At 63.0% G+C, this 56,442-nt stretch carries 57 protein-coding genes, 1 tRNA gene and 1 riboswitch (2 of these 59 cut by a window edge); of the genes, 26 read left to right on the top strand and 32 right to left on the bottom strand.

Going from position 1 to position 56,442, the window contains the following annotated elements; genetic code table 11:
- Window positions 1–152: the beginning of a bifunctional diguanylate cyclase/phosphodiesterase gene (locus B0G71_RS04750; protein WP_116140079.1), read on the bottom strand. Its footprint begins 2,152 nt before the window's first position; 152 of the gene's 2,304 nt are visible here — the first part of the coding sequence; the start codon lies at window positions 150–152; its stop codon lies beyond the left edge, outside the window.
- A gap of 552 nt (window positions 153–704) precedes the next feature.
- On the opposite strand from B0G71_RS04750, the gene B0G71_RS04745 reads away from it, so the two are divergent.
- Window positions 705–1,283 (top strand): lysozyme inhibitor LprI family protein, encoded by a 579-nt coding sequence (locus tag B0G71_RS04745; protein ID WP_116140077.1) that lies wholly within the window; start codon window positions 705–707, stop codon window positions 1,281–1,283.
- A 91-nt stretch (window positions 1,284–1,374) separates the two neighbouring features.
- Here the strand turns inward: B0G71_RS04745 and B0G71_RS04740 are convergent, their stop codons facing one another.
- A complete protein-coding gene (locus B0G71_RS04740) occupies window positions 1,375–1,917 on the bottom strand; it encodes a nucleoside deaminase (protein WP_181916713.1) in 543 nt (180 codons plus the stop codon).
- Between the two features lie 43 nt (window positions 1,918–1,960).
- Window positions 1,961–3,091 (bottom strand): BMP family ABC transporter substrate-binding protein, encoded by a 1,131-nt coding sequence (locus B0G71_RS04735; protein ID WP_116140075.1) that lies wholly within the window; start codon window positions 3,089–3,091, stop codon window positions 1,961–1,963.
- A gap of 267 nt (window positions 3,092–3,358) precedes the next feature.
- On the opposite strand from B0G71_RS04735, the gene B0G71_RS04730 reads away from it, so the two are divergent.
- Complete coding sequence (locus B0G71_RS04730; protein WP_116140073.1) at window positions 3,359–4,108, top strand: SDR family oxidoreductase; 750 nt, start codon at window positions 3,359–3,361, stop codon at window positions 4,106–4,108.
- 50 nt (window positions 4,109–4,158) lie between these two features.
- On the opposite strand, the gene B0G71_RS04725 is transcribed toward B0G71_RS04730, so the two are convergent.
- Both B0G71_RS04725 and B0G71_RS04720 read right to left on the bottom strand, forming a co-directional pair.
- A complete protein-coding gene (locus tag B0G71_RS04725; RefSeq protein ID WP_116140071.1) occupies window positions 4,159–4,473 on the bottom strand; it encodes a helix-turn-helix domain-containing protein in 315 nt (104 codons plus the stop codon).
- Between the two features lie 19 nt (window positions 4,474–4,492).
- Window positions 4,493–5,935 carry a PLP-dependent aminotransferase family protein gene (locus B0G71_RS04720; RefSeq protein ID WP_116140069.1) on the bottom strand — a complete coding sequence of 481 codons (1,443 nt, stop codon included), beginning with the start codon at window positions 5,933–5,935 and terminating at the stop codon, window positions 4,493–4,495.
- 169 nt (window positions 5,936–6,104) lie between these two features.
- On the opposite strand from B0G71_RS04720, the gene B0G71_RS04715 reads away from it, so the two are divergent.
- Window positions 6,105–8,420 carry an FdhF/YdeP family oxidoreductase gene (locus B0G71_RS04715; protein ID WP_116140067.1) on the top strand — a complete coding sequence of 772 codons (2,316 nt, stop codon included), beginning with the start codon at window positions 6,105–6,107 and terminating at the stop codon, window positions 8,418–8,420.
- Window positions 8,421–8,423: 3 nt separating this feature from the next.
- On the opposite strand, the gene B0G71_RS04710 is transcribed toward B0G71_RS04715, so the two are convergent.
- The 4 genes from B0G71_RS04710 to B0G71_RS04695 form a co-directional block, all read right to left on the bottom strand.
- Window positions 8,424–8,927 carry a M48 family metallopeptidase gene (locus tag B0G71_RS04710; protein WP_116140065.1) on the bottom strand — a complete coding sequence of 168 codons (504 nt, stop codon included), beginning with the start codon at window positions 8,925–8,927 and terminating at the stop codon, window positions 8,424–8,426.
- 19 nt (window positions 8,928–8,946) lie between these two features.
- Entirely contained in the window at window positions 8,947–9,579 is a 633-nt protein-coding gene (locus B0G71_RS04705) for a hypothetical protein (RefSeq protein WP_116140063.1), read from the bottom strand.
- 190 nt (window positions 9,580–9,769) lie between these two features.
- A complete protein-coding gene (locus tag B0G71_RS04700) occupies window positions 9,770–10,078 on the bottom strand; it encodes a hypothetical protein (RefSeq protein WP_106279757.1) in 309 nt (102 codons plus the stop codon).
- Between the two features lie 431 nt (window positions 10,079–10,509).
- Window positions 10,510–11,415, bottom strand: coding sequence for a LysR family transcriptional regulator (locus B0G71_RS04695; protein ID WP_116140061.1), 906 nt, complete (start codon window positions 11,413–11,415; stop codon window positions 10,510–10,512).
- Window positions 11,416–11,512: 97 nt separating this feature from the next.
- Here B0G71_RS04695 and B0G71_RS04690 point away from each other — a divergent pair, with 97 nt between their 5' ends.
- On the top strand, window positions 11,513–15,109 hold the full coding sequence (locus tag B0G71_RS04690; protein ID WP_116140059.1) for an indolepyruvate ferredoxin oxidoreductase family protein: 3,597 nt from the start codon (window positions 11,513–11,515) through the stop codon (window positions 15,107–15,109).
- Window positions 15,110–15,289: 180 nt separating this feature from the next.
- Here B0G71_RS04690 and B0G71_RS04685 read toward each other — a convergent pair whose 3' ends face one another.
- Window positions 15,290–15,775, bottom strand: a complete 486-nt coding sequence (locus tag B0G71_RS04685; RefSeq protein WP_116140057.1) for a hypothetical protein — start codon at window positions 15,773–15,775, stop codon at window positions 15,290–15,292.
- Between the two features lie 34 nt (window positions 15,776–15,809).
- Window positions 15,810–16,631 (bottom strand): hypothetical protein, encoded by an 822-nt coding sequence (locus B0G71_RS41240; protein ID WP_181916712.1) that lies wholly within the window; start codon window positions 16,629–16,631, stop codon window positions 15,810–15,812.
- A 289-nt stretch (window positions 16,632–16,920) separates the two neighbouring features.
- On the opposite strand from B0G71_RS41240, the gene B0G71_RS04675 reads away from it, so the two are divergent.
- The 3 genes from B0G71_RS04675 to B0G71_RS41235 all read left to right on the top strand — a co-directional run bounded on the left by B0G71_RS04675 (window position 16,921) and on the right by B0G71_RS41235 (window position 18,941).
- The gene (locus B0G71_RS04675; protein WP_116140055.1) at window positions 16,921–17,499 is read left to right on the top strand and encodes a hypothetical protein; all 579 of its coding nucleotides are present in this window, start codon (window positions 16,921–16,923) and stop codon (window positions 17,497–17,499) included.
- 134 nt (window positions 17,500–17,633) lie between these two features.
- A complete protein-coding gene (locus B0G71_RS04670) occupies window positions 17,634–18,644 on the top strand; it encodes a P63C domain-containing protein (RefSeq protein ID WP_116140053.1) in 1,011 nt (336 codons plus the stop codon).
- A gap of 120 nt (window positions 18,645–18,764) precedes the next feature.
- Window positions 18,765–18,941, top strand: a complete 177-nt coding sequence (locus B0G71_RS41235; protein ID WP_181916711.1) for a hypothetical protein — start codon at window positions 18,765–18,767, stop codon at window positions 18,939–18,941.
- A 92-nt stretch (window positions 18,942–19,033) separates the two neighbouring features.
- On the opposite strand, the gene B0G71_RS04665 is transcribed toward B0G71_RS41235, so the two are convergent.
- From B0G71_RS04665 to B0G71_RS04650, 5 genes are all read right to left on the bottom strand, one after another.
- The gene (locus B0G71_RS04665; protein ID WP_258875484.1) at window positions 19,034–19,441 is read right to left on the bottom strand and encodes a type II toxin-antitoxin system death-on-curing family toxin; all 408 of its coding nucleotides are present in this window, start codon (window positions 19,439–19,441) and stop codon (window positions 19,034–19,036) included.
- A complete protein-coding gene (locus B0G71_RS40880) occupies window positions 19,438–19,623 on the bottom strand; it encodes a hypothetical protein (protein WP_147308648.1) in 186 nt (61 codons plus the stop codon). Before B0G71_RS40880 ends, B0G71_RS04665 begins: the two co-directional genes overlap by 4 nt.
- A 250-nt stretch (window positions 19,624–19,873) precedes the next feature.
- Window positions 19,874–20,128 carry a hypothetical protein gene (locus B0G71_RS04660; RefSeq protein WP_116140051.1) on the bottom strand — a complete coding sequence of 85 codons (255 nt, stop codon included), beginning with the start codon at window positions 20,126–20,128 and terminating at the stop codon, window positions 19,874–19,876.
- A gap of 30 nt (window positions 20,129–20,158) precedes the next feature.
- Entirely contained in the window at window positions 20,159–20,965 is an 807-nt protein-coding gene (locus tag B0G71_RS04655; protein WP_258875483.1) for an integrase family protein, read from the bottom strand.
- 247 nt (window positions 20,966–21,212) lie between these two features.
- Window positions 21,213–21,297: transfer RNA gene (locus B0G71_RS04650), tRNA-Leu, on the bottom strand.
- Window positions 21,298–21,480: 183 nt separating this feature from the next.
- Between B0G71_RS04650 and B0G71_RS04645 the strand changes: the two genes are divergently transcribed.
- From B0G71_RS04645 to B0G71_RS04620, 6 genes are all read left to right on the top strand, one after another.
- Window positions 21,481–22,551 carry a LacI family DNA-binding transcriptional regulator gene (locus tag B0G71_RS04645; RefSeq protein WP_116140049.1) on the top strand — a complete coding sequence of 357 codons (1,071 nt, stop codon included), beginning with the start codon at window positions 21,481–21,483 and terminating at the stop codon, window positions 22,549–22,551.
- Between the two features lie 152 nt (window positions 22,552–22,703).
- A complete protein-coding gene (locus B0G71_RS04640; RefSeq protein WP_116140047.1) occupies window positions 22,704–23,792 on the top strand; it encodes an ABC transporter substrate-binding protein in 1,089 nt (362 codons plus the stop codon).
- Window positions 23,789–24,613 carry an ABC transporter permease gene (locus tag B0G71_RS04635; RefSeq protein ID WP_106279350.1) on the top strand — a complete coding sequence of 275 codons (825 nt, stop codon included), beginning with the start codon at window positions 23,789–23,791 and terminating at the stop codon, window positions 24,611–24,613. The genes B0G71_RS04640 and B0G71_RS04635 overlap by 4 nt, the downstream gene beginning before the upstream one ends.
- Window positions 24,614–24,660: 47 nt before the next feature.
- Window positions 24,661–25,563 carry an ABC transporter permease gene (locus B0G71_RS04630; protein WP_116148322.1) on the top strand — a complete coding sequence of 301 codons (903 nt, stop codon included), beginning with the start codon at window positions 24,661–24,663 and terminating at the stop codon, window positions 25,561–25,563.
- Window positions 25,560–26,606: an ABC transporter ATP-binding protein gene (locus tag B0G71_RS04625; RefSeq protein ID WP_116140045.1), complete on the top strand. Its 1,047-nt coding sequence runs from the start codon at window positions 25,560–25,562 to the stop codon at window positions 26,604–26,606. The genes B0G71_RS04630 and B0G71_RS04625 overlap by 4 nt, the downstream gene beginning before the upstream one ends.
- Before the next feature lie 55 nt (window positions 26,607–26,661).
- Window positions 26,662–27,489 carry a phosphodiesterase gene (locus B0G71_RS04620; RefSeq protein ID WP_116140043.1) on the top strand — a complete coding sequence of 276 codons (828 nt, stop codon included), beginning with the start codon at window positions 26,662–26,664 and terminating at the stop codon, window positions 27,487–27,489.
- A gap of 10 nt (window positions 27,490–27,499) precedes the next feature.
- Here the strand turns inward: B0G71_RS04620 and B0G71_RS04615 are convergent, their stop codons facing one another.
- Entirely contained in the window at window positions 27,500–27,985 is a 486-nt protein-coding gene (locus tag B0G71_RS04615) for a DUF2569 domain-containing protein (RefSeq protein ID WP_116140041.1), read from the bottom strand.
- Between the two features lie 212 nt (window positions 27,986–28,197).
- Between B0G71_RS04615 and B0G71_RS04610 the strand changes: the two genes are divergently transcribed.
- Window positions 28,198–29,397 (top strand): MFS transporter, encoded by a 1,200-nt coding sequence (locus B0G71_RS04610; RefSeq protein WP_116140039.1) that lies wholly within the window; start codon window positions 28,198–28,200, stop codon window positions 29,395–29,397.
- A gap of 26 nt (window positions 29,398–29,423) precedes the next feature.
- Here B0G71_RS04610 and B0G71_RS04605 read toward each other — a convergent pair whose 3' ends face one another.
- The 5 genes from B0G71_RS04605 to B0G71_RS04585 form a co-directional block, all read right to left on the bottom strand.
- Window positions 29,424–29,852: a response regulator gene (locus B0G71_RS04605; RefSeq protein ID WP_116119588.1), complete on the bottom strand. Its 429-nt coding sequence runs from the start codon at window positions 29,850–29,852 to the stop codon at window positions 29,424–29,426.
- Between the two features lie 20 nt (window positions 29,853–29,872).
- Window positions 29,873–30,505: a response regulator transcription factor gene (locus B0G71_RS04600; RefSeq protein WP_116140037.1), complete on the bottom strand. Its 633-nt coding sequence runs from the start codon at window positions 30,503–30,505 to the stop codon at window positions 29,873–29,875.
- 279 nt (window positions 30,506–30,784) lie between these two features.
- Window positions 30,785–31,357, bottom strand: coding sequence for a bacterioferritin (locus B0G71_RS04595; protein WP_106279342.1), 573 nt, complete (start codon window positions 31,355–31,357; stop codon window positions 30,785–30,787).
- 101 nt (window positions 31,358–31,458) lie between these two features.
- On the bottom strand, window positions 31,459–31,620 hold the full coding sequence (locus B0G71_RS04590; protein WP_006052455.1) for a DUF1328 domain-containing protein: 162 nt from the start codon (window positions 31,618–31,620) through the stop codon (window positions 31,459–31,461).
- Window positions 31,621–31,726: 106 nt separating this feature from the next.
- Window positions 31,727–31,903, bottom strand: coding sequence for a DUF1328 domain-containing protein (locus B0G71_RS04585; RefSeq protein ID WP_106279750.1), 177 nt, complete (start codon window positions 31,901–31,903; stop codon window positions 31,727–31,729).
- 243 nt (window positions 31,904–32,146) lie between these two features.
- Between B0G71_RS04585 and B0G71_RS04580 the strand changes: the two genes are divergently transcribed.
- Window positions 32,147–33,631 (top strand): sensor histidine kinase, encoded by a 1,485-nt coding sequence (locus B0G71_RS04580; protein WP_116140035.1) that lies wholly within the window; start codon window positions 32,147–32,149, stop codon window positions 33,629–33,631.
- Window positions 33,632–33,865: 234 nt separating this feature from the next.
- Complete coding sequence (locus tag B0G71_RS04575; RefSeq protein WP_012433647.1) at window positions 33,866–34,000, top strand: entericidin A/B family lipoprotein; 135 nt, start codon at window positions 33,866–33,868, stop codon at window positions 33,998–34,000.
- 260 nt (window positions 34,001–34,260) lie between these two features.
- Here the strand turns inward: B0G71_RS04575 and B0G71_RS04570 are convergent, their stop codons facing one another.
- Window positions 34,261–35,055, bottom strand: coding sequence for a DUF4397 domain-containing protein (locus tag B0G71_RS04570; RefSeq protein ID WP_106279336.1), 795 nt, complete (start codon window positions 35,053–35,055; stop codon window positions 34,261–34,263).
- A gap of 340 nt (window positions 35,056–35,395) precedes the next feature.
- On the opposite strand from B0G71_RS04570, the gene B0G71_RS04565 reads away from it, so the two are divergent.
- Complete coding sequence (locus tag B0G71_RS04565) at window positions 35,396–37,444, top strand: NADPH-dependent 2,4-dienoyl-CoA reductase (RefSeq protein WP_116148320.1); 2,049 nt, start codon at window positions 35,396–35,398, stop codon at window positions 37,442–37,444.
- A 33-nt stretch (window positions 37,445–37,477) separates the two neighbouring features.
- Here B0G71_RS04565 and B0G71_RS04560 read toward each other — a convergent pair whose 3' ends face one another.
- The 5 genes from B0G71_RS04560 to B0G71_RS04540 all read right to left on the bottom strand — a co-directional run bounded on the left by B0G71_RS04560 (window position 37,478) and on the right by B0G71_RS04540 (window position 41,479).
- On the bottom strand, window positions 37,478–38,407 hold the full coding sequence (locus B0G71_RS04560) for an EamA family transporter (protein ID WP_116140033.1): 930 nt from the start codon (window positions 38,405–38,407) through the stop codon (window positions 37,478–37,480).
- 365 nt (window positions 38,408–38,772) lie between these two features.
- Window positions 38,773–39,012 carry a pentapeptide MXKDX repeat protein gene (locus tag B0G71_RS04555; RefSeq protein ID WP_106279332.1) on the bottom strand — a complete coding sequence of 80 codons (240 nt, stop codon included), beginning with the start codon at window positions 39,010–39,012 and terminating at the stop codon, window positions 38,773–38,775.
- 117 nt (window positions 39,013–39,129) lie between these two features.
- Complete coding sequence (locus tag B0G71_RS04550) at window positions 39,130–39,921, bottom strand: molybdopterin-dependent oxidoreductase (RefSeq protein ID WP_106279330.1); 792 nt, start codon at window positions 39,919–39,921, stop codon at window positions 39,130–39,132.
- A gap of 40 nt (window positions 39,922–39,961) precedes the next feature.
- Window positions 39,962–40,603 (bottom strand): cytochrome b/b6 domain-containing protein, encoded by a 642-nt coding sequence (locus B0G71_RS04545; RefSeq protein WP_116140031.1) that lies wholly within the window; start codon window positions 40,601–40,603, stop codon window positions 39,962–39,964.
- Between the two features lie 30 nt (window positions 40,604–40,633).
- Complete coding sequence (locus B0G71_RS04540) at window positions 40,634–41,479, bottom strand: thioredoxin family protein (protein WP_116140029.1); 846 nt, start codon at window positions 41,477–41,479, stop codon at window positions 40,634–40,636.
- Between the two features lie 450 nt (window positions 41,480–41,929).
- Here B0G71_RS04540 and B0G71_RS04535 point away from each other — a divergent pair, with 450 nt between their 5' ends.
- The 6 genes from B0G71_RS04535 (at window position 41,930) to B0G71_RS04510 (ending at window position 49,204) form a co-directional block, all read left to right on the top strand.
- Window positions 41,930–42,340 carry a GreA/GreB family elongation factor gene (locus B0G71_RS04535; protein WP_106279326.1) on the top strand — a complete coding sequence of 137 codons (411 nt, stop codon included), beginning with the start codon at window positions 41,930–41,932 and terminating at the stop codon, window positions 42,338–42,340.
- A 152-nt stretch (window positions 42,341–42,492) separates the two neighbouring features.
- Window positions 42,493–42,611: riboswitch (TPP riboswitch) on the top strand.
- 190 nt (window positions 42,612–42,801) lie between these two features.
- Window positions 42,802–44,733 carry a phosphomethylpyrimidine synthase ThiC gene (thiC, locus tag B0G71_RS04530; protein ID WP_116140027.1) on the top strand — a complete coding sequence of 644 codons (1,932 nt, stop codon included), beginning with the start codon at window positions 42,802–42,804 and terminating at the stop codon, window positions 44,731–44,733.
- Window positions 44,734–44,989: 256 nt separating this feature from the next.
- Entirely contained in the window at window positions 44,990–45,202 is a 213-nt protein-coding gene (locus tag B0G71_RS04525) for a glycine zipper 2TM domain-containing protein (RefSeq protein ID WP_116140025.1), read from the top strand.
- A 263-nt stretch (window positions 45,203–45,465) separates the two neighbouring features.
- Window positions 45,466–45,948, top strand: a complete 483-nt coding sequence (locus B0G71_RS04520) for a hypothetical protein (protein ID WP_116140023.1) — start codon at window positions 45,466–45,468, stop codon at window positions 45,946–45,948.
- Window positions 45,949–46,251: 303 nt separating this feature from the next.
- Complete coding sequence (locus B0G71_RS04515; protein WP_116140021.1) at window positions 46,252–47,850, top strand: L-lactate permease; 1,599 nt, start codon at window positions 46,252–46,254, stop codon at window positions 47,848–47,850.
- Window positions 47,851–48,277: 427 nt separating this feature from the next.
- Window positions 48,278–49,204 (top strand): DMT family transporter, encoded by a 927-nt coding sequence (locus B0G71_RS04510; RefSeq protein ID WP_116140019.1) that lies wholly within the window; start codon window positions 48,278–48,280, stop codon window positions 49,202–49,204.
- 503 nt (window positions 49,205–49,707) lie between these two features.
- Here B0G71_RS04510 and B0G71_RS41230 read toward each other — a convergent pair.
- Window positions 49,708–49,863, bottom strand: coding sequence for a hypothetical protein (locus tag B0G71_RS41230; protein WP_181916710.1), 156 nt, complete (start codon window positions 49,861–49,863; stop codon window positions 49,708–49,710).
- 181 nt (window positions 49,864–50,044) lie between these two features.
- Complete coding sequence (gene bamC / locus B0G71_RS04505) at window positions 50,045–51,274, bottom strand: outer membrane protein assembly factor BamC (protein ID WP_116117762.1); 1,230 nt, start codon at window positions 51,272–51,274, stop codon at window positions 50,045–50,047.
- Between the two features lie 461 nt (window positions 51,275–51,735).
- Between bamC and B0G71_RS04500 the strand changes: the two genes are divergently transcribed.
- The 3 genes from B0G71_RS04500 (at window position 51,736) to B0G71_RS04490 (ending at window position 55,558) form a co-directional block, all read left to right on the top strand.
- The gene (locus B0G71_RS04500; protein ID WP_116140017.1) at window positions 51,736–52,200 is read left to right on the top strand and encodes a DUF2844 domain-containing protein; all 465 of its coding nucleotides are present in this window, start codon (window positions 51,736–51,738) and stop codon (window positions 52,198–52,200) included.
- Between the two features lie 60 nt (window positions 52,201–52,260).
- Window positions 52,261–53,544 carry a DUF3443 domain-containing protein gene (locus B0G71_RS04495; protein WP_116140016.1) on the top strand — a complete coding sequence of 428 codons (1,284 nt, stop codon included), beginning with the start codon at window positions 52,261–52,263 and terminating at the stop codon, window positions 53,542–53,544.
- A gap of 139 nt (window positions 53,545–53,683) precedes the next feature.
- Window positions 53,684–55,558, top strand: a complete 1,875-nt coding sequence (locus B0G71_RS04490) for a glycosyl transferase family 1 (RefSeq protein WP_116140014.1) — start codon at window positions 53,684–53,686, stop codon at window positions 55,556–55,558.
- A gap of 21 nt (window positions 55,559–55,579) precedes the next feature.
- Here the strand turns inward: B0G71_RS04490 and B0G71_RS04485 are convergent, their stop codons facing one another.
- Both B0G71_RS04485 and B0G71_RS04480 read right to left on the bottom strand, forming a co-directional pair.
- Entirely contained in the window at window positions 55,580–56,041 is a 462-nt protein-coding gene (locus tag B0G71_RS04485) for a hypothetical protein (RefSeq protein ID WP_116140012.1), read from the bottom strand.
- A gap of 312 nt (window positions 56,042–56,353) precedes the next feature.
- Window positions 56,354–56,442 carry the 3' end of a hypothetical protein gene (locus tag B0G71_RS04480; protein ID WP_116140010.1) on the bottom strand. The gene runs 241 nt beyond the window's last position, so 89 of the gene's 330 nt are visible here — the last part of the coding sequence; the start codon falls outside the window, past its right edge; its stop codon occupies window positions 56,354–56,356.

Here is a 56,442-nt window from a genome sequence, read left to right as displayed (position 1 = left end):
ACTTCGTCGAGCAATTCCGGCAGCGGCGTGTTGCGGGTGATCAACCGCAACACCGTGCGCTCCGACGCCACCACGGCTTCGGCGAGATTCGATCCATAGCGGCCTTCAGGCGCTGCTTCCAGCTTGTTTTCTGATGTCGCTTCGCAAGTCATATGTGCGCCCCCTAACCCGACATCGGCAACTTAGTGTACGCGGCACACCGGGGTTTACGCGAGGCCGGCGCATTTAATTCGTCGCGGACGGGAGACGGCCTGGCAAATGGGGCCGGTTAAGGGGCCGAAGAAATGGCGCAAAGGCCTTGCTGGAGCGGGTGACGGCGCCTTGGCGCGGGCGTCGCGCGGGCGGTGTTGTTCCGGCGCCTATTGCCGAAGCGGAACCCAAATTATGCCGGGACGCTTTGCGGCGGCTTGCCGGGAGGCCGGGTGTGTCCTACCGGCCGGTCCCGCTAGTGTAGTGAGTGCTTGTGGTCCCCGCACGGAACGCCGCATTGCCCTGTATTGCCGAGCGATGCGTCCGCTCACGCGCGAATTGCACGGCACATACCTGAAAGCGTTAAGTCATCCGCCCGCGTCGATCCCCGCCGTCCCCGTGAGGCAAGATCTGGTAACGACCCACCCGAAGTCACGCGTTTTTCGGGCCTCCGTGTTCCGGCAACTCGGTCGATCATCCATTGCATGAAAAAGCCATGCACTGCCGGGACCGCCATGACCCTCATCCGTCCACTTCTGATCGCCACGCTGATGCTCGCGCATCCAGTCGCCCAGGCCACTAGCTTCGACTGCAACCGGGGACGCTCGCTAACCGAGAAGATGATTTGCAACGACCCCGCGCTGTCGAAGCTCGACGACACGCTGGGGCATCTGTACTGGAAAGCGCGCCGGCAAGTCAGCGACCGGCGCGCCTTTCTCACCGACAGCGACAGCAAGTGGGCGTGGCGTGAAGCGAACTGCCGCGATGCGGTGTGTCTGGGGACGTGGTACGCAACGCGTATCGAGGAACTACGGACGCTGATCGACGGGATGCAAACCGCAACGCCGCCACCATCCTCCACGCCTTATGAACCGGACACGCGCCGCAGGCCGCTCATGGCGCCCCCGCAACCCACCGAGGTGGCGATGCGTCAGTGCACGGCGGCGAATCCTGGGATCGTGGTGAACGAGCAGTGTTCCACCGTGCTCAAGGAAACCAGCGGTGAGTGGAAACATCAGCCGCACGGCCGCGACTGGTTCTGCGGCGTCGCGATGCTGGCGCCGGCGGAAATGCAGGCGGACGCCGCGCAATGACCAGGCCGTCGCGCATGCCGGCGCAACGGTGCCGGGCACGCAAGCACGGTTGCAACGTCGCGTTTATCTCGCGCAAGCGCACCGAGCACAGCTAGCGGCTGCTCCAGAATCCGCGCTGCACCGCCATGACCTCGGCTTCCACTTCGGGCACCGGCCCGATCACCTCGACCGGTTTCTGGCAGTGATCAAACACGTATCGGCAGTCCACGCTCATGGTCGGATTCTCGGCGTGATCGCCGGTCGCTTCCAGCAAGCGCTTCTCGGTCATGCCGAACACGACCCGGCCGATGTTGGCCCAATACATCGTCCCGGCACACATGCAGCAGGGTTCGACCGACGTGTACAGCGTGCAACTCCACAAATACTCAGGCGTGAAGTTCAACGCCGCCACGCGCGCCAGCACCGACTCGGCGTGATTCACCGTGTCGACGTTGCCCTGCTCCATCAGCACCGTCTCCTGGTCGGGCCCGACCAGCACCGCACCGAACGGATGATGTCCCAGCAGCGTCGCCCGTTCGGCCACCCGGCTCGAATGCCGCAGATGCCGCACGATCTGCTCGTGCGTGGGCGTCAAACCCTGCGGCGGATAGTTGGCGGCCGTTGCGGCGGCCGCCGTCGAAACCGTCAGACTCACGGGCGATCTCCCTGAATAATAGTTAGATTAGCGAAGCAAATCTTTACTTGGGCAGCGAGCCGTCCACGCCCTGCACGAACCAGTTCAAACGCAGCAGTTCCGGATCGCTCAGCGACTTGCCGGCCGCGACCTTCACCGCGCCGGATTGATCCATGATCGGACCGGCAAACGGATTGAACTTGCCGGAGATGATGTCATCGCGCTTCTGGCTCAAGGCCTTTTGCGCGGCCGGCGAAACGGCGTCCGTGTTGATGTCGGCGAGATCGATCGCTTTCTCTTTCAGCCCCCACCACACCGGCGAATTGTTCCATGTGCCCGCCATCACCTGATCCACCAGATGCGTGTAGTACACACCCCAGTTGCTCACGCAGGCGCCGAGTTGCGCATTCGGCCCGAACTTCTTCATATCCGAATCCCAGCCGAACGCATGCACTTTCTTCTGTTCGGCGGTCTGCATCGTGGCCGTCGAATCGGTGTTCTGGATCAGCACGTCGGCGCCCTGGCCGATCAGCGTTTCGGCGGCCTGCTTTTCGCGGCCCGGATCGAACCAGCTATTGATCCACACCACCTTCACGCGCGCATTCGGATTGACCGAGCGAGCGCCCATCGTAAACGCGTTGATGTTGCGCACCACTTCTGGCACCGGTACGGAACCGACGAAGCCGAGCGTGTTCGACTTCGTCGTATAACCCGCGACGAGACCCGCCAGGTAAGCGCTCTGATAGGTGCGCACGTCATAGGTGGCGAAGTTGGCGGCCTTCTTGTAGCCGGTGGCGTGTTCGAACACGGCATCGGGGAAGTCCTTGGCGACCTTCAGCTCGAAATCCTGAAAGCCGAAGCTCGAACCCACCACGATCTTGTTGCCCTTCGACGCCAGATCGCGGAATACGCGCTCCGAATCCGCCGACTCCGGCACGTTCTCCACGCGCGTCACCTTGATCTTGTCGCCGAATTTCGCCTCGAGCGCCTTCACGCCCTGTTCGTGCGCGTAGGTCCAGCCGGCGTCGCCCGGATTGCCGAGGTAGACGAAGGCGATGCCGATTGGCTGCGTGGTGGCCGCGGCCGCCCCTGCGGCACTGAATGCCAAGGTCGCGCCGAGCGTCGCGGCGAGAACGGTTCGGACAGTTTTGATGCGCAGTGAATGATGCAGCGCTCGCGCCAGCGTTGTTTTCATGGATTCTCCGAAGATGGTTGAAGGTGCCTGCCCCAGCGCTCGGGATAACCCGGGCAAGGCTCCAGCATAGGGGGCCATATTCGAAGGCCAATTTCCGCGGAAAAATTATTATTCGTTATCTCACCCATAACAAATCCAGTATTCTGGGTAGCACGGAAACATGTTCGATAATTTCGAACGAGTGCATCGGAAAAGTGGTACGGCAAGCACTCCGCACAGGCGCAATATCGCTCTCACTAACCCGCAACACTCTTTCGGAGATTCAAAATGACTCGCTTCCAAGGTAAGTCGGTTCTCGTCACCGGCGGCAGCAGCGGCATCGGCTTCGCGGCCGCCCAGGCATTCGCCAATGAAGGCGCCCGTGTGGTCATTACCGGCCGCGATGCCGACGCGCTCGAAACGGCAAGAAAGGCGCTCGGCGCCAATGCCGTCGCGATGCGCAACGACGCCGGCTCGGTGGCGTCGGCGCGTGAACTGGCGGCTGCGATCAGCGCCGCCGGCATCCGCCTCGACGCGGTGTTCGTGAACGCCGGCATGGCGAAATTCGCGCCGTTTCCGGACGTCGACGAAGCCTTCTGGGACGCGATGTTCAACACCAACGTAAAGGGCGCCTACTTCCAGATTCAGGCACTGCTGCCGTTGCTCAATCGCGGCGCGTCGATCGTGATCAACGGATCGATCAATGCGCATATCGGCATGCCGGCGTCGTCCGTGTATGCGGCGAGCAAGGCCGCGGTGATTTCGCTGGCGAAGACCCTCTCGGCGGAATTGCTGCCGCAAGGCGTGCGCGTCAACGTGGTCAGTCCCGGCCCGGTGCAAACGCCGCTGTACGGCAAGCTCGGCCTCGACGCCGCCGCGCTCGAAGCCACCGCCGCGCAGATTCTCGGCCAGGTTCCGGTCGGCCGCTTCGGCACGCCGGAAGAAATCGCCTCGACCGTGCTGCATCTGTCCGCGCCGGAGTCGGCGTTTATCGTCGGCACGGAAATCATCGCCGATGGCGGAATGAGCCAGCTTTAAGCCACGCTCAGGCGAGCCGCGCACGCGCCTCGCGCTGCGCGCCACGCGATTCAGTGAAGTTTCGGCGACGCGCCCGCCTGATCCTCGTCGGGCGGCTCGCCGTCGCCGTTACCGAACAACTCGCCGCACAGACTTCGGCCCAGTTCGCTCAGGCGCGCCGCGCCCGTGCCTTCCTCGTTGAAGGTGGTATCCACCAGACCGCCGTCGACGAGCGCCGTCAACTGACGCCGCAAGCCGCTCATCGGCACGCCCGCCTGCTTCGACAGTTTGGCGAGCGACCACGCGCCGCCCGGCGTTTCACGATGCGCGCGCCACAACTGCGTCAGGATGGCCGCCAGCACCGGATCGAGTTCGTCGTCTTCCATGTCAGTGTCTCCTCCTTTTTTACGCCATCCGCGTGACCAGTTCGCCGAGCGTCTTCAAAGCCGCTTCGGTCTGCGCGGTCCACGGATAGCTGTAGTTGAGCCGGATGAAGTGGCGAAAATCGTCGCGCATTGAAAACATCATGCCCGGCCCGACCGTGATGCTGCGCACGAGCGCCGCCTGGTAGAGCCGCATCGAATCGACGCGCTCGGGCAGTTCGACCCACAGCACGTAGCCGCCCTGCGGCGTCGACATGCGCGTGCCGGCCGGAAAAAACCGCTGCACCATCGCCGTCATGATGCTGGCCTGCTGCCGATAAACCTTGCGCACGTGCCGCAGATGCCGGTCGTAGCCGTCCTGCCGCAAATAATCGGCGACCGCGACTTGCGGCACCGACGGCGTGGTCAGCGTATTGAGAAACTTCAGCTTCTCGACCTGCGCGCGATAGCGTCCCGGCAGCGCCCAGCCGATCCGGTACGACGCGGTCAAACTCTTTGAAAACGACGCGCAGTGCAGCACCAGCCCTTTGGTGTCGAAGTTCTTCAACGTCGATGGCCGCGTCTCGCCGAAGTACAGTTCCTGATAGACGTCGTTCTCGATCACGGGGATTTCGTGCACCGCGAGCAGTTCGACTAGTTGTCGTTTGCGCGCGTCGGGCATCTGGAAACCGAGCGGGTTCTGGAAGTTCGGCATCACCATACAGGCCGCGACCTTCTGTTCGCCGATCACCTGAGCCAACGCCTCGATATCGATGCCGTGCACCGGATGCGTCGCCACCTCGATCGCGCGCATGCCCAGACGTTCGATGGCGTGCAGCATCGCGTAATAGGTCGGCGACTCGACGGCCACCGTGTCGCCAGGTTTGGCGACCGCCTGCAGGCTCAGGTTGATCGCCTCGGTCGCGCCGAGCGTGATGACGATTTCGTCGGGATCGACCGGCACGCCGTTCTCGGCATAACGCCGGGCGATCTGCCGGATCAGTTCGGGGTTGCCGGGCGGCAGGTCGTCGATCAGATTCCAGCTCGCGTGACGTCGCGCGATCGCGTTCGCGTACTGGTTGATGCGCCGCCACGGGAACAACGACGGATCCGGATACGGCGAGCCGAACGGCACGGCGTCGTGCGCGCGGATGCTGCGCAAAGTCGACAGCACGAGGCGGCTTACGTCCACGGCGGCGGCCACCGGCGGCGTTGGCGGCATATGCGGGATATGCGGACGGCCGGGCCGCAACTCGTCGAGTGCGAGCGCCCGCGCCGCCGCATCGCGCACGAAATAGCCCGACTGCGGGCGCGTTTCGACAATCCCACGGCTTTCCAGCAACGCGTACGCATGCAACACCGTCTTGATACTCACACCGTGCTGCTGGCTCGCCTGCCGCACCGACGGAATCCGCTCGCCCGCCGCGAACACGCCACGGCGCACGGCTTCGGTCATTTCGTCGGCGAGTTTTTCGTACAGTTTCAAGGACTTGAGTCACACGAGAGCGTGGGCTGAGGCGCCAGTCTATGACAAAACCCGCCAACTGTATCCCTTTCCTTTCCAATTTTCTGTATGCTGCGCCCTTTTTGGAACACAGTAGGCTTGCACTTATCGGCTCAACAGCCACGTCCAAGCCCGATCCGGCGGCAACATCATGAAGAAACCCGAAGCTCGCATCGAACCCTATACGCACCCCGCCGCTGGCTGGGGCGCGCTCAAATACGTCGCCATCAACCTGATCAAGGAGAAGGTGACGGGCGGCGACTACCGCATGCTGTTCAAGCAGAATCAGCCGGACGGCTTCGACTGTCCCGGCTGCGCGTGGCCGGATCGCGAGCATGCGTCCACCTTCGAGTTCTGCGAAAACGGCGTGAAGGCAGTGGCCGCCGAGGCAACCAGCAAGCGCGTGACGCCGGCGTTCTTCGAAAAACATACGATCGCCGAACTGATGACGCAGTCGGACTTCGAACTCGAACAGCACGGCCGCCTGACCGACCCGCTCGTCTACGACGCCGTGAGCGACCGTTACGTGCCGATCGGCTGGGACGAAGCGTTCGACCTGATCGCCGATCACCTGAAGCGCCTCGACGATCCGGACCGCGCCGCCTTCTACACCTCGGGCCGCGCGAGCAATGAAGCCGCCTTCCTGTACCAGTTGTTCGTGCGCATGTACGGCACCAACAACTTCCCCGACTGCTCGAACATGTGCCACGAGGCGACCAGCCGCGGCTTGCCGCATACGGTCGGCATCGGCAAAGGCACGGTCACGCTCGACGACTTCGAACACGCCGACACGCTGCTGATCTTCGGCCAGAATCCGGCCACCAACCATCCGCGCATGCTCGGCGAACTGCGCGAGTGCGCCAAACGCGGCGCGACCATCGTGTCGATCAATCCGCTGAAGGAGCGCGGGCTCGAGCGCTTTGCGAGCCCGCAGCATCCGGTGGAAATGCTGACGATGGGCAGCACGAAGATCAGCTCCGTGTTCATTCGCCCGAAAGTCGGCGGCGATTTCGCGCTGATCAAGGGCGTCGCCAAACGCGTGATCGAGCTCGACGACGAAGCCTTGGCGTCGGGCCTGGAACGCGTTCTGGATGTCGCGTTCATCGCCGAACATACCGTCGGCTTCGACGCCTTCGCCGACGACTTGCGCGCCGAGAACTGGGACACGATCGTCGCCGAAGCCGGCGTGCCGTTCGAAGACGTGCTGCAACTCGCCGACATCTATGTGAAGGGGCGCGCCGTGATTTCGACGTGGGGCATGGGCCTCACGCAGCATAAGAATTCGGTGCCGACGGTGCAGATCCTGTCGAACCTGATGATGATGCGCGGCAATATCGGCCGGCGCGGCGCGGGCCTGTGCCCGGTGCGCGGACATTCGAACGTGCAAGGCGACCGCACGGTCGGCATCGAGGAAAGGCCGACTGAGGCGTTTCTCGACCGCCTCGGCGAGGTCTATGATTTCGAGCCGCCGCGCGAGCACGGACTCGACGTCGTCAATACGATTCAGGCGATGCTCGACGGCAAGGTGAAGGTGTTCATCGGTCTCGGCGGCAATTTCTCGATCGCGACGCCCGACACACCGCGCACGTGGGAAGCGATGCGCTCGTGCGATCTCACCGTGCACATCACGACCAAGCTGAACCGCAGCCACCTCGTGCATGGACGCGACGCGCTGATTCTGCCGACGCTCGGCCGCACCGAAATCGACATGCAGAACGGCGTGGCGCAAGGCGTGAGCGTCGAGGACTCGATGAGCATGGTGCATATCTCCTACGGCATGAACAAACCGGCATCGGAGAATCTGTTGTCGGAAATCGCGATCGTCGCGCGCATGGCGCATGCGACGCTCGGCAGCGGCAAAGTGGATTGGCTCGCGCAGGCTGCGGATTATTCGCTGATCCGCGACGGCATCGCGCAAGTGATCGAGGGCTTCACCGACTACAACGAGCGCTTGAAGAATCCTGGCGGCTTCCACCTCGGCGTGGCGTCGCGCGAGCGGATCTGGAAAACGCCGAGCGGCAAGGCGCAGTTTCTGGTGCACGCAATCGACATGGCGACGCCGATCCACCAGGCGCGCAAGGAACACGGCGAGCGGCTGATGACGCTGATGACGACCCGTTCGCACGATCAGTACAACACGACGATTTACGGTCTCGACGACCGTTATCGCGGCGTGTACGGGCAGCGCCGCGTGCTGTTCGCCAACAAGGACGATCTCGCGATGCTCGGGTTCGTGGCGGGACAGCGCGTGGATATCACGAGCGTGTGGGCCGACGGTATCGAGCGTCACGCCGATGGTTTTCTGCTGGTGGAGTACGACATTCCGCGCGGCTGTCTCGGCGCTTATTATCCGGAGACGAATCCGCTCGTGCCGCTGTCGTCGGTTGCCGATGGTGCGGGGACGCCGACGTCGAAGTCGATTCCGGTTTTGTTGAAAGCTTCCGAAGTCGAGGCGATCGCGGCTTGATCGTTAGACGGGCTTTTTTGCCAGCTCGCGCTGCGTCAGATAGAGACGCAGATCGAACTCGATCTGGTGATAACCCGGTTGCATGAACTCGCAGAGGCGGTAAAAGGCCTTGTTGTGGTCGCTTTCCTTCAGATGAGCGAGTTCGTGCACCACGATCATTTTCAGAAATTCGGGCGCGGCCGCTTTGAACAGCGACGCGATGCGGATTTCTTTCTTCGCCTTCAGCTTGCCGCCTTGCACGCGGGAAATGCTGGTGTGCAAACCGAGTGCGTGACGCACGACGTCGAGTTTGCTGTCGTAGGCGACCTTGTCGATCTGGTCCGCGCTGCGCAGGTGTTCGCGCTTCAGGTCGGCGCAGTAGGCGTACAGCGCCCGGTCCGTTTGCACGTCGTGGGTGTTCGGATAGCGCGTGGCGAGGTACTGGCCGAGTTGGTCGTCGGCGATCAGCTTTTTGACTTTGTCTTGAAGCGTGGGCGAGTAGCCGGTCAGGTATTTCAGGTGGGACATGGTTCCGCTCGGCACTCGCTCAAACGCTGCGGCGATTGTCTTCGCAATCGTCCCAGTACCGCAGCGGATCGCGGTGATCGGGGTATTCCTTGTCCAGCCAGTCGGACAGAATCTTCCATTGCGGATGGTTCGGGCCGCTGCGCGTGTCCCAGAACGAATCCTTCAGGACGCTGTTGTTACGGCCGCGATCCCGCACGACGATCCGGCAATGGTCGTTCGATTCATGAAATTCCGCCTTCAGGTAGTAGCGCGGAAGAATCTGCAATGCGGCGCCCTCCACGATGCGGCCTTGCGCCCGAACGACGCCGGCGGCTTCGATTCGCAAAACACCATCCACCGATTTGTCCGCGCGCCATCCGACCGGCAGCCTGACCACGCATTCGCCTTTGCCTACCTTGATCCAGTCCATGCGCCAGGTGCGCGCGAGCGCATCGCGCATGGCCGCCGCGTCCGCATAGCCGGGCGGTAGTTCGAATTGGCGCGGCAGGACGACCAGTTCGTCCCCGCTCGGCGTCACGCTGGCGGGACTGTTGAATGGGTCGTTGTCGAAAGGATTCGCGGGCCGGCTGGCGGTGGTGTTGCTGGTGCTCGGCAAAGCCCCGAAAAGGCTTTCGGCAGCACGGCGCGCGCGCTTTGATTTTTCGTTGGCCATTGATTTTCTCGGTTGGGGCTGGGTTGGCCTGCGGGAAACACTTGTTATGCAGATCGACATGCGGATTGCTTGAGCCGAGCCGACGGCTTGAACCCGAGATACCGAATCGGCGCCTTGGGTTCAAGCCATGCAGAAATCGCTATTGTAGTTTTTCCAGCGGATGATCGTCGATGGCGCGAAGGCGGAGCGATCAAACGCGCGGCAGGTCGTCAATGCATTTTTCGACGTGTGCGCCGGGGACGTCGGTGTCAATCCCGTCGTGGCCGTCCGTGTGCGAGACAGAGACGATTTTGGGCCCCAGAAAGCGCGTGCCGCCGAGCGTAAAAAGGGACCAAACAGCATCTCCGCGACGGATCGCGGCGACGACTTCCGGCACTTCGACAATCGCCGTGGGGGACAGCCAGTCACGCGTCGACGGGTCGACGGGAGCCCAACGCACGTGCGTGATCCGGTCGCTCGTCGGGTTGATGCGAACGGCGTCAATAGCAAAGGTAGTCACGTCGACCTCCGTCATCCTGATAAATGGATTTCAGCATTATGCGCCGCTTAATCTGCGGGCGATAAGGTTGACGTGGCCCAGATACGCACACCGCGTTCGAGCCGACCGCCACATTCGCAAGACGCCCCACGTCCTGCACGGCGGGCGAGCCCCGCGGAGATTTGCGGCTGCGCGACGCAGGCTGGACGAGTTCGCTGGCTCTCCCTTTGGGCATGACGGCAGGCGAAAAAGGTCGTCGGTCGATTCTCAATGAATCGATGCATCGGGCCCTGGCTCAGGCTAATGCAGGCGCGGTGTTGGGCGTGAGCCGACAGTCGATCGCGCAGGAAGAAAACAATGGTGAGGCTATGCGAAAAACAGATACGCATCTTCCGCCAGCTTCGACTCCCGCAATGCAGTGTCAGTCTCGCCGGCCCGCTCACTCCCTGCTTTCAACTCCCGCATGCATGAATGAGGAACTGCTGGAACGCAACCGCAGGCGTATCCAGCGTTGCGCCTTTGCGCCACAACATGCCCGCGTCCATCTGCGGAATCGCGTTGAGAATGGGCCGCGCGTCGATCCGCTTGCCTTCCAGCGACCACGGGCGAAACACCATATCGGACAGAATCGTCACGCCGAAACCATGCGCGACCAGACCGCGCAACGCTTCCATCGAGCTCGTGCGAAACGCGATATTCGGCTCGACGTCGTTCTGCTTCCAGTAGCGCAGCGTCGACTGCTCGCCTTCGTCCACGGTAATCAAAATGTACGGATAACTCGCGATATCCGCGAGCGAAGGTGCATTGAGTTGCGCGAGAGGATGAGTCGGCGCGGTCCACAACTGCCGACGCGAGCGGATCAACACATGGTGCCGGAAACGCCTGATATTTTCGACGTTGGAGAGCAGAACGATACCGAGATCGATGTCGCCGGCGAGTACAGCCCGTTCGATCGATTCGCGATCCAGGTCGTGCAGATCGATCGCGATGTCGGGATACGTCGCGCGAAAACGCGCCATCAACTCGGGCAGAAAATAGCCCAGCACCGTATACGACGCCGCAATGCGCACGGTCCCCTTCAGATCGTGCGAGCGGAACGGCGCCTTGTAGACCGCGTCGCGCACCGAATCGAGTATGTGTCTCGCGTGATTCAGAAAATCATGCCCGTCCGGCGTCAACGTGACGCCCTGAGGCAGGCGTTCGAAGAGCCGCGTACCCAGGGTTTCCTCCAGTGCGAGAACGGCATTCGTAATCGCCGATTGCGACACATGCTCGGCGGTCGCCGCCATCGAAAACTGCCCGTTCTGGGCTGCCGCCACGAAGTAGCGCATCTGCCGCAAGGTAACGTCTTTTGACATGTGTTTTTCGAATAGCAGGATTCGGTATTCGTGATTTTACGTTGGAAATTCCGCTTCCTATACTCCGCCTCTAATAAAAGCCCCCGGAGACTTCCTCTTGAACGCCCCGCTGACGCCCCCGCTACGTGACGCGCTTGCCTCGGTATCGCTCGACGACAAATACACGCTGGAAAAGGGCCGCGTCTATATGAGCGGCACTCAGGCGCTGGTGCGGTTGCCGATGCTGCAGAAGGCGCGCGACCGCCGCGCCGGCCTCAACACCGCGGGCTACGTGTCCGGCTATCGCGGCTCGCCGCTCGGCGCGCTCGATCAGGGTTTCTGGAAAGCGAAGCAGCATCTGAAGGAACACGATGTCGTGTTCCAACCAGGGGTTAACGAGGATCTCGCCGCGACTGCCGTGTGGGGCACGCAGCAGCTCAATCTCTGGCCGGGCGCGCAGGTCGACGGTGTATTCGGCATGTGGTACGGCAAGGGGCCGGGCGTCGATCGCAGCGGCGACGTCTTCAAGCACGCGAATGCGGCCGGCACCGATCCGAACGGCGGCGTGCTGGTGCTGGCGGGCGACGACCATGCGGCGAAGTCGTCGTCGGTCGCGCATCAGTCGGAGCATATGTTCGTGGCAAGCGGCATCCCGGTGCTATATCCGGCAAGCGTGCAGGAGTATCTCGACTACGGTCTGCACGGCTGGGCCATGAGCCGCTACGCCGGTTTGTGGGTGGCGATGAAATGCGTCACCGACGTGGTCGAATCGAGCGCGTCGATCGACATCGATCCGGACCGTTTGCAGATCGTCCTGCCGGAAGATTTCGACATGCCCGAAGGCGGCCTCAATATCCGCTGGCCCGACCCGCCGCTCGCGCAGGAAGCGCGTCTGCTGAACTGTAAGTGGTACGCGGCGCTCGCCTACGTTCGCGCGAACAGGCTGAACCGCGTGGTGATCGACAGCCCGAACCCACGACTTGGCATCATGACCGCGGGCAAGGCGTATCTCGACGTGCGGCAGGCGCTCGCCGACCTCTCGCTCGACGACGAAACCTGCGCCCGCATCGGCATCCGCGTGCTGAAAGTGGGTTGCGTATGGCCGCTCGATGCGCAGAACGCACGCGACTTCGCAACCGGGCTCGACGAGATTCTGGTGGTGGAAGAAAAGCGCCAGATTCTCGAATATGCGCTCAAGGAGGAACTGTATAACTGGCGCGACGACGTGCGTCCCAAGGTATTCGGCAAGTTCGATCAGCGCGACGACGAAGGCGGTGAATGGTCCGTGCCGCGTGGGCAGACGCTGCTGCCCGCGCACTACGAACTGTCGCCCGCCCTGATCGCGAAAGCGATCGCCCGGCGCCTCGCCAAAGCCGATCTGCCCGCCGATCTGCGGGCGCGCATCGAAGCGCGCGTCGCGGTGATCGAGGCCAAGGAACGCGAGGCGGCCACGCCGCGTTCCGTGACGGAGCGCCAACCGTGGTTCTGTTCGGGCTGTCCGCACAACACCTCGACACGTGTGCCGGAAGGCTCGCGCGCACTGGCCGGCATCGGCTGCCACTACATGTCGATGTGGATGGACCGCAACACGGAGACCTTCAGCCAGATGGGCGGCGAAGGCGTCGCGTGGACCGGCCAGATGCACTTCACGAATGAGCGTCACGTGTTCGTCAATCTGGGCGACGGCACCTATTTCCATTCGGGTCTGCTCGCGATCCGCGCTTCAATTGCGGCCGGCGCGAACGTCACCTATAAGGTGCTTTACAACGACGCGGTCGCGATGACCGGCGGCCAGCCAGTGGACGGCGTGCTCACCGTCCCGCAGATCGCGTTTCAGGTCATTGCGGAAGGCGCGAAGCACGTGCTGATCGTGACCGACGAGCCGGAAAAATACGACGCGAGCATTCGTCTTCCAGCCGGCGTGAAGGTCCATCACCGGGACGAACTCGATCGCTTGCAGCGCGAGTTGCGCGAGATGACGGGCACCTCGATTCTGATCTACGACCAGACTTGCGCAACCGAAAAACGCCGGCGCCGCAAACGCGGCACGTATCCCGATCCGGCGAAGCGCGCCTTTATCAACGATGCGGTATGCGAAGGTTGCGGCGACTGTTCGGTGCAATCGAACTGTCTGTCGGTCGAGCCGCTGCAAACGCCGCTTGGCACCAAGCGCAAGATCAACCAGTCGTCGTGCAACAAGGATTTTTCGTGCGTGAAGGGCTTCTGCCCGAGTTTCGTCACAGCGGAAGGCGCACAGGTGAAGAAGCCCGCCAAACCCGAATCCGCGGCTGCATTGCCCGATTTTGCGGCGCTGCCTCGGCCCGCGATTGCTTCACTCGCGAAGCCGTACGGCGTGCTCGTGACAGGCGTCGGCGGAACCGGCGTCGTGACGATCGGCGGCTTGCTGGGCATGGCGGCTCACCTGGAAAACAAAGGCGTCACCGTGCTCGATATGGCCGGGCTCGCACAGAAAGGCGGCGCCGTGCTCAGTCATGTGCAGATCGCCGCGTCACCCGATCAATTGCACGCCACGCGAATTGCGGCCGGTGAGGCGCGCCTGATTCTCGGCTGCGATGCGATCGTCTCTGCTTCCGCTGAAGTGCTGGCACGCACGCAACGCGGCATCACGAAAGCGGCGATCAACAGCGGCGCCACGCCGACCGCGCAGTTCGTGCGAGACCCTCAATGGAGTTTCCCGGCCGATCAGACGCAACAGGATCTGCGCGCGAGCATCGGCGACGACTGCGACTTCATCGACGCCAATCGTCTCGCGCTCGCGCTGCTTGGCGACACGCTCTATGCCAATCCGCTGCTGCTCGGCTTTGCCTGGCAACGCGGCTGGCTGCCGCTCGGCTACGACAGTCTCGATCGCGCGATCGAACTGAACGGCGTGGCCGTTGAAAAGAATCGCCTGGCGTTCGAATGGGGCCGCTACGTCGCCCAGCACGGTGAAGCCGCCGCGGATGCTTTTACGCCGCAGCCCGCCAGACAACAGGCCATTGTCGTGCAGATGCCGGAGTCGCTGGACCGGTTGATCGAGCGCAACGTCGAGCGGTTGAGTGCCTACCAGAACCCTCGGTATGCGGCTCGTTATGTCGAAGCGGTCGAGCGGCTGCGCGCGAAGGAAACGGCGGTTATGGGCGCGGCAAAACCTCGCCTTACGCCGCTGGTCGCGCGCAATCTGGCGAAACTGATGACCTATAAGGACGAGTACGAAGTGGCCCGTCTCTATGCGGATCCGGCTTACATGGACAAGCTGCGGGCGCAGTTCGAAGGCGAGCCGGGCCGCGATTACAAGCTCGCATTTCATCTCGCGCCGCCATTGCTCGCCAGACGCGACGAGCACGGCCACCTGAGGAAGCAACCCTTCGGGCAATGGACCCTCACGTTGTTCCGCGTGCTCGAAAAATTCAGGTTCCTGCGCGGCACGACTTTCGACGTATTCGGCAAGACGGCAGAACGGCGCAATGAACGTGAGCTGATCGCGCAGTACTTCGCGCTGATCGACGAATTCTGCGCGACGCTCGACACCGCTCGATTCGATACGGCAATGAAGCTCGCCAATCTGCCTGATGAGATTCGCGGCTTCGGTCACGTGAAAGAGCGAAATGTGCTTGCCGCGGCGGCGAAACGTGAACGCTGGCTTGTTGAATACCGGGGTGATGTGGCCGGCGCTCCGCCTGTTTCGTCTTCTCAACTTTTTGAACAGGTGTGATAAAAACGACCATGCATGATCGTGACGGCGTTTGCCCGGGCGTAGTCGCCGCATCGCCCTCGCCACTTTCTTGCCATAGCGGCGATGATTGGGATCGTGGCCGGCGTGCGCTTTGGGCGCTTACTTCTGCACAAACCCGCTAAGCTGTCCGGCCCAAGCGAATCCGCTTTCGATCTGCGCTCACGCCAAGCTTGCGGGATCGACCTTGCCGCCTTCAATCACAAAGTGCGCGGCATCAACACCCCTCGCGAAGAACCTCCAATCCTCGGATCCTTCGATTCGATCTGGAACGATGACAAGGCACAGCCCTCCCGAAAGCGCGAGTTCCAGGCCGCCGGCTTCACTCGCAGAGACCGCCTCGACTACAGTCGGACCGTTCTGGACCAACAGCTCGCGCAGACGGTCAGCGGTGGCGCACGCCTCTTTGTCAGAGCCGCAAAGATCTTGCCGGGTTGCCACGGTGTTCCCTGCGCGCTCGAGCCGCCACGCGCATTGCACGTGAAGCGCCCACTGGCCCACATGTTTCGGTACTCCCTTGAAGTTCTTGACTTCCCTGAGCGGCCCAATTCCGAGAGTCAGCATGTTTGCGGCGCGGTTTACGTCGCTTAGGTCCAGACCACGGAGCGCCAATAAGCGCCGTTCAATTTCTTTTCGAGTATCTAACATCGGAACATCCCTGTTTCAAATTCCACCTATATCATCACAGGTTAAACATATCCTTCGCGCGTTCCATTATTTCGTGGAATCCCAGCCCTTCCCCGGAAATTTCATCGTGAAGCTGGCGAATCTGCCTTGGGTTAAGGCGCAGGATTCTCGCAATGTCGTCTGTCTGCTTGTTCTGTGCCTGGTTATTGGCTGGTGTTCCGGCGAGTGCTGGGCTGCTCGCGAAGACCAGTGAGCCGCTTCCGGTCTCATCCGGGATGATGCCAGCGAGTTGAGCCGAGGTCGTCGACGCAAACTGTGCAAGCGTTGCACTCGTCAGCGCGAATGTAGTGCCACATGAGAATCCCGACGCGCTCGTGTACTGCAGCCGGATATCGCCATGCCGGAGACGTCGACGGTCATTCCGTGGTTTCCGGTGCCGACCGACTGGATCGTCGCGGTCGTTGCGCTGGTGAAATCCGCGACGGTTCTGTGGTGTTCTGAAACGGCACCTGGAGGTCAGCCGGAAGTCAGTACCCGGCCGGCTCGATAGCGGTACGAGCGTGCCGAGGAAGTTCAGGATGTACGGCGCGTCCTGCCCTGCGAAGAAAACCCCGAACGGCCCCTGCACGATGCTGCGCGGCGCGATGCATCCGGTCGTCAGCGTGATGTAGTTTTCGGACAGATTGCTCGTCGCAGGGTCGCCCGTGATCTGCCAGATCTGCGACTGCTTAAACACCACCAGCGCCCCGATCACGCCGGCAGAAGTCATCTGGATCGGCAGACCGGACTGGGCGATGACCGGCGTCGTATCGCCCACCGTCACGGACTGCGACGCGTTCGTGCGGGTGGTCGGCACCAGCACATCGCTGAACTGCATACGCATTCCAGAGCCTGACGAACGGCATCACTTACGCGAATCTCGCGAAGGCCGGCGCGAACACCGTGCTCGGCAACTTCACAGGTTCAACCGCAAACGTGACTGCGTTCAGCATGCCGTCTTGCGGCAGTGCGAACAGCGCCCCGCTTGACCATGTAGCGGTGCGTCAGCACGATCTGCCCTGACGATTGCGGATATCGACATTCGATTTCATCACGCTCCGCGCGCCAATAAATATCCTAGTGCAGCCTCGGGGCTCCGAGGCCCAATTCACGTTCGGAGATTGAAAGTGGCGAACACGAAGAAGACGTCGCAAAGTAAGCGCGCGGAAATGATCGCGCTGATCGGGCAGTACCCTGGCATCACCTCCGCGGACATCGCGCAGCGGCTTGGACTGGAAAGCTCGAACAAGGTCGGCCCGGCGCTCTGGACTGCAATCAAAGGCGGCCGCATTTTGACCGAACGAGTTGAGCGCAACGGCCGATGGATGAACAAACACTACCTGCCCGACCAGGTCCCGCCGGATGCTGTTACTCGAGTACACCAGCGGATTGTTGACGCCTCGGAAGTAATCCCGCCTCCCGGTGCGTTATCGGCGCCGACAAGTGTCTTCAACGGACCGAGAAAGTCACCCAAACGCAAGTGGCCGGTGCACCATAGAGCCGCCAGCGGCAGCAAGGTCATCGATGTCCAAACACCTGCACCTAAAAGCGCATCTCGTTTTGCTTGCGCGATTACCAGCAGTGGGAACTTGGTTCTCATGCGCGCCGGCGAGATCCAGTTTTCGCTGTCGGACGCTGAGGCAGCGACACTCCAGAGTTACCTGGTGAAGCGGGCCGCGGCGAACCTGTTTGCGAGCATGGCCTAAACGTGAACGCCGGCATAGGATCGCCGGCGCAGTTCTAAGGGCGGTCACTGAGCAAGCATCCGAAACTTGATCATGCTTGCATTATTGTCAAGCAGAGAATAGGATGCAAGCATATGAACGGTCGGAGTGCTTGCATGGAAAGCGGGAAGAAGAAGCCGGTTGCGGCAAAGAAGGCAGTAGGCCGGGCTAAGGGAGGTGTCGCTAGGGCGGCGTCCTTGTCTGATTCGAAGCGCAAGGAAATTGCCAAAAAGGCAGCGATCGCGCGGTGGGGACAAAAACCTCCAGAGGCCACCCACAAAGGTAGCTTCAAGGACGAGTTCGGCATCGATGTCGACTGCTATGTGCTCAACGACGCGCAAAAAACGGCCGTCATCAGTCAGCGCGGGATGGGGTTGGCTCTTGGGTTAAAGGATACGAGTGGTCAAGCGTTTCCTCGTTTTGCGCAGGGTAAGGTGATTGCTCAGACCCTGGGGGTCGATCTCCTCGAAAACATCTCTAACCCGTTGATTTTTAAAGACCCAACCGCGGTGGTCAGCGCGCCAGAACATAAAGTTCACGGCTATGACGTGACCGTGTTGATCGACGTATGCAAAGCGGTCGTGAAAGCCGAAGCAGACGGCAAACTGCTTAGCAGTCAGACGCACATAGCGAAGCAGGCTCATGTGATCCTGAATGCCTCAGCAAAGGCCGGCATCAAAGGTCTGGTCTACGCCCTATCTGGCTATGACGCCACACGCGAAGAGATCATCACCGCATTTAAGCTGTACGTGCAACAAGAGGCGAAGGAGTACGAAAAAGAATTTCCGCCGCAGTTGTACAACGAATGGTACAAGCTCTACCAATTGCCCAAATTCGAACGTGGCCGACCGTGGGAATTTAAGAAGCTGACGTTGGCGCACGTTTACTCCCCCCTAGCGCGAAGCAACGGAAAACTGCTGGAGTTGATACAGGTAAACAAAGCCAAAAGTGGCGACCGAACCAAAAAACTTCACCAGTTTTTGTCGGAAATCGGCACCCGCGCGCTCCGGACACATCTCGGCCAACTTTTGGGGATCGCCCGTATTTCTAAATCGAAGGCTGAGTACGAGAGACACGTTCGCACTCTCTTCGGCGACCAGCGGGAATTTGATTTTGACAAGGAATAGTCTCAACGAGCGAGCCAGCGCCAGCCTGCTCTGCTACCTCGTCGTCGCCGAGCTTGTCGCGATGGCACGCACTGGCGAATGGCTGCGCACCGACCACCTGGTCGAATCAGGACGCATCTAGTGCAAGGCAGATGGAGCGCGCTCGGGCAGATAGCTGCTGAGCTGGCGCCGCAGGTGATGGAGACGTTCGGACTTACGCGGGAGCGCTCGCTGGCGCCACTCTTCGTGGACGGCTGGATGCTCGACTACGCGTCGCCAGTGGTTTGCGGCATCCATCGGTGTGCGCGGCACGGTTAGCTCCGCGCCAATGAAAAACCCCGCTCGGGGCGGGGCTTCAGAAACGATGTTTGATGCCGGCCTGCGCCATCCAATGCCTGCCGGCTCCATAATCAAGAGCCTGGTGCGGGCGCTGCGAGCTGCCCGACGTCAAATGGCTCGGCGAGGCTAGCAAAAATGTTGGCGAGATCGAGGTAGTTCAACTTCCCCTCTGCGAGGTCGACCATGATCTCTTCAAGCGCCTGTGTGCGCTTTATCAGGAAGCCCTCAAGCAGGAGGTAGGTCAGCGCTGACACTAGGCCGGTGCGCTTGTTTGCGTCCGTGAATGCATGCCCTCTGGCGATGGCCTCGGCGTACATGCCAGCGATCTCGAAGACGTCGACGAGGTTCTCATACGCTTTCTTGCTCTCAATACGACCAAGGGCGCCTTCGAGGGCGCCCTTGTTCATGCCCTTAACGCCGGGCTCGCGATCAAGGATGAAGTCGTGGATAACCACGACCATCGTGATATTGAGATTCACCGATTCGCGAGAGCCTGAATCACGTCATGATGACGTTCATAGACGCTCTGAGCGGCGCGCAAGATTGCATTTCGGCCATCTACGGAGGTCGTTGTAATTTTTACCTTCGGTTCTTGCGTCCGGTTGCGGGCTTTTACTTCGACTCCGTGGATGATCCCAGTTTTTCCTTTGGTTTCAGTCATATAGGGCTCCATCGGGGTTGTGTTACAGGTGTTGACGGCATTCTACACAGAAAACTTGAATCAGACCGCCACGTCTAACCTATTGCATAGCCACAGTCAATGAGACTACGCATCGATCGCTCCAAGCTCTGTGCGTCAACACACATCAGATAAGGCCAATGTGCTCATTAGCAATGCCTCCGTCAAGTGAGAGTATGTAACACAGGGTTGCGCGCACGACACAACAATCGATCCGAAACGCGGACGGATATCACAATCTCGCCGCAATCTGCTCTGACGTCTCGCGGTAGTAATGCTCCATCAGTATCTTCAGGTTTTTGATCCCGCTGATGCGTGAGAGCGTGAGCACGTCGACCTTTTTGGAAAGGCGTGTAAGCGCTTCGCCACGGCTGTCATGAAACGTCAGATTCGCGATGCCTAGCGCAATCTTCGCCTTCCGGAACAGGGCAGACAACGAGTCGGCCGAAACCGAAAAACACTTCTCCCGATGCTCGACGGCCCGCAACAGGCGCAGCGCCAGCCGCGGTAACGGGATCTACCTCGGCCGCTTTGTCAGATATTGCATCTTGTGCCGCACCTCGGCGACGCCAGTCCTCATGTTGAGTGTCCCCTTGCCGAGGCCAAGCAGTTCCTTTGCCCGCATGCCACTGCGCGGCGCCACCAGATAGGCAAGCGCGACCTCCTGACTCTTCGTTACCGGTTCCTGGCCTGTCCGGTAGCCTAGCCAGCGGACGATCGGCCGTATCTCCTTCCACGGGTCTGGCCGACGTTCCCGCGGAGGACCGTTGGGCGGTGACGCCACATCCGTGAACGTATTCTCATCGATCCGCTTCCACTCCCTGCGCGCAATCGTGAAGACGTTCCGGTAAAGGTTCATCTCGCGCTGCACCGTGCTCGCTTTGACGGGACGCGCTATTGTGCCTTCCGGACGGATAAATCCTTTGAGACGAATCTCACGCCAGTCAGCCCACATCGGCGCGTCGGCGTCCGCCAGCCGCCGTCCGGAAAATTCCGGGACATCGCGTACGAACATCTTCAGTCGGTTCCGCTCCCACTTCGAGCCCTCCTTTGTTGCCGATACCTTCCGACCGTATTCCTCGAACGCATCGGCGACAGTACGGTCCTTGATGGCCGCCCGTTGCCGTCGCTCGACTGCCCGCTTCTTCTCCGCCGACGGATCGAGACCGGGGCGCAGTGCGTCCTTTATTTCCTCCCGCACCTTGCGCGCTGCAAGCAACGATACTGCCGGGTAGACACCCAGCACGGCCCGTCTTTCCTTGCCGTCGATCCGGTATTTCAGACGCCAATATTTGGAGCCGTTCGGCATCACTTCGAGAAACATGCCCTAGCCGTCTGCGAGCTTGTAGGACTTGTCCCGCGGCTTTGCAGATCGCGCCGCTAGATCAGTAAGGGGCATGAACGTTTGGGGGCATCGGAGACACCCCAATCAGGAAAATGTGCCCACAAACATGCCCCCAATATGACTGCGTGTCAACGGGAACTCTTGGTGAAGTATGGGCGACGATTTACCGCAAACCCTTAACGTAGCGGGTTTTTTGATAGATGCCAGGAAACGTTGGGAAGTGACTTGGTGCCGGGGATCGGACTCGAACCGACAAGCCGTGAGGCGGCGGATTTTAAGTCCGCTATGTTTACCAATTTCATCACCCCGGCGGGCGTCGAAACGCGTGTGGACGCGAATTCTACCATTGCCCGCCGGGCGTACCAAACCGCCCGCCGACGCTCCGCCCGTCTCAAGTTCCACACGCCGCAACCGCAAATACCGGCGTCATCCTCAAGTCACAAATCTTCCCGATAATCCGCTCACGAAAACGTTTACATCCCGAGCGGAAACCCATGATCCCGACGATCAAAGATGTCGCTGCGCACGCCGGCTTCTCCATCGCCACCGTGTCGCGCGCGATCAACGCGCCGCACACCGTCAACCCGGTCACGCTGGACAAGGTGCGTCGGTCCATCGACGCCCTGAACTTCCGCCCGAGCCCGCTCGGCCGGCAATTGCGCGGCGAACGCACGCGCCTGATCGGCGTGGTCCTGCCGACGCTCGCCAATCCCGTGTTCGCCGAGTGCCTGCAAGGCATCGACGAACTGGCGTCGGCGCAAGGCTACCGGCTCATGCTGATGACCACGCAGTACGACGCCGACCGCGAACGCCATGCCATCGAAACGCTGCGCGAACACCGCGTCGAAGGCCTGATCCTGACTGTCGCCGACGCCGACACGCACCCGCTGCTCGACGAACTCGACCGCGCGGGGCTGCTCTACGTGCTGATGCATAACGACACGGTGCGTCGTCCGTCGGTCTCGGTCGACAATCGTCTGGCCGCCTACGACGGCGTGCGCATGCTGATCGCGCACGGCCATCGCCGCATCCTCATGCTCGCCGGCACGCTGGCCGCCTCGGATCGTGCCCGTCAGCGGCATCTCGGCTACTCGCAGGCCATGCAGCAAGCCGGCCTCACGCCGGCGCCCGCGCTCGAAGTCGACTTCAACGCGGAAGAACTGGCGCCCTCGGTGCTCGCTCATCTGACGAGCGGCCCGAACCGCCCGAGCGCCCTCTTCTGCAGTAACGATCTGCTGGCGATGGTGGTCATGCGCGGCCTGCGCCGCGCGCGTCTGCAGATTCCGCACGACATGTCGATTCTCGGCTTCGACGGCCTCGCAATGGGCGAGCTGCTGTCGCCCGCGCTCGCCAGCATCTGCGCGCCGAATCGCGAAATCGGCTGCGCGGCCTGGCGGCGTTTGCTGGCGCGCGTCACCGGCACTCACAAAGCGTTGAGCGAAACCTCGCTCAGGCTGACCTTGCCGCACAGCTTGCGCCAGGGCGCCACGATAGCGGCGATTTCGAGCCGTGACGACGCAACGCCCGCGCGTACGTCCCTATCCGCCGAGCGGCCGATCGCCTGAAGCGCGAGGCAAAGCGCCATTGGCTAACGCGCGTGAAATGCATCCACGCGTGCCGGCATGAAAACGTTTAACCCGCTGTCCCGCAACACGACTTTGAGTCACCCACCCCAAAACCCGAACCACCCGCTCCCTTCTTCTCCAGGAGACCCGCAGTGATCCGCTCTGCCAGCCATTTCGCTTCGCCCATCAAACCGCTCAGACCGCTCTGGCGCCACCTCACGCGCCGCATAGCCGCCGCGCTGTCGGCCGGCACGGTGGTCGCCGCCGCGCTCGTCGCGCTCGCACCGCAAGCAGCGCACGCCGACGAAACCGCGATCTGCTACAACTGCCCGCCCGAATGGGCCGACTGGGCGAGTCAGATCAAGGCGATCCAGCAAAAGACCGGCATTCGCGTGCCGTTCGACAACAAGAACTCCGGCCAGTCGATCGCGCAACTCATGGCCGAGCAGAAGAGCCCGGTCGCCGACGTCGTGTATCTCGGCGTTTCGTCGGCCTTCCAGGCGAAGGACAAGGGCTTGATCCAGCCATACAAGCCCGCGCATTGGGACGACATTCCCGCCAATCAGAAAGACCCGCAAGGCTACTGGTTCTCGATTCACTCGGGCACGCTGGGCTTTTTCGTCAACAAGGACGCACTTGAAGGCAAGCCGGTGCCGCGCTCGTGGGCGGATCTGCTCAAGCCTGAGTACAAAGGCATGATCGGCTATCTCGATCCGTCGAGCGCATTCGTCGGCTATGCAGGCGCGGTGGCGGTGAACCAGGCGCTCGGTGGCACGCTCGATAACTTCGAACCGGGCCTCGACTGGTTTCGCAAGCTGAAGGCCAACGCGCCGATCGTGCCGAAGCAGACCGCTTACGCGCGCGTGATGTCCGGTGAAATTCCCATCCTGCTCGACTACGATTTCGACGCATACCGCGCGAAATACAAGGATCACGCGAACGTCGAATTCGTGATTCCGAAGGAAGGCACGATCTCGGTGCCGTACGTGATGAGCCTCGTCAAAGGCGCGCCGCACGAAGCAAACGGCAAGAAGGTGCTCGACTTCGTGCTCTCCGACGAAGGCCAGAAGCTGTGGGCCGACGCCTACCTGCGTCCGGTGCGCCCGAATGCGATGAGCCCCGAAACCGCCGCGAAATTCCTGCCGGCCAGCGACTATGCGCGCGCCAAGCCGGTCGACTTCGGCAAGATGGCCGAAAAGCAGTCGAGCTTCGGCGAGCGTTATCTGCAGGTGATGCATTGAACGACATCACGTTTCCGCTGCGCTGGCGCATCGCGTTGCTCGCGCCGGCGCTGGCAGTGTTCATCGCCTTCTGGCTGCTGCCGATGGGCGCGCTCGCGCAGCTGAGCGGCGACGGCCACGCGTTCGCCACCTATCGCGCGATGCTGACGAATCCGCGCTACATGTCGAGTCTCGGCGCGACCGTGCTGTTGTCCGCGGCGGTCACGGCGGCGACGCTGGTGCTCTCGGTGATCGCGGGTCTGCTGCTGGCGCGGCGCGAGTTTCCTCTGAAACGCACGCTGCTTGCGTTGCTCACGTTTCCGCTGGCGTTCCCGGGCGTGGTGGTCGGCTTCATGGTCATCATGCTCGCGGGACGCCAGGGACTGATCGGCGCGCTCTCGCTGAAACTCACGGGCGAGCGCTGGGTGTTCGCGTATTCGATGAGCGGCCTCTTTCTCGGCTATCTGTACTTCTCGATTCCGCGCGTGATCGTCACCGTCATGGCCTCGGCGACCAAGCTCGATGCATCGCTTGAAGAAGCCGCGCGTTCGCTCGGCGCGTCGCCGTGGCGCATCACGCGCGACATCGTGTTGCCCGCGCTCTCGCCCGGCCTGATCGCGGCGGGCGCCGTGTGCTTCGCGACCGCGATGGGCGCATTCGGCACCGCGTTCACGCTCGCCACCGACATCGACGTGCTGCCGATGACCATCTACACCGAGTTCACCCTCAACGCGAACATGGTGACGGCCGCGGGACTTTCGATCGTGCTCGGCATCGTGACGTGGGCCGTGCTGGCGCTGGCGCGCAGCGTGAGCGGCTCGGCCGTGGCGGCAAGCGCATGAACGGCGTTTCCGAACCGGGCGCGTCCAAAGCGGAGAATCGTACTTCAATGAGTTCAATCACTACCTCTCTACAACCACCCGTCAAACCGCGTTCACGCGTGCGCTGGCCGGACGCAAGAACGTGGCTGGCAACCGGCCAATGGCTCGTCACGCTGCTGCTGTGCGCGTTCCTGATTGTGCCGGTCGTCATGTCGATCATGGCGGGCCTGACGGTCAACTACTTCAAGGGCGTGTCGAGCGGACTCACGCTGCGCTGGCTCGGCGAAGTGTGGACGCAGTATCACAGCTCGGTGTTTCTCTCGCTCGAAGTGGCAGCGGCCACCTTGCTCATCACGCTGCTGACCGGTGTACCCGCGGGCTATGTGCTCGCGCGCAGCAAGACGCGGCTCTCGCGCATCATCGAAGAGTTCCTGGTGCTGCCGATCGCGCTGCCCGGTCTCGCGTCCGCGCTCGCGCTGCTGGTGGTCTACGGCGGCTTCACGATGTTCCGCATGAGCGTGGCGTTCATCGTGGTCGGGCACGTGGTGTTCACGCTGCCCTTCATGGTGCGCGCGGTCGCGGCAGTCTGCGCGAGCAGCGATCTGCGCACGCTCGAGGAAGGCGCGGCGAGTCTCGGCGCGAGCTTCTTTCAGCGCTTCGTGACGATCGTGCTGCCGAACGCGCGGCCCGGCATCGTGGCCGGCGCGCTGGCGGTGCTGACGCTTTCGATCGGCGAATTCAACCTCACCTGGATGCTGCACACGCCCGATACCAAGACGCTGCCGGTAGGTCTCGCCGACACTTACGCGTCGTTGCGCATCGAGATCGGCAGCGCCTACACGATTCTCTTTTTCATCATGACGATGCCTCTGCTCGTCGCGATGCAATGGCTCGGCGTCGATGCGACCGGCCAGCGCAGCGCGGCGAAAAAACGCATCGCAGCACCTCCTTCGAAGTCCATCAAGCCATGAAACTCGCTTCCGTTCCCATCACGCTGACGCAATGCGCGAAAACGTTTCGCGGCACACGTGTGCTCGAACCGCTCGACCTGCATATCGACGCCGGCGAAACGCTCGTGCTGCTCGGCCCGTCCGGCTGCGGCAAAACCACGACGCTGCGCATGATCGCGGGTCTGGAGACACCGGACGCCGGCGGCCGCATCGCGTTCGGCGACGACGACGTCACCGCACTGCCGATCGAAAAGCGCCAGGTCGGCATGGTGTTCCAGAGCTACGCGCTGTTTCCGAATCTGACGGTGCGCGGCAACATCAGCTACGGTTTGAAGATCAAGCGCGTGCCCGCTGAGACGGCACGGCAACGCGTCGACGAATTGCTCGGCATGATGCGTCTCACGGCGCACGCCGATAAGCCGATCGATCAGCTTTCCGGCGGCCAGCGTCAACGGGTGGCGCTCGCTCGCGCGCTCGCCGTGCAGCCGCGCGTGCTGCTGCTCGACGAACCCTTGACCGCCCTCGACGCTCGTTTGCGCGACACCTTGCGCAGCGAAATGAACACGTTGTTGCGCGATCTGGGCATCACGACCGTCTACGTCACGCACGATCAGGCCGAAGCGATGGAACTGGGCGACCGCATCGTCGTGATGAGCGCAGGACGCATCGAACAGATCGGCTCGCCGCGCGAGATCTACTACCGTCCGGCCAACCGGACGGTTGCGCAGTTCGTCGGCACGATCAACCGGCTTGCGGGCGAGCGGCGCGACGGCATGCTGAGTACCACCGGCGGCGCCGTGCCGCTGCCCGCGGGCTCCGTGCATGCGAACTCGGCGCACGAGATTTTCTTCCGCCCGGAAGACGCTTATCTGGCCGATCCGGCTCACGCGCAATTGCGTGGACATATTGAAAGCACCGCGTTTCTCGGCGAGCGTACGCGCCTGACGATCGGCGGCGCCGCGCCGGACGCATTGCTGATCGACGTAGCCGGCCGCGTGGAATTGGCGCGCGGCACGCCGGTCGGCATTTCCATCGCGCAGGACGCGCTGATTGCGCTATCGTAACGAAGCCGCGCTGTTTTCGCTGTTTTCATAGCGCGCTATAAAAAGGACATCCCCCATGCTGCTGGCTCAAATTAGCGACCTGCATATCAAACGGCCCGGCGCGCTCGCTTATCGGCGCGTCGACACTGGCGCCTATCTCGCACGCTGCGTCGCCGCCCTCAATGCGCTCGAGCCGCGTCCCGACGCGGTGATCATGACCGGCGACCTCGTCGATCAGGGTGATCCGGAACAGTACGAATACCTGAAGACGCTGCTCGCGCCGCTTGAGATTCCCTACTTCATGCTGGTCGGCAATCACGACGAACGTGCTGCCTTGCGCGCCGCGTTTCCCGATCGCAAGGAATTGCAAAACGGTGGCGAATTCGTGCAATACGCCGTCGATGTCGGTCCATTGCGGATCATCGCGCTCGATTCGATGGTGCCGGGACAAAGCGCCGGCCATCTATGCGATGCGCGGCTCGCGTGGCTCGCCACGCAACTCGATGCGGCCCAGGGCAAGCCGACGGTGGTCGCGTTGCATCATCCGCCGTTTGTGTGCGGCATCGGGCATATGGACGAACTGCGGCTCGATCCCGCTGCCGCAGGCAAACTCGCTGCGTTGATCGCGCGTTATCCGAACGTGGAGCGGGTGATCTGCGGGCATGTGCACCGGCCCATGTTCGCGCGATTCGGCGGCACGATCGCCTCCGCGGTGCCGGCGCCCGCGCATCAGGTCGCGCTTGATCTGCGCGAGGATGCGCCGTCCGCATTCATGATGGAACCGCCCGCGTATGCGCTGCATCACTACGATCCGGCGACCGGCATCGTCACGCATCACGCGTATGTGGAAAAAGCCGACGGCCCGTATCCTTTCTATGAGCCCGAAGGCGATCTGATCGACTGACGCGTGCGGGTCAGGCGTCGACGAAAGTCTCACGAACGCGCCGGGACAGCCTGAAATACGGAATCCCGAGCGCGGCCGCCACGACAGCCTGAATGAAGCCGTCGTACGGAATCGCGATGTCGATACCAATCGCGTGCGTGATGTTATCGCCGAGCAGATACGCGATGGTGCGCAGCACGACGATCCCCAGCAGCCACGCCTGAACGTGCGTGGTAAAACGCGGCGACTTGCGCCATGCGAGCAGCCCCAGCCAGCCCGTCCCCGCGACGATGAACATGCCCGTGAGCACGTCGCAGCCCACCATCACGATCACGGCGCGATACCAGCCGTGTGTTTCGGGCCGCGCGAACACGGCCAGCACTTCCCATTCGAGCATCAGCTTGAGCGGATCGCGCATCGCGATCGCGGTGTAGAGCGCCCACGCCGCCAGGCAAATCAAGGCGACGAGCAGCGAGCCGCCGATGCGTCGAGGTTCGTGTTTCGTGATCGAGGTCATGGAGTCGTTCTTGTAAAGCGTCGGTCGGTTAAGGCGCGCCGATTTTACGAACGTAAGCCGAAACTCCGTCTCATTTTGTCGGCAAGGCGTTGTGACGCCGCTGCGCGAGCGGGCCGCTCCGCCTCGCCGCCGTCAGCACGATCCGCCGTGCTCCGGTATGATCGGCACGCTTGAGGACCGTGCATGGGCCGGTCCGTCGACTGCGCCCTCTCATGTCCACTTCCAACGCGTCTACTCCCGCTTCCGCCGACCGGTCGTTGCGCGGTCTGCTGTTTTTGCTCGCCACCATCGCCGGTGTCTCGGTTGCGAACATCTATTACAACCAGCCGCTGCTCGACGACTTTCGCCAATCGTTTCCGCGCAGCGCGTCGTGGGTCGGCGCGGTGCCGGCCGTCACGCAACTCGGCTACGCGGCCGGCATGCTGCTGCTTGCGCCGCTCGGCGACCGTTTCGACCGGCGCCGTCTGATCCTCTTGCAGATCGCCGCCATTTGCGTCGCGCTGGTCGTGGCCGCCGCGGCACCGACCCTGACCGTGCTGATCGTCGCGAGTCTGGCGATCGGCGTGCTCGCCACCATCGCGCAGCAAGCGGTGCCGTTCGCGGCGGAAATCGCGCCGCCGTCCGAACGCGGCCACGCGGTCGGCACGGTGATGAGCGGTTTGCTGCTGGGGATTCTGCTGGCGCGAACGGCGTCGGGCGTGATCGCCGAATATTTCGGCTGGCGCGCGGTGTTCGGCGCGTCCGTGGTCGCGCTGCTGGTGCTGGCGGTCGTCATCATGATGCGCCTGCCGAAGAGTCAGCCGACTTCCACGCTGCCCTACGGCAAGCTGCTGGTGTCGATGTGGCATCTGATCGTCGAGCATCGTGAATTGCGTGAAGCCTCGCTCACCGGCGCGGCGCTGTTCGCGGCATTCAGTATCTTCTGGTCGGTGCTGGCCTTGCTGCTGGCCGGCGCGCCGTTTCATCTCGGGCCGCAGGCGGCCGGGCTATTCGGTATCGTCGGCGCGGCAGGCGCGATGGCCGCGCCGCTCGCCGGCAAGTTTTCCGATCGACGCGGGCCGCGCGCGATCATCACCCTGTCTATCGTGCTGGTGGCGATTTCGTTCGTCGTATTCGGCGTATCGGCGAAGAGCATCGCGGGATTGGTGGTCGGCGTGATCATTCTGGATATCGGCGTGCAGGCCGCGCAGATTTCCAATCAGTCGCGCATCTACGCGCTCAAGCCGGACGCGCGCAGCCGCGTCAATACGGTGTACATGGTGGCGTATTTCATCGGCGGAGCACTCGGCTCCGGTGTCGGCGCAGTGGTGTGGCCGGCGTTCGGGTGGATCGGTGTGAGCGTGGCCGGGATCGTGTTCGCGGGGCTGGCGGCGTGGAATCATCTGGCGCTTCCCGCACGCGCGGCGAGCTAGTCCGCTATCTGCGCGGCGCGGAGCGCTTACTTGCTGCTTCGCGCATACGCATATTCATGCAGCGCGTCGATCACGCGATCGAATTCGAACGACTTGTCATAGAAGTGCCGCACGCCATATTGTTCGCAGCGCTCCCGGTAGGCGGGCAGCGCGTGATTGGTCAGCACCGCGGCGAACACTCTGTCGATCAATCCCTCCCGCTGCAAATAGGCGAGCACGGGCACGCCCGAGCCCTGCTTCAACTGCAGGTCGACGATCACCGCGTCGAAGGACTCGTCGCTCAGGAGCGCAATGGCCTGATCCGCGGAATCCGCGTACGCCGCGACCTTGAGCAATCCGGACGCGTCGATCGTTTCAACGAGGCTTCTGCGAATCAGCGGCGAATCCTCGATCAGCAACACACGCAATGGCGCGTGGCGGGCTGGGTCGACAACAGGGTTCGATTCGCTGTTCATCGGAATATCTCGATCGCGCATTATTCGATCAAGCCGTTCTTGATCGCGTAATAAGTCAGATCGGCATTGTTCGCCAACCGCATTTTCTCCAGCACGCGAGCCCGGTAAGTGCTCACGGTCTTTACGGACAGATGCAATTCCTCCGCGATGTCGGTGGGAATCTGCCCCGCCGCGAGCTTGCAGAAAATCTGGAATTCGCGCTCGGAGAGCGCTTCGTGCGGCCGCCCTGCCGCTGGTTTGTCGAGGTTGTCGGCGAGCGTGTCGGCGACCGCCTCGGAGAGGTAACGATGCCCGCGCGCCACCGCGCGAATCGCCCGCACAATTTCCTCCGGCTCGCAGTCCTTGTTCAGATAACCGTTCGCGCCCGCGCGCAGCAGATTGATCGCGTACTGGCTCTCCGGGTAGCCCGACAGAATCAGCACACCTTGATCAGGGCGCACCTGCTTGATGACGCGTAAGGTATCGATGCCATTCTTGTCCGGCATGGCGATGTCGAGCAGCACCACGTCGAAGGCCTGTTCGCGCACGAGGCTGATGGTCTGGTCGCCGGTGGCCGCTTCGGCCGCGACGCACATATCCGGCTCGTCGGCGACGAACTGTTTGAAGCCACCTCGGACGATCGCATGGTCGTCAGCTATCAGCACTCGAATCATCGGTTTGGGTGTCCGTGCAATGAAATCGCTCCAAAGCAGACATTGTAATGATGTCCGGCATGGCTTCCGCCGGATGGGGAAAACCGGCGGCGCATGCCGGCGCGCGCAACCTTGCGGCCCACCTGCGCCGTCAGCGCTGTCCGCCGCGCTGCCTGAACTGGCTGAGCGGGCCAAGATGTACAGCGCTGCCGCTCGCCGCCGTGCTACGTTTCCCTCATGCGCTGTTCGCGTCTACGTTCCACGTTTTGCGCGCCGCCGCGCGCAGTCGCGCGCTCCTGATTACTCGCGGCCTTCGAGCAAGTCCGCCATGTCGTCGGCATGCTCCTCTTCGACAGCGAGAATCTCTTCGAACATACGGCGCGTCGTCACGTCCTTATCGCCGAGATAACGAATGATCTCGCGGTACGTGTCGATCGCAATGCGCTCCGCGATCAGGTTCTCCTTGATCATGTCCGTGAGGTTTTCGCCTTCCTTGTATTCCGAATGCGAGCGCGTCTTCAGACCGTCCGGCGCGAAATCCGGCTCGCCGCCCAGTTGCACGATCCGTTCGGCGATGCTGTCGGCGTGTTGCTGTTCCTCGGCCGCATGCTCAGCGAACTCTGCGGCGACGGCTTCCGAATTGATGCCCTTGGCCATGAAATGATGCCGCTTGTAGCGCAGCACGCAGACGATTTCGGTGGCCAGTGCGTCGTTACACAGCTTCAGCACCGTCTCGCGGTCCGCGCCATACGATTGCGTGACCGGACCATCCGACATGTGCTTGCGTGCGTCTTCGCGGATTTTTTGAAGGTCCATCACGAACGGATCGCTGGATTGAGTCGGCGCGCCCTGAGCGGTAGATGACTTCGACATTGAATTTCTCCTTTATCCGGTATGAGTGGGAACTGCGCATCACGCACGAAACGCGCCTGATGCGCCGTCACAAGGAACGATGGCCACGACGGGCCACCCGTCTATGTTCGGAACACGCCGAGCAGCAGCGTGACCACGAATACGACGAGGAAAATGTAGAACAGAATCTTGGCGATTTCGGCCGCGCCCGCCGCAATGCCGGTAAAACCGAACACGGCGGCGATGATCGCAATCACGAAAAAGACGATGGCATAGTGAAGCATGACGATTCTCCTTCTTGCTGTAACTGCGCGGCATAGGCGCACAATATTGACCGGCGGACCGGTCTCCCGTCTTCAGAAACGGCTCGCAACTTACCTGCGAGCAGCGCTAATCGACGATCTTTTTCGTCACCACGAAGCCCAGCACGAGGAACACCACGCACAGAATCACAAACACGATGAACAGGAACTTCGCGATTGCCGCCGCGCCTGCCGCGACACCGGTAAAGCCCAGAACACCGGCGATCACCGCGATGACGGCGAAGAACAACGCCCATTTCAGCATGATGGCTTCCTCCCAAAACATTGATTGAACGATCAGGACCATCCTATCCATCAGCCACGCGCGGCGCATTCCGACGCACGCCGGTTTTCGTGTGAGAATCCGCTTACATTGGATTACGGCGGCGTTACGGCGGGCATGTCCGCCTCGCCGGTCCGGCTTGCAGCGCCGCAACGGCCGCGTGGTGGCGGCACCGTCGCCGAACGCGGCGGACGTTAAACTGATGCTCCATCAGAGGAGCCCAATGTGCCAAATGTGCAGAACGTGCCGGACGCGGATAAAGCCGGTTCCACAGCGCCTGGGGCCGCCGCCCGGCTGAGCCACTGGATGCACAGCCGCAGTTGGGCGATCGCCATGACGGTGGCGATCGTCATTACCGTGGGCGGCCTCGTGATACTCGAGACCGCGCGCCAGCGCATTGCCGCCGAATACGAAACCGCGCTCGAAGCGCGCGACGTCACCGTGCAACTGAGCATGCTGGCGAGCCAGCTGTCGCGCCTGAGCGCCCTGCAAAGCGATTTTCTTCTGACGAAGCAGGACGCCGCCGCGCACGAGTTCTGCGCGACCGCGGTGCGCATCCGCCAGAGCGAACAGCCGTTGAACCGTTTCTACCGTGGCGGCAAAGCGGACAGCGCCGAGCTTGCCAGTTTCACGCAGATTCTTGCCCTGATCGATGCGCGGATCGGCGCGGGCGCGTCCGCGCTGCAACGCGCGGCGCCCCATCCGCTCGATCTGTCCGCTTGCGGCGGCGCGAGCGAGGCCAACCCGGCCGACGCGTCGCTCGTGGACAGCACGCTCTCGCTGCTGCGCGACAACGAGGAACGCCGCGCCCAGCACGCGCTCGCCGCGAGCCGCGGCGATCAGCGCATCTCCACGCTGTGCGCGGCGGGTCTCTCGGCGCTTAACATCGTGCTGTTCATTCTGCTGTTTCGCAATCTCGGCATTCAGATCGATCGCCAGGCACGCGTGCAGCGTCAATTGATCACACAACAGGAGAGTCTCGATCAACTCGTCAACGAACGCACCCGGCAGCTCGAGGCGCTCGGCTGGCACTTGCAGGCGGTCAGTGAAAACGAGAAGACCCAGCTCGCGCGCGAATTGCACGACGAACTCGGCGCGATTCTGACGGCGAGCAAAATGGACGTGGCGTGGGCCAACCGCAAGCTGAAGGACAGCGAGCCGGACATCGCCGAGAAACTCAAGCGGGCGCTCGCCAATCTCGATCAGGGCATCGCGCTGAAGCGCCGCATCATCGAAGATATGCGGCCTACGGTGCTGGCGAACTTCGGGCTCGTCACCGCCTTGCGCACGCTCGCCGACGAAGCCGCGCAGCGCAACAGCTGGACGCTCGACCTGCACCTGCCCGCCGACGACATCAAGCTCGACGAGCAAACCGAAATTGCGCTGTTCCGCGTCGCGCAGGAGTCGCTGACCAACGCGGCCAAGTACGCGCGAGCCTCGAAGGTATCGATCGCCTTGCAGGTCGGCGACGGCCAGGTGGCGCTGCATATCGCCGATAACGGCGTCGGCATCATGCCGGCCGATCTGAAGCGCACGCACACCCACGGGCTGCTGGGCATGCGCCAGCGCGTCGCCGCGCATGGCGGGCGCTTCGATATCCGCCGCGGCGTGCCGAACGGCACCGACATCCACGTGGAGATGCCGAGCGTCAGCACCGCGACGCCATCGGTCGATCTGCCGCCGGCGACGCCTTCGCGAACCTCCGTCTAGCAAGGGCAAGCGCCGCGTTGCGGCGGACTTGTAGGAGTGCGCCGACGCAAACACCGGCGCACACCTACACGAAAATCGCAGCGCAGCCGACAGCGCCGCCCCCGCCCTTTTTTTACCATGCAATCAGACCGGATCGACTGGCGTAAGCCCCGGTCGGACGACAGCTAGCTCAGCTGGCGCGTGCCGTACAACATGGGCACGTCAACCAATGCATTCTCGACAAGGAGAACTTTCATGAATCGACTGATCGCTTTGCTTCTCATTGCAGGGACAGCTGCGCTCGCCGGTTGCAACACGATGGCGGGGGCCGGGCAGGATATTTCGAAGGGTGGCAACGCCATCACGAACTCGGCCGAACAGGCCAAGTAAGCAGCGCATAACGAAGCAGACGCCGGGCGCTTGATAGCGCCTGGCTTGCGCAGTTCAGACAGAACCCGCCACGGGAAATCGTGGCGGGTTTTTTTGCGCCCGCTTTAATCGTCATCGCGGACTTTTGTCGAAGCGGCTGGTGTTGCAGATGTTGGTCCGGGCTGCAAACAAAACGGCGATCCACTCACGTGGATCGCCGCTCCGTCCTCCCCAGGACTTATCGTTTATTGCATGTGCTCAGCCTGCGCTTTCGTCAGCGCTTATTGGCCGTTGAGCGTATTCGTCAACTCAACGCTCGGTGTTTGCGTATTGCCATTCTGCGCAACCAGCAAATGGATCTGACCCGGCACGAGCTGGCTCAGCGCGCCCGCGATCGGCACCGACGTAACCAGCCAGTCGGCATTGTTCGACAGCGTGAAGGCCGGCGACTGGAAGATCGGCGTCTTGCTGCCGGCCGTGGTCGCGATCAGCACGTAGGTGCCGCCCGACACATAGATCGAATCCTGACCGCTCGCCGGCACGGCGTTCTTGAAGGCGACACCGGCCATCGTCGGCGAGACGTTGGTGATGTCGGTCGAGGTGGACTGGACCAGGTACAGGTCGAGGTTCGTCGCGTTCGCCGACGCGTTGAAGCCGCGCAAACGCGCGCTATTCGACAGCAGGCCCTTGTCGAACGGATCGTCGATCAGGCCGATAGCCGGCGCGGCCAGACCCGGCAAGGCGAGCACGGTGTATTGGTGGCCCTTGGCGACATCCGGAAAGCTGCCGCTCGCGAGCGCGGTCGTCGTGCCGGTCGCGGAGTAAGCGACCGTGGTTGCGCCCGTGTTGATATTGGTGAAGTTCGTCACACCCTTATAGCTGATGTTGGTCTGTCCCGAGGGCGCGGTGCCGTTGACGAGAAAGTCGACCGCCGGGCCGCTGGGAATGGCATGAATGAAATGGATCTCCGGATTGGTCAGCCCGAGTTCCTTGCCCACGTCGTCGGAGCCGCCACCGCATGCGCTCAGAACGGATGCAACGGCAGCCATCGCCACCATGGTTCGGATCAGTTTCATTATGTTCACCTGTATCGATTTGTCGGGCTCACGGCCCATTGATTTTGTGGACTTCCGCTTCGCACAACACGCCGTCTGACGCTGGTTCGTTGGTCATACGAACAGTCAGGCCAGCTCTGCGAAACGGAATGCCCCTCCTATCCCTTCTGCCATCGCACGGCTCGTGTCGACGGACGCCCGCTTCGAGCAATGCGCGTGCCGCGGCCTCTAATCTGTCCGCGGGCGACCGAAGAATGTCTTACGGAGCAACGAGTTACAAGGATTAGAAAGTTTCCTCGGAGGGATGGCACGCCGCGCGGTGTATTGTTCGTGCGCGCCCAATACTTACACGGTCCTCCGCATGTCTTACCAACACTTACTCGCCGAACTCGACCTCGGCTTCACCCGCCTGCGTAACCGCGTGGTGATGGGTTCGATGCACACCGGCATGGAGGACCGCTTCTGGAATTATCCGAAGCTCGCGGCGTATTTCCGCGAGCGCGCGAAGGGCGGCGTCGGCCTGATCGTCACGGGCGGGATCTCGCCGAATCGAGAGGGTTGGCTGCTGCCGTTCGGCGGCACGCTGAATTCCGTGCTCGATCTGCGCAATCATCGGAAGTTGACCGAGGCCGTGCATGCCGAAGGCGGCAAGATCGCGCTGCAGATCCTGCATGCGGGCCGCTATGGCTATCAACCGTTCGTGGTCTCCGCGTCGGCCATCAAATCGCCGATCTCGAAGTTCAAGCCGCGCGCGCTCAGCATCGCCTGCATTGCGAAAACCGTGCGCGACTACGCGCGCTGCGCGCGCCTCGCCCAACGCGCGGGCTATGACGGCGTCGAGATCATGGGCAGCGAGGGCTATCTCCTCAACCAGTTCCTGTGCCCGCGCACCAATCACCGCGCCGACGCGTACGGCGGCAGCATCGAGAACCGCATGCGGCTCGCGCGCGAGATCGTCGAACGGGTGCGCGCGGTGTGCGGCGAACGCTTTATCGTCGTGTACCGGATCTCGCTGATCGATCTGGTGGAAGGCGGCAATACGTGGGACGAAACCGTGCAGGTCGCCAAGGCACTCGAAGCGGCCGGTGTGACGATGTTCAATACCGGCATCGGCTGGCATGAAGCACGGGTGCCGACCATCGTGACCTCGGTGCCGCGCGCTGCCTTCGCCGAGCTGAGCGCGCGATTGAAGGCGGCCGTCAAGGTGCCGGTGATCGTGTCGAACCGCATCAATACGCCCGAGGTCGCCGAAGCACTGCTCGCGCAAGGCGCCGGCGATCTGGTTTCCATGGCGCGGCCGCTATTGGCCGATCCCGAGTTCGTCGTGAAGACCGCCGAGGGACGCGCGCAGGAAATCAACACCTGTATCGCCTGCAATCAGGCCTGTCTCGATCACACGTTCAGGAACCAGCGCGCCACCTGCCTCGTCAATCCGCGCGCGGGACGCGAGACCGAACTGGTCTACCGGCCGGTCGCCGGAGCGCGGGCCGCGCGTTCCATCGCAGTGGTCGGCGCGGGTCCGGCGGGCTTGTCGGCGGCGACCGTGGCCGCCGCGCGTGGGCATCGCGTGACGCTGTTCGATGCCGGCGCAACGATCGGCGGCCAGTTCAATCTGGCCATGCGCGTGCCAGGCAAGGAAGAGTTCAGCGAGACGATCCGCTATTTTCAGAGCCAGTTGCAGCGCCACCGCGTCGACGTGCGGCTCGACACGCGGGTCGATTCCGCGCTGCTCGCCGCGGGCGCTTACGACGACGTGATCGTCGCTACCGGCATCGTGCCGCGGCGGCCGGCGATTGCCGGCATCGACGGGCCGAACGTGCTGTCTTATGTCGATGTGCTGCGCGGTGCGCCGGTCGGTCAGCGCGTCGCCGTGATCGGCGCGGGCGGCATCGGCTTCGACGTCAGCGAGTTTTTGCTGCATCGCGCGGACGAGCCGCTGCCCGTGCCGCGCGATGCGTGGCTGGACGAATGGGGTGTCGATCTGGCCGTGCGGGAACGCGGCGGCCTGAAACCGCCCGCGCCGGCCGAGCCGCTGCGGCAGATCTGGCTGTTGCAGCGCAAGGCCGGCAAGCTCGGCATGGGACTCGGCAAGACCTCCGGCTGGGTGCATCGCGCGACGCTGGCGAGAAACGGCGTGAAGATGCTAGACGGTGTGTCGTATCGGGAAATCAGCGCGCGCGGTTTGAAGATCGCGCGTGAGGGCGTCGAGGAGTGGCTGGAGGTGGACACGATCGTCGTGTGCGCGGGGCAGGAATCGCTGCGCGATCTGCTTCCGCAGACGGCGGCGGACGCAAAGGCGGACAGCGCCAACGGCCCGCGCTACCACGTGATCGGCGGTGCGAAGGTGGCAACCGAACTGGATGCGAAACGCGCGATTCGCGAAGGCGCGGAAGTGGCGGCGGCGTTGTGAAACAAGCGGGTCGTCGCCCGCTTCAAGCTGGACTCAGGCGAGTCCCTTCTTCCGGTAATCGAACCAGAACGACAGCCCGACGCTCGCCAGAATCACGATAGTCGCGACCACCGTGGAATGAGTGACCGGTTCGCCGAGCAGCAGCGCGCCGAGCGCGACGGCCACCACCGGATTCACATACATGCAACTGCTGGCGATGATCGGACTGGTGTGCCGGATCAGAAAACCGTAGGCGACGTAAGCGGCCATCGTTCCGATCAGCATCAGGTAGATAAACGCCAGCACCGGCAGAATATGCACCTCGAGCATCCGCTCGCCCGAGACCCACGCGACCAGCGTCGACATCGCGCCGCCCAGGCCGATTTGCAGCGACGTCGAGAGAAACAGGTCCGAGGGCAGCTTCAAACGGCCGGCCAGATGCGCGCCGCCCGCCCAGAAAAGCGCGCCGCACAGAATCGCCAAGCTGCCGCCCGCCGAGCCTGGCGCGCTGTCGCCGTGACTAAGAATCGCAATGCCGACCAGACCGAGGCCCACCGCGAACCACTCGCCGCGGCCGATCTTGCGCCCCGCCACCGCCGCGATCACCGTCGCGAACAGCGGCACGGTCGCGACCATGACGGCTGCGGTACCGGTGCCGACGGTGCGCATCCCGTAGGCGAGCATGCCGCTCGACAAACCGACCAGCATGGTGCCGACGAGCCCGGCATTGCGGATTTCGGCGGCGCCCGGCCAGACCGGGTTGCGGCGCGCGGCGAATATGAACAGCCCTACCCCGGCGAACAGGTTGCGCAGTCCGGAGAGCAGCAGCGGCGGAAACGAACCCAGCGCGACGTGCACGGCGAGATACGTCGAGCCCCACACGAGATAGACGACGGCGAGCGCGAGCGCGATCTGCCCGTTGCGCGATTGCGGCAAACGGATCGGGAACCCACGCGGAAAACGATTCAGGAATTGCAGCGACATGCGTTCAGCCCGCCCATGCCGCTCGAGATGCAGCGCCCCCGCTAAAGACCCGGAGGCGGGATGGCGGACGCCGCATCGGCGATGCGGTCTGACGGGCGAGGCTGGCGGACATGTCGGTGGAACGGAAGGACGATAGATGGCCAATGGGGCCACAACGCCACGGCGATCGGGAGAGATCGAGCCACGGCGAACACGCGCCAAACGTTTGGCGCGCATCGCATTATGCAGTAAGCGCCCACCGCGTCGCTTGAAAGAATCGTAACTTGTTGGCGTACTTGCAACAGAAAGCCGGGGACATGCCCCGGCTTTCTGTCGTGCGGGCCGCCGGCGCGTTCGCGCTATGCGAGCCGCATAGTCAGGACGGCTCAGTTGGCCATGGCGCCCGACGCTTCGTGCTTCATCGCGCCGCCCTTTTTCATCTTGTCATGTTTCATCGTGTCCTTCTTCATGCCGTCCTTCGACATGCTGTCCTTGGACATGGCGTCTTTCGACATGGTGTCCTTCGACATCGCGTCGTTGGACATGGCGCCGCTTGCCTGGGCGAACGCGGCGCCGCCGCTGGTGAGGAGAGCGACGGCCAGTGCTGCGAGTGCGAACTTTTTCATGGGATGACTCCTTGGTTATGGATAAATCAAATCCGGCCAGAGCACCAGCCGGTGTATTTCCGAAGCTTCTGCCGTCCGGGGTCGCGCCGCCGCCTCAGCGGCGCCGACCCGCGCGCGTCAGGAGCCTCCGAACCAGTTGTAGCCCTGGTCGACCCAATAGCCGCCGGGATACGTGTTGGTGACGAACATCTCGACGATGTGCTTCGGGTTCTTGTAGCCGAGCTTGGTCGGCATGCGCAGTTTCATCGGGAAGCCGTATTTCGCGGGCAGGCGCTCGCCGTCGTACGAGAACGTGAGCAGCGTTTGCGGATGCAGCGCGGTCGGCATGTCGATGCTCTCGTAGTAGTCGTCCGCGCATCTGAAGCCGACGTACTTCGCGCTCGTGTCCGCGCCGATGCGCCGCAGAAAGTCGCTGAACGGCGTGCCGCCCCAGCGGCCGATCGCGCTCCACCCTTCCACGCAGATATGCCGCGTAATCTGCTCGGCATGCGGCAGCGCGTACAGTTCGGGCAAGGACCAGACGCGCTGACCGGTGACGAGCCCGCTGATCTGCAGCTTGTAGTCGGCGCCGTTCACCTCGGGCACGTCGTCGATGCCGTAGAACGCGTTGAACGGAAACGGCCGCGTGATCTGCGCTTCGGTGTAGGTCGGCGCGAGTTGCTTCGGATCGAACAGCGCGGCTTGCGCCCGGTCGTTCAGGCGCGAGACGGCGGTGAGAAATTTGTTGACCGAGTCGTCGTCGGTGAGCGAGCAGCCGGTCAGCATCGACAGGCCGCCGAGCGTCAGAAGGCGTTTGCCGAACAGACGCCGCGACGGCATCGCGAGTTCGCGGCGGGCGTCGATCAGAATCGATTCGCGATCGAGCTTCTGGCCGGCAGAACGAGTGGAGTTTCGAGCGGGTGTGTTCATGATTCGGTATCCGTAACGTTCGCTTTAGCGGATGAACGGCTCAGCGTCCGCGCAACATGGCGAGCAGCGAGCGCGGCACGAGCGCCACCATCGCGAGATGCACGGCGATGAACGCGGCCATCAGCGACATCGCGCAAAAGTGGACGATGCGCGCGTTGTCGTAGCCGCCCATCAGTTCTCGCAGCAGTGGAAACTGCACCGACTTCCAGATCGCGAGGCCCGAGAGCACCAGCACGATCAGGTCGCAGACCACGAACAGGTAGGCGAATTTCTGCACCGCGTTATAGACGCGCAAGTCGGCGTGCGAGAGCTTGCCGGTCAGCGCGGCGACGAAGTCGTGCAGCACGGCGCGCGGCGACACCGGCAGGAACTTGCGCACGAAGCGCCCGCTCGCGAGGTTCAACGCGAGATACAGCAGGCCGTTGAAAACCAGCAGCCACATCGCCGCGAAATGCCATTGCAGCGCGCCGCCGAGCCAGCCGCCGAGCGTGATGGCGGGCGGAAAATGGAACGCCGGGAAGATCGGCGAGGCATCGTAGATGCGCCAGCCCGACAACATCATCACGATGGCGGCGAGCGCATTGAGCCAATGCGTGAGACGCACCCACAGTGGATGGATCGCACCGCTTTTTTGCGGCTCGGTGGACGGCACAGTGTCGCGAAGTGCATGATGGGTTGCCATGAAACTCTCCTCTGAGCGCGGACTCGGCGATCAATGGCACGCGGCCAGTTCGGCCACTTGCAGAACATCGCCGGTCGCCTCGTTTTCGACGAAGGCGACCACGCCGAAGCGGTCGGCGGGCGCGTTGACGTTGGCATCCGCGGTTGCGTCCTGGATGCGGATATCGCGGCGAATCTGTGCGTTGCCCGCGACGAGCGGCACCGGGCCGATCCATTGCCGCACAACGCGTTCGTGATGCAAGGTGACGCCGCTGTTTTCGCCGGCGCCGACTTGCGAGCTGAGCGAGTTCTCATAGACAGCGAGGTAGGCGTCCAGTTGGCCCGCTGTGTCTGCCGGCTTGCTGGTGAATTGCGCCGTGACGTTGAACGCACCCGGCGTCTGCTGTTGCTTGAGTTCGAGCGCGACGTTCGCTTGCGCCGGCTCGCCGACGACCTTGCCGATGCTGCTCTCGAAACTGTCGCGTCGCGACCAGCTACGCAGTTCGCGTCCCGAGACGAAGATTTCCGGCGTGTAGATGGTGTGACCGCCGCCGAGATCGGTGAGTGCCTGCTGACGTTCAGTGAAACGATGTTGCGAGAAGCGGTCAGTCCAGCCGAGGCTATTCCAGTAATCCACGTGCAGCGCCAACGGCACGATGCTTTGCGTCGCGCCGCTGTTTTTCCATTGGCTCAGCCAGTTGTCGGCGGGCGGGCAGCTATTGCAGCCTTCGCTGCTGTACAGCTCGACCAGCGCCACGCGATGCGCCGGGCTATGCGCGCTGCAGACGGCGCTGGCCGCGTCCGCGAGGCCGCTGGCCAGCAGCGTGGTCAGCGCGATAGCGAGCGCGACGCTTCGAGTGAAACGCCGATGGTCTCGGCGGAGTCCGGCGGTTTGCATGACATGCTCCAATCAGGATCTGCACGTTTGTCGGACCACACGGCGGGTTATGACAGCGCGTTTGCAATTTTTCCCAGCTTTTTTCCTGAAGCGCGAACACGTCCGGCGATGCACGACTCGCGTGCTAACATTGCCCTTTCGATCGCGCGCATTCAGTAAGACGAATGGCGGCGCCCTCTTCACTCTCTTTCGCTGCCTGCCGGCTACCTCGATGCGCTTTCCGACTTCCCGTGCCTTCTTCCGTTTGCGCCCCCGCCGCGCAACCGGCTGCGCGCGCGCGGAACTCATGCCGCGCCACGCCGGCGAGCCGTCCCGAACGCTCCCGCTCCACGCCGCCCGGCGCCCGATCTAACGCTGCCCGCTCCATTGCCTGAGCCGCGTTGTCGGGCTCCGGGCCGATCTCATCCGCAAGCTGTTCCCTCAAATGCAGATCGAATTGGAGTACCCGTCGTGAAAAAGACGAAAACCTGTTACCTCACCGAACTCGACGTCGCCCGTCTCGAGAAACACGCCGCCAGGCCGGGGGCGGACGCGCGTTTGCAAGACATGCTCGACGACGTGCTGGAACGCGCGGTCATTGTCGATTCGCGCGAGATACCTGCCAACGTCGTCACGATGAATTCACAAGCCACGCTGGTCGACGAAACCAGCGGCGAGCAAATGACCTGGACCGTGGTCTATCCGCCCAATGCGGACTTCGCGCACGGCCGCCTGAACGTGTTCTCGCCCGCCGGTATTGCGTTGCTCGGCGCCAAACGCGGCGAGCGCATCCGCTTCACGCCGCCGAGTGGCACTGAGAAAGTGCTGAAGCTGGAAAAGATCCTGTTTCAGCCCGAAGCCGCCGACGATTTCACGCTGTAAGCAACGCCGCGCGCGCCGCGCGAAACTTATGCCGCAGCATCTTCGGCCGCCCCGTCGATCCGCAAGCAACGTGTAGCGGCCCGTCGTTATTTCCATCATCCGACTTTTCAAGATGGGTTGCCAAGCAGCGGGCGGCCGGTGTATCGTGTGCGCTGCTAACGCGGGGGTCCTGCGTCGCACGGAGGTTGGAGGTCCGTGCCACGTGGGTGAGAAATACCCTTTGAACCTGATCTGGATAATGCCAGCGCAGGGAAGCGTACGGATTTCGCAGCCAAGCTTTATTGCCTCATCTCCCGCGAATTCCGACTACTTCCGTCTCGTCTCCTGCTTAGCCGCCCCACTCAACGCCATGCTCTGCATGGGACCTGAGTCAGGCGCTAAAGCGCCAACTCTGGTCGACTGCTCTGCATGGGACCGGAGTAAGCGCTAAAGCGCCAACTCCGGTCGACACAGGAGATACGATGAACGCCAATCCGAAGTTCCTTTCCGCCGACGCTCACGTCGACGAAGCCGCTGTCGCGCCGTTGCCGAATTCCCGCAAGGTCTACGTGACCGGCTCGCGTGCCGACATCCGCGTGCCGATGCGCGAAATCTCGCAGGCCGACACGCCCGACAGCTTCGGTGGCGAAAAGAATCCGCCGGTCTATGTCTACGACACGTCGGGCCCTTACTCCGATCCGGAAGCCAAGATCGACATCCGCGCAGGTCTGCCCGCACTGCGCCAAACTTGGATCGAAGAACGCGGCGACACCGAAGCGCTGACGGGTCTGTCGAGCGACTTCAGCCGCGAGCGCGCCGCCGACACGGCCACCGCCGATCTGCGCTTCAAGGGCCTGCATCGCACGCCGCGCCGCGCGATCGCCGGCAAAAACGTCTCGCAGATGCATTACGCCCGCCAAGGCATCATCACGCCGGAAATGGAATACATCGCCATTCGCGAGAACCAGCGCCGCGCCGAGTATCTGGAAAGCCTCAAGACAAGCGGGCCGAACGGCGAAAAGCTCGCGGCGATGATGGGCCGCCAGCATCCGGGCCAGGCGTTCGGCGCCAGCGCGTTCGGCCCGAACGGTCTCACGGCGATCACGCCGGAGTTCGTGCGCGAAGAAGTGGCGCGCGGCCGCGCGATCATCCCGAATAACATCAATCACCCGGAAAGCGAACCGATGATCATCGGCCGCAACTTCCTCGTGAAGGTGAATGCGAACATCGGCAACTCGGCGGTGACGTCCTCCATCGGCGAGGAAGTCGACAAGATGACGTGGGCGATCCGCTGGGGCGGCGACACGGTGATGGATCTCTCCACCGGCAAGCACATCCACGAAACGCGCGAGTGGATCATCCGCAATTCGCCGGTGCCGATCGGCACGGTGCCGATCTATCAGGCGCTCGAAAAGGTCAACGGCAAGGCCGAAGATCTGACGTGGGAAATCTTCCGCGACACGCTCATTGAACAGGCAGAGCAAGGCGTCGACTACTTCACGATCCACGCGGGCGTGCGTCTGCAATACGTGCCGCTGACGGCCAAGCGCATGACGGGCATCGTCTCGCGCGGCGGTTCGATCATGGCGAAGTGGTGTCTCGCGCATCACAAGGAAAGCTTCCTGTACGAGCATTTCGAAGACATCTGCGAAATCATGAAGGCGTATGACGTGGCCTTCTCGCTCGGCGACGGTCTGCGTCCCGGCTCGATCTACGACGCCAACGACGAAGCGCAGCTCGGCGAACTGAAGACGCTCGGCGAACTCACGCAGATCGCGTGGAAGCACGACGTGCAGACCATGATCGAAGGCCCCGGCCACGTGCCGATGCAGCTCATCAAGGAGAACATGGACCTGCAACTCGAATGGTGTGACGAAGCGCCGTTCTACACGCTGGGACCGTTGACGACCGACATTGCGCCGGGCTACGACCACATCACGTCGGGCATCGGCGCCGCGATGATCGGCTGGTTCGGCACGGCGATGCTCTGCTACGTCACGCCGAAGGAACACCTCGGGCTGCCGAACAAGGACGACGTCAAGACCGGCATCATCACCTACAAGCTCGCCGCGCACGCCGCCGATCTGGCGAAGGGCCATCCGGGCGCGCAGGTGCGTGACAACGCGCTCTCGAAAGCGCGTTTCGAGTTCCGCTGGGAAGACCAGTTCAACCTCGGTCTCGATCCGGACAAGGCGCGCGAATTCCACGACGAAACACTGCCGAAGGATTCGGCGAAAGTCGCGCATTTCTGCTCGATGTGCGGGCCGCACTTCTGCTCGATGAAGATCACGCAGGACGTACGCGAATTCGCCGCGCAACAAGGCGTCACCGACGACGAAGCGCTGAAGAAAGGCATGGAAGTGAAGTCGATCGAGTTCATGAAGAAAGGCGCCGAGATTTATCAGCGGCAGTAAGGTTCGGTTCGCGGGGCGGGCGTCGTTATTACGCCACCCGACCCGCCAAACCTCTGCATTGCAGCAACGAAGCCCGCCACTGGCGGGCTTTTTCGTTTGCGCCGCCCGGGCACGCCGCGTGCTGGACGGAGGGAAACACTTGATTACGAAACCGTCGTTTCGCTGACAAGCGCACACATCCGGATACAGGATGCGGCGATACCATCAAACGCAAGGGCGGTGTGTACTGCCGGCCGTAACCAATGGAGTCAACATCATGAAATCGATACGTCAAATCGGTATGTTTGCAGCCATCGCGGCCGTCCTGATGAGCCTTTCCGCATGCGACGGCATGAGCCGTCAGGGGCGCGACACCGCCATTGGCGCGGGTCTGGGTGGCGCGGCGGGTGCAGCGATCGGCGGCAATGCGCTGTCGACGCTCGGCGGCGCGGCGGCAGGCGGCGTGATCGGGCATGAGGTTGGTAAGTAACGGAGAATCATGCGCATGACATGCGTCGCAAGTCGTCGCGCGTCATGCGAGCGTGGGCCGAACAATGGTTCGCCCACGCTGACCTGCAAGCGGTTCCGCGTCTCAACAGCCAGCGCGAGTACGCAGTTCAACCGTTCCGTTCGACCCGCTGCAACGAGGTGAAATAAGCCGTTACGGTTTTGCAATCCTGTTGGTGCCCAGGCGGCGTAAGCTCATGACGTCACGCCCCTGATGGCGGCGTCCGATTCAACCAGGAGCGCGTCATGAAGTCCCGCCTCATCAACACGGCGTGCGCGATCGGCCAGCGGTGGCCGCTGCGCTGTTCCCCGTCTTTTCCACGCCTTTCGCAAACAGGCATCGCGCTCGGTGGCGCGGTCTGTTTAATGACGCTGTCCGGCTGCTATTACCCGTACGGTTACTACCCGGCGTATTCACCGTATTACGCGACGGTCCCCGCAGCGGGAACGCAACAGGCAGTCCCGGTCGGGCAAGACGCCTACTCGACGGACCAGCAGCAGCAACAACAAGCGCAGACAGGTCAACCAGCCCCGCCGCCGACATACGCGGTCGCCGCGCCGCCTGTGTATGTCGCCCCCGCTCCCGTTTACTATCCGCCGCCGGTCTACCCGGCTTACTACGGCTATCCGGGCTGGTATGGGCCGTCGGTGTCGATCGGCGTCGGCTTTGGCGGTTACTGGGGCGGTCACGGTGGTGGCGGATGGGGCGGTCACGGCCATTGGCATTAACACCAGCCGGCACGATTGAACCTGATCGGTCTTACCGACACGCCCGCACAACGTCGCGCGCCATGTGCCGCGTCGACCAGTCCCGCAAGCCGCGCTCCCAGCGCCCATTCGCTGCGCCCGTAGTTTCCCTTCTTGACGCGGCCGGACTGGGTTCTATGCTTGGTAAGCCACATGCAGTAGCCGTTTAAAAAAAGCGATCCCGGCCACTCCCGCGAGTCGGCGACGCCCATCCGTCATGCCATGGCGACGCGCTCCGGAGTGCGTGGTGCCGCGTCGAGTCCTAACAACAATGAAGGAGACGTGATGTTTCACCAACTACTCACTCCTGTCGGCAATTCGCTATTGCCATCGTTCCTCGTCGCGGCGCTGCCCATTATCGTCGTGCTGCTTCTGCTTGGCTGGGCCCGGCGGCCGGCTTGGCAGGCGTCGCTCGCGGGGTTGATCGTCGGCCTGATCGTGGCGATTCTGGTCTGGCAGTTTCCCGTGGGACTCGCGGTCGATTCGGTCGTCGCCGGCGTGGTGTTCGCTTGCTGGCCGGTCATGTGGATCGTGTTCGCGGCGATTCTGCTTTACAACATCTCACAACGCTCGGGCCGCTTCGCGGCCTTTCGCATGTGGATGATCGACAACCTGCCGAACGACCGGCGCGTGGTGCTGGTCGTGATCGGGTTTTCGTTCGGCGCGCTGCTCGAAGGAATTTCGGGCTTCGGCACGCCGGTCGCCATCACCAGTTCGCTGCTGATTCTGCTCGGCTTCCCCACGCTCGAAGCGCTCACCTTCACGCTGATCTTCAATACCGCGCCAGTCGCGTTCGGCGCGCTCGGCGTGCCGATCACCGTGCTCGGCGCGGTCACGCATTTGCCGGCCGACACGCTCGCCAAGATGGTCGGCCGCCAGTTGCCGTTCTTTGCATTCCTGCTGCCCTTCTATGTGATCGGCGTCTATGCGGGCTTTCGCAACATGCTGCGGGTGTGGCCCGTGCTGCTGGTGTCGGGCGCGAGCTTCGCGCTCACGCAGTTCGTCGCGTCGAACTATGTGAACTACAGCTTGACCGACGTGTTGTCGTCGATGGTCTCGCTTATCGTCACGATCGCCTTCCTGCGCGTCTGGAAGCCTGCGGCGGATCCGAAGTTCGCGGTCAACATCGACCGCGTGGGCGAAGTGCGCGGCAAGATCGGCGGCGGCCAGGGCTGGTATCCGTGGATCATCGTGTCGGTGGTGGTGATCATCTGGACCGTGGCGAAGATCTTCCTGATCGGCGACGTCAAGGTGCCGTGGCCGGGGCTCGACAAGGCCGTCTTCATCACGCTGTACAACACGCCGTACAGCGCGGTGTGGGACTTCCAGCCGCTCGCCACCGGCACGGCGATTCTGGTCGCCGCGCTCATTACGGCGGCCGTGGTCAAACTGAGTCCGCGCGAATTCGGCGCGGCGATCGCCGACACGTGGGTACAGACGCGCATCGCCATCCTCACGGTGGCGACCATCGTCGGGCTCGCGTATCTGATGAACTACTCGGGGCTCACGTACACGCTCGGCCTCGGCGCGTCGTCGGTCGGACCGTTCTTTCCGCTGGTGTCGGCATTCCTTGGCTGGGTCGCGGTGTTCCTGTCCGGCAGCGACACGTCGGGCAATGCGCTGTTCGGCAACCTGCAGGTGGTCGCGGCCAATCAGCTGAATCTCAACCCGATTCTGATGGCGGCTACGAACTCGTCGGGCGGCGTGATGGGCAAGATGATTTCGCCGCAGAACATTTCGACCGGGGTGGCGACCACGGAACTCAAAGGCAAGGAAGGCGTGGTCTTCGCCAAAACCTTCAAGCACTCGATTCTGTTGACGGTGCTGCTCGGCGTGCTGGTGTGGCTGCAGCAGAATGTCCTGCAATGGATGATTCCGCATTGAGGCGGGTCGGGTTGTGCGGGCTAAAACGCCTGCACAACCCGTTGGCTCGACACGTGCGATGCGCTCCGGGTGGCGGGCTGCGGCCGCATGGACGCCGGCGTGCGCCGCTTTAGCCGGAACAGGCTGGAGCAAGGTTGCCGGCTCTCCCCCGCTGCCGCGCTGCCGCAAAATAATTCACGTTGCGCGCGCAGGCTTTTTCCTCCACCTTGTCATTTCAGCCCCACTCCAACGTCCTGATCGCAATATTTCTCACATCAGCGTGAGAATTGCTCGTTATGCGCGGACCGCCACTGCGCTTACGATCGACGATTATCAAACGCCTCCGTCTCCCGGAACTTGCCGTTTCATTGCAGCCTGAAACGTTTCGCCCGACTGCACTGCTACGATGCACAGGTGTCTCGACTCAACCGCGCGCGGCGCCACCTCGATGAATGCTAAAAACCTGCTCCAGTTGCTGATCCTCGCCGCCCTGTGGGGCGCCTCGTTCCTGTTTATCCGGGTTGGCGTCACCGACTTCGGCGTCGCGCCGTTGATGGCACTGCGCGTCGGCATCGGCGCGGCGTTTCTCGCGATCGTGCTGATCGCGCGACGTCCGCTGCGCCAGTCCGCGACGATCCTGCGCACGCGCGCCTTCCCGCTGCTAGTGGTCGGCATCCTGAATTCGGCGGCGCCTTTCTGCCTGTTCGCCTATGCCGAGTTGACGCTGTCGGCCGGCGTCACGTCCGTGATCAATGCGAGCACGCCGCTGTGGGGCGCGCTGGTCGGCTTTCTGTGGCTGCGCGACAGATTGAGCGCGCTGCGCACGCTCGGGCTGGTGATCGGCTTTCTCGGCGTGCTGATGCTGGTGTGGGATCAGATCGCCGCACCCGACGGCACGGCGGCCACGCCGCTCACCACCGCGCTAGCGGCCGGCGCCGCGCTCGGCGCCACGTTGCTGTACGGCATCGCCGCCAACTACACCAAGCGCCATCTGACCGGCGTCGACGCCCTGACCGTCGCCACCGGCACGATGACCGGCGCCACCATCGTGCTGCTGCCGCTCGCCGTGATCTACTGGCCGGCGGCGCCGATCTCGCTGCACGCGTGGGGCGCGGTGATCGCGCTCGGCGTCGCCTGTACCGGCGTCGCGTATATGCTGTTCTTCCATCTGATCGCGGTGGCCGGACCGGCGCGCGCGATTACGGTGACCTTCGTCATCCCGATCTTCGGCATTCTGTGGGGCGCGCTGTTTCTCGGCGAAAGCGTCTCGCCGGGCATGATTGAAGGCTGCGGCGTGATTCTGGTCGGCACCGCGCTCGCCACCGGCGTGGTCAGGCGTCTGCCGTGGATCGGCACGCGCCGCGCCGACACCTGAAATCCGCTTCATTTCGCGCGACGCTTTCACGGCGTCGCTGACTCTCATAACTCTCATCTTTCGCGCCGCCACACCTGGCCGCCCCGAATTCCGGCCGCACAAAAAATAGCCCGCACTCCACGTCGGAGTGCGGGCGAAACCGTCGCCCTACGAGGATAGGCGACGGGGCCACCGAGGCCGCGCAGCGCGCAGGCCGTCATCGGGCGAAGCATCGGTTCGTCGGCCGATGCTGGAATGGTCCGCTTTGGTTTCAGATCGTCGATCGAGACTCGTCGCCAACTCACACCGGGTCATGCAATCCGGCCCCATGAGTTTATAAAAGCAGCTTGTGTGCCAGTTATGTTAAATCGTTCGGAAGCAACGACAACCACTTGATTTTTATTGAGTTTTTCTGCCGATGAAGGTTGCGGAGAGAGGCGCTCAGGAAGGCCTGGATAGTTACGTCACCGGGGTAACGTCACGTTACGTGCAGCCGCACGAGGCGGCCGCAGCGGTGAGTCAAGTCAAAGCGTTGGCCACTTCGTGCGCTGAGCCGCGCCATGCCGAAGCTGCAGGCCGGTTGGCCGCCGCGATTCGCGCGGGTTCAAGGCTGCACCGCATACCAGTGCCAGGACGAGCAAGCTCGCCGCCCACATCCAGTAAGGAATCACGTCGAACATGGCCATCTCCCGTTGAACGCCGGTTTAGACCGGTGTTGATCGAACCAAGCATAAGACGTGCGCAGCCGTTTAAGGATCGCTTGTCGGCCATGCTTTGCCGGACTCTCGGGGCATAAAAAAACCCGCCCGGAGTCATTTCCGGACGGGTTTTAGACAGCGTTGCCGCCTGCGGCGGCCTTGCTCAGTGCAACTGGTCGGCCATCAGACTCATGATCTGCTGGGCCTGCGGGCTCTGGTCAACCGTGCCCTTGTCGTCGACCACGGCGACACGCGTCTGATTAGGCGTCACGGCGCGCACGTTCACCAGATACTGCTTGGCAACTTTTTCCTTCTTGCCGTGGAAAACCTGGCTCCAGAAGCCCTGTTCGGCCGACGTCATGTCCTTCGGATCGACGTAGCGCACGAAGTACAGGCCGCGGGTCAGATCGCGGTCGTCGACGGTGAAGTTGCTGCGGTCGAGCGCGAGGCCCACGCGCAACCAGGCGCGGTCGTACGGCTCGCCAAGGGTGAGTTCCGTCGACGAAAGCTGCGCTTCGTTGCCGTTCGCGTCCGCATTCGGCGACGGTTGCTGGGCGGACAGCGAAACGTTTTGCGCCGCCGTGGCCGCAGCCGCCGACTTGGCGCCCGCCGTGGCCGCGTTCGGCGCCGTTTGCGCGCCGGCCGACAGGTCGGCGTTTTGCGCGTCAGCCGGTTTCGAGCGCGAATCGGCCAGCGCCAGCGCCGCCATCAGCCGCTTCAGATATTCCTGTTCGAGGCCTGGATCGTTCGGCTTCGCCACCCACGTGCTCGAATCGTTGTTCGTGCCGGTCAGCGCCTCGCGCATGCCCTTCTGGCTGACGAACACGTAGGTGCCGCCGTTCGGCGCCGCTTCGAGACGCGTGCGGTACTTGTTGCGCTCCGAGGTCACATAGCTGTTGCCCATGGCTTTGGACAGCGTGCCACGGATCAGGCCGTCGTTGATCTGCGCGTGCGTTTCGTTCCAGTCGGTTTCCATCACGCCCTTGTCGCGCTGGTCGACCACCAGCAGGAAGCCCTGTTCCTGCCAGAAGCGGCGAATCTGCGGCCATGCCTGCTCAGGCGCCTTGTTGTCGATGACGAGCCAGCTTTCCGTGCCGTCGCGCTGGATATGCATGCCGCTGACCGCCGGCGCCACCACCACGGAATTGGCCGACGGCGCTTGCGCCTGAACCTGCTTGAGCGTGGACAACGAGGTTTCGCCGCCCTGCGGGGGCAACGAACGCTGATCGGCCGTCTCATCGATCATGTTCGGCGGTACGGCAAGTGATACCTGCTTCGATTTCGAGTCGCTCTTGTAGTCGACTTTGGTCGGCGACGACGTGCCGCAGCCGGCGACCAGACCGCCTGCCATCAGCATTACTGCAAACCGCTTGGTAAGACGAAGATCAGTCATGTTCGGGGAATCCTTCCGCTACGCCACGGCAAGTTTCCGTGGATCAACCCAACATTTTACCGATCCCGGCGAGTCGTGTGCAAAAACCCGGGTTTGCCCGCGAATTGAGCAGCGCGAGGCGCGCGCAAACGACGCGGAATCAACCCGCGAGAAGGACTCCGAAGGGTCCAAACTCTGTCGACCTTTCCCCGAGGCGCAAAGATCTCGTTTTCGCGCCTGAAACGGCCTCGCGCACGGCAAATTTAACAATTGCCCACATTTCCCAGCGCACTGTCAGATACACCCTACGCCATCGTCAGATCATTGATTCGACAGCACTTTCCGAGATCCTGTCGCGGTCAATTTCGATATATCTAAATTAGCTGGATGCCGCTTCCAGTAACGGCCCAAAAACCCGAGTGATATCTTGAAATGGACATCACCAGAAGCCTTTGAGTGCTTCAGCCACGGGACCGACCGCCATGCCATTGCCTACTCTTACGCCGGCTTTCGCAGCCTCGGCGATCGCTTTCGCCGCCTTGTTCGCGAGCCGCGGCGCGTGCGCCGAACTGGGCGGCGCCATGCCGTCCAGGGCGGATGCGAGCGCCAGCGCGCCGCGCGCCATGTTGAACGGGGCGCTGCGCGTGCGCACATTTACCGACGCCGGCAACACAACTATTACCGAGTACGCGGCGAACACCGGCCAGATCATCGGCTATGCGTGGCAAGGCCCAACCATGCCGGACTTGCGCGCGCTGCTCGGCAAGTACGCGGACTCGTATCGCGCCGGCGCCGCCGCGGCGGCAGCGGACGGCAATCTGCACGTCTCGCGCGTGGCGCGGCCGGACGTGATCGTGGAATCCGGCGGCCCGATGCGCGGTTACGCAGGCCGCGCATGGCTGCCGACGGCGCTGCCGCCCGGCGTGACAGCCGACGATTTCCGGTGATGCGCCCCCCGGCCACGCACACGGCATCCGCACTCCACCTCGACGAACACGCGCCACACCATGAAATCCGACCTGTCCTCTTATGCCCCGCTGCTGATCTGCGCCGCCCTCGCGGGATGCGGCGGCGGTGGCGGCGGCACACCGGCCGCCACGTCCTCGACCGGCCCGGCCGCACCGGGCAACAGCCCGGGCGCCGCCAGCGCGCCGGTAGCCGCCGCGCCGCCCGCCGCCCCGGGCGCGAGCCCTGGCGGCTCCGTGCCGCAGTCGAACACGCCGAACGTCCAGCCGATCGCCGTCTCCGCCGCGCCCGGTCTGACGCGCAATATGCTGACCACGAGCGTTACCGTCTGCCAGCCCGGCACCAGCAATTGCGTGACGGTCGACAATGTCCAGGTCGACACCGGTTCGCACGGACTCAGGATTCTCGCGTCTGCATTGCCGGCCGACCTGCCGCTCGCGGCAATCGCGTCGGGCAGCGGGATTGCGGGCGAATGCACCGTGTTCGGCGGCGGCTACACCTGGGGCGCGGTGCGCAGCGCGGACGTCCGCATGGCCGGCCAGTTGGCGGCCTCGATTCCGATCCAGACCATCGCCGATCCGGCGCTCCCCGACGTGCCCGCCGACTGCGCGGGATCCGGCCGCGCCATGCAGACGGTGGCTGGCCTGCGCTCGAACGGCATTCTCGGCGTGGGCCTGTTCGCGGCCGACTGCGGCAGCGGCTGCGTCAGCGCCGCGTTGCCGCGCTGGTACTACAGTTGCGACGCCGGCGGCGCCTGTCTCGCCAGCACGCAAGCCCTCGCGCTGCAGGTCACCAATCCGGTCAGCCGCTTTGCGCTCGACAACAACGGCCTGGTCATCGACCTGCCGGCCATCGCCGACGCCGGCGCGGCCAGCGTATCCGGTTCGATGATCTTCGGCATCGGCACACAGGCCAATAACGCGCTGAACGGCGCCAGCGTCCTCAAGGCGAATCCGGTGACGGGCTACGTCGTCACCACGAGCGGCGGGCAGACTTATTCGCAGAGCTATGTCGACAGCGGTTCGAATGGGCTGTTCTTCCGCACGAGCCAGTTCCCGCAGTGCGGCTTCTGGTACTGCCCGGCTTCGATAGAGGCCGCGAGCGCCGCGATCACCGGTACAGATGGCGCGTCGAACATGGTGTCGTTCGCGGTCGGCAATTCGAGCGCGCTGTTCGCCTCGTCGAACAACGCCTTCAACAATCTGGCCGGCGTGGCCAGCAGCGGCTTCGGCTGGGGCTTGCCGTTCTTCTTCGGACGACGTGTCTATACCGCCATCGCCTCGCGCGAGACATCGGCGGGCCCGGGGCCGTACTACGCATTCTGAACCGATGGCTTCTTTCGACGCTGAAATTTCGCAAACTCATCGGGCGAACCGTTTTGGGATCCATCGGCTGAGATAATTTCGTGCTCCGGCTAACCTGGTTCCGCTTAGTTAGTCATGCAAATTCTGGACGTCTCGGCAGATGGAAGAACCCACTTTTTCGCTCGATCATTTCGAGCAGCTCGTCTACACGCGGCAGCATCTGAAAGCCGCGATCCAGTTCATCGCCGCGCTGGCGCTCCTGCAGCAGAAGCGCGGCGAACTGGACGGCAGCTTTCGCGCCTCGGGCATGGCCGGTCTGCCGCCCGCCGAACAGCACAGGCGCTTCTGCACACGTCTCGCGAGCGCGGCGTCGACCCTGTTCGCGGACCCGACATTCCAGTTGCCGAACGAGTGCTTCAGATTGCTTCTGACATTGCACGAATGGGTCGGATTGGTGTTTGCCTGCACGCCATTCGGCAATGCGGACCACGTAAGCCGTCACCTGAATCCGCGTGGTCCGGATAACGCCCAGTTTCTGCCCGGCGACCGCTTCATCGAAAAACTCTGCGTGCTCTATTCGACCGAGTCCGAACTGGAACTCGACTTCGCCGCGCTGTGGGCCTATGACAAATCGCTTGCCGCCTGTCTCGCACTCGCTCTGCTGGCGCCGGTCTTCAAGGGCTCGGCGAACGCGCATATCAAACGCGAAGCGCTAATGGAATGGCTGCCCGGCAAACTGCAGCAGATCGACGACCTCGACGACCTGCCAACCGCCGTGCTGCACAACGCCTATATGTTCTGCAGCTACGCGGACACGCCGCGGCGGCACGAGATCAAGCGGGACATCAACGCGCTGGTGCGCCGCAAGCTGGACCAATTAGGACTGGCCGACATCCCCGCGGCACAACTGGCGCGCGCGAAAAACCGGCGGCAACGTGGCAAGAAACCGCTCATGGTGGTCGTGCTCGAGTGGTTCAGCGGCGCGCATTCGATCTACCGCACGCACTCGCTCACGCTCGAAGCCGCGCGCGAACATTTCGAAGTGGTGGCTTTCGGCTTCGGCTATGCGGTCGACGAGATTGGCCGCGCGGTGTTCGACCGTTTCATCGAACTGGAAGAGCCGGAATATATCGGCGAATGTCTGAAAACGATTCGCGATTTTGCCGAGGCGGAACAGCCCGACGTGCTCTATATGCCGAGCGTCGGCATGTTCGCGCTCACGGTGTTCATGTCGAACCTGCGCATCGCGCCGTTGCAGATCGCCGGCCTCGGGCACCCGGCCACCACGCACTCCGACAAGATCGACTACGTCAGCGTGGAGGAAGACTACGTCGGCGACCCCGCCTGTTTCAGCGAGCGTCTGATGAAGTTGCCGAAAGACGGCCAACCGTACCGGCCGTCGGTGGCGCTGCCGGAGATCGTCGCCGAGATTCCGCCGTCACGCGAGACGCTGGAGATCGTCATCACGGCCAGCGCAATGAAGCTCAATCCCGGCTTTCTCGAAGCGTGCCGTGAAATCGGCGAGCGCGCGGCGACGCCGGTCCAATTTCACTTCATGAGCGGCGTGCCGTTCGGTTTGCCGCTCGACCGCATGCGCGACGTCATTCGCCAGACGCTCCCGCACGCCGTCGTGCACAGCTTTCATGAATACGCGGGCTATCTGGCGCGCGTCAATCGCTCGGACCTGTTTCTCAGCCCGTTTCCGTTCGGCAATACCAACGGTATCGTCGACGCGCTCACGCTGGGTTTGCCCGGCATCTGCAAGCGCGGGCCGGAGGTGTTCGAGCGGATCGACGGCGCGCTGTTCGAGCGCGTGGGCATGCCGTCGTGGACCACCGCGGAGAGCGTCGAGGATTACGTCGCCGCCGCCGTGCGAATGATCGACGCCCACGACGAGCGCACGGCCCTGCGGCAGCGCCTGATCGATATGCGGGCGGTGGAACGGTGCTTTGAAGGACGTCCGCAGGCGTTCGGTGAATGCGTGCTGGAACGGGTGCGGGCGAAGCAACGCAAGCGAGACGAGGCGACGGCTTGAGTTTCGGCGCCGCGCGCTGTGCTACTCGGTGGCGCTGGTGGCCGGTGTCGCCAGACTGGCCGGCGCGAGCCAGTTGAATGCGCTCAGCGTCGGGCCGTTGAACGTGCACTCCGCGGCCGCCGGCGTGACGGTCTTCCGCGTCCTGGCGGATTTGAACCAGAACCCTCCGGATGCCGACGCATCTGATGCGCCCGATGCGCCTGTCGCACCTACAGCCACAGTCGACGCTGGGAGCGGCGCACTCGCCTCCCCGGGCGCGGACGCCGGGACCGCCGCCCGTTCGATCGATCCTTCGACCACCACGCGCGAGCCGTAGATACCGGCGGCGGCATGGGTGATCTTGAGCGTATCGGGCGACGTTTCCGCCAGCTTGCTTCGCATCAACTGTTCGCATGCGTCCGTGTTCTTGTAGACGGCCGTGCAGCCCGCCAGCAGCGCAGCGGCGGTCGTGACGCAGACGAGAGAGAGAATCCGAATCTTCATTGATGTTCCGTTTTTCAAGCCGTCGGCAATTGTAGCTTACGGCCTGCTTCAACGGCAGCGGCGTCGGGCGCCGGCGAGGCACGCCGATCCGCGCGATGGCACCGCGCTGCTACTGCTGATCCTGGTGGCCATCGGCGTCGCGGTGATCGCGCGGAGCGGTACGCTGCCAAACGTGGTCGGACTCCGACCCGTACCCGTATTCAGGCCACACGCGGCCCATCGCCCGAAAAAGCTCAATTGAACAAAACAGTCCGTGCGGGGATGCGCTGCTATCCAACGCGCGATGCGGCACGCCTGTCGTCCGCGGGCCGCTCAATTCGAGGGCATTGCCGGTTGCACGTAGGTGCGCACGCCGGCGAGCGGCGAACCATAACCGCCGGAATTGGTGTGATTCGGCAGGC

The organism is Paraburkholderia sp. BL27I4N3 (assembly GCF_003386115.1).
Taxonomy (GTDB): Bacteria; Pseudomonadota; Gammaproteobacteria; order Burkholderiales; family Burkholderiaceae; genus Paraburkholderia.
Note: the sequence above shows the minus strand (reverse complement) of the source record. Positions and strands in the feature narration are given on the sequence as shown.

Coding starts and splice junctions, on each gene's coding strand:
- B0G71_RS04655 (WP_258875483.1), bottom strand. CDS start 20,965: ATGTTTCTCGAAGTGATGCCGAACGGCTCCAAATATTGGCGTCTGAAA.
- B0G71_RS04585 (WP_106279750.1), bottom strand. CDS start 31,903: ATGCTGAAATGGGCGTTGTTCTTCGCCGTCATCGCGGTGATCGCCGGT.
- B0G71_RS04520 (WP_116140023.1), top strand. CDS start 45,466: ATGAAGTCCCGCCTCATCAACACGGCGTGCGCGATCGGCCAGCGGTGG.
- B0G71_RS04705 (WP_116140063.1), bottom strand. CDS start 9,579: ATGGCCAACGAAAAATCAAAGCGCGCGCGCCGTGCTGCCGAAAGCCTT.
- B0G71_RS04715 (WP_116140067.1), top strand. CDS start 6,105: ATGAAGAAACCCGAAGCTCGCATCGAACCCTATACGCACCCCGCCGCT.
- B0G71_RS04695 (WP_116140061.1), bottom strand. CDS start 11,415: ATGTCAAAAGACGTTACCTTGCGGCAGATGCGCTACTTCGTGGCGGCA.
- B0G71_RS04555 (WP_106279332.1), bottom strand. CDS start 39,012: ATGAAAAAGTTCGCACTCGCAGCACTGGCCGTCGCTCTCCTCACCAGC.
- B0G71_RS04595 (WP_106279342.1), bottom strand. CDS start 31,357: ATGTCGAAGTCATCTACCGCTCAGGGCGCGCCGACTCAATCCAGCGAT.
- B0G71_RS04710 (WP_116140065.1), bottom strand. CDS start 8,927: ATGTCCCACCTGAAATACCTGACCGGCTACTCGCCCACGCTTCAAGAC.
- B0G71_RS04515 (WP_116140021.1), top strand. CDS start 46,252: ATGTTTCACCAACTACTCACTCCTGTCGGCAATTCGCTATTGCCATCG.
- B0G71_RS04500 (WP_116140017.1), top strand. CDS start 51,736: ATGCCATTGCCTACTCTTACGCCGGCTTTCGCAGCCTCGGCGATCGCT.
- B0G71_RS04540 (WP_116140029.1), bottom strand. CDS start 41,479: ATGCAAACCGCCGGACTCCGCCGAGACCATCGGCGTTTCACTCGAAGC.
- B0G71_RS04550 (WP_106279330.1), bottom strand. CDS start 39,921: ATGAACACACCCGCTCGAAACTCCACTCGTTCTGCCGGCCAGAAGCTC.
- B0G71_RS04570 (WP_106279336.1), bottom strand. CDS start 35,055: ATGAAACTGATCCGAACCATGGTGGCGATGGCTGCCGTTGCATCCGTT.
- B0G71_RS04510 (WP_116140019.1), top strand. CDS start 48,278: ATGAATGCTAAAAACCTGCTCCAGTTGCTGATCCTCGCCGCCCTGTGG.
- B0G71_RS40880 (WP_147308648.1), bottom strand. CDS start 19,623: ATGACTGAAACCAAAGGAAAAACTGGGATCATCCACGGAGTCGAAGTA.
- B0G71_RS04725 (WP_116140071.1), bottom strand. CDS start 4,473: ATGGAAGACGACGAACTCGATCCGGTGCTGGCGGCCATCCTGACGCAG.
- B0G71_RS04625 (WP_116140045.1), top strand. CDS start 25,560: ATGAAACTCGCTTCCGTTCCCATCACGCTGACGCAATGCGCGAAAACG.
- B0G71_RS41240 (WP_181916712.1), bottom strand. CDS start 16,631: ATGCAGTTCAGCGATGTGCTGGTGCCGACCACCCGCACGAACGCGTCG.
- B0G71_RS04615 (WP_116140041.1), bottom strand. CDS start 27,985: ATGACCTCGATCACGAAACACGAACCTCGACGCATCGGCGGCTCGCTG.
- B0G71_RS04735 (WP_116140075.1), bottom strand. CDS start 3,091: ATGAAAACAACGCTGGCGCGAGCGCTGCATCATTCACTGCGCATCAAA.
- B0G71_RS04565 (WP_116148320.1), top strand. CDS start 35,396: ATGTCTTACCAACACTTACTCGCCGAACTCGACCTCGGCTTCACCCGC.
- B0G71_RS04545 (WP_116140031.1), bottom strand. CDS start 40,603: ATGGCAACCCATCATGCACTTCGCGACACTGTGCCGTCCACCGAGCCG.
- B0G71_RS04610 (WP_116140039.1), top strand. CDS start 28,198: ATGTCCACTTCCAACGCGTCTACTCCCGCTTCCGCCGACCGGTCGTTG.
- bamC (WP_116117762.1), bottom strand. CDS start 51,274: ATGACTGATCTTCGTCTTACCAAGCGGTTTGCAGTAATGCTGATGGCA.
- B0G71_RS04605 (WP_116119588.1), bottom strand. CDS start 29,852: ATGAACAGCGAATCGAACCCTGTTGTCGACCCAGCCCGCCACGCGCCA.
- thiC (WP_116140027.1), top strand. CDS start 42,802: ATGAACGCCAATCCGAAGTTCCTTTCCGCCGACGCTCACGTCGACGAA.
- B0G71_RS04560 (WP_116140033.1), bottom strand. CDS start 38,407: ATGTCGCTGCAATTCCTGAATCGTTTTCCGCGTGGGTTCCCGATCCGT.
- B0G71_RS04490 (WP_116140014.1), top strand. CDS start 53,684: ATGGAAGAACCCACTTTTTCGCTCGATCATTTCGAGCAGCTCGTCTAC.
- B0G71_RS04630 (WP_116148322.1), top strand. CDS start 24,661: ATGAGTTCAATCACTACCTCTCTACAACCACCCGTCAAACCGCGTTCA.
- B0G71_RS04600 (WP_116140037.1), bottom strand. CDS start 30,505: ATGATTCGAGTGCTGATAGCTGACGACCATGCGATCGTCCGAGGTGGC.
- B0G71_RS04645 (WP_116140049.1), top strand. CDS start 21,481: ATGATCCCGACGATCAAAGATGTCGCTGCGCACGCCGGCTTCTCCATC.
- B0G71_RS41230 (WP_181916710.1), bottom strand. CDS start 49,863: ATGTTCGACGTGATTCCTTACTGGATGTGGGCGGCGAGCTTGCTCGTC.
- B0G71_RS04485 (WP_116140012.1), bottom strand. CDS start 56,041: ATGAAGATTCGGATTCTCTCTCTCGTCTGCGTCACGACCGCCGCTGCG.
- B0G71_RS04745 (WP_116140077.1), top strand. CDS start 705: ATGACCCTCATCCGTCCACTTCTGATCGCCACGCTGATGCTCGCGCAT.
- B0G71_RS04670 (WP_116140053.1), top strand. CDS start 17,634: ATGGAAAGCGGGAAGAAGAAGCCGGTTGCGGCAAAGAAGGCAGTAGGC.
- B0G71_RS04620 (WP_116140043.1), top strand. CDS start 26,662: ATGCTGCTGGCTCAAATTAGCGACCTGCATATCAAACGGCCCGGCGCG.
- B0G71_RS04575 (WP_012433647.1), top strand. CDS start 33,866: ATGAATCGACTGATCGCTTTGCTTCTCATTGCAGGGACAGCTGCGCTC.
- B0G71_RS04685 (WP_116140057.1), bottom strand. CDS start 15,775: ATGTTAGATACTCGAAAAGAAATTGAACGGCGCTTATTGGCGCTCCGT.
- B0G71_RS04525 (WP_116140025.1), top strand. CDS start 44,990: ATGAAATCGATACGTCAAATCGGTATGTTTGCAGCCATCGCGGCCGTC.
- B0G71_RS04590 (WP_006052455.1), bottom strand. CDS start 31,620: ATGCTTCACTATGCCATCGTCTTTTTCGTGATTGCGATCATCGCCGCC.
- B0G71_RS04730 (WP_116140073.1), top strand. CDS start 3,359: ATGACTCGCTTCCAAGGTAAGTCGGTTCTCGTCACCGGCGGCAGCAGC.
- B0G71_RS04495 (WP_116140016.1), top strand. CDS start 52,261: ATGAAATCCGACCTGTCCTCTTATGCCCCGCTGCTGATCTGCGCCGCC.